At 71.3% G+C, this 57671-nt stretch carries 48 protein-coding genes and 1 riboswitch (1 of these 49 cut by a window edge); of the genes, 11 read left to right on the forward strand and 37 right to left on the reverse strand.

The annotated features are described in order from the left end of the window. Positions 1 to 135 precede the first annotated feature (135 nt). Positions 136 to 1296 (forward strand): helix-turn-helix domain-containing protein, encoded by a 1161-nt coding sequence (locus tag AB0D31_RS13905; protein WP_362721548.1) that lies wholly within the window; start codon positions 136 to 138, stop codon positions 1294 to 1296. A gap of 175 nt (positions 1297 to 1471) precedes the next feature. Next, positions 1472 to 2605, forward strand: coding sequence for an NAD(P)/FAD-dependent oxidoreductase (locus tag AB0D31_RS13910; protein WP_362721551.1), 1134 nt, complete (start codon positions 1472 to 1474; stop codon positions 2603 to 2605). A 76-nt stretch (positions 2606 to 2681) separates the two neighbouring features. Here AB0D31_RS13910 and AB0D31_RS13915 read toward each other — a convergent pair whose 3' ends face one another. The 7 genes from AB0D31_RS13915 to AB0D31_RS13945 form a co-directional block, all read right to left on the reverse strand. Further along, positions 2682 to 3317: a TetR/AcrR family transcriptional regulator gene (locus tag AB0D31_RS13915; protein WP_362721558.1), complete on the reverse strand. Its 636-nt coding sequence runs from the start codon at positions 3315 to 3317 to the stop codon at positions 2682 to 2684. 109 nt (positions 3318 to 3426) lie between these two features. After that, positions 3427 to 5019, reverse strand: coding sequence for a phosphoglycerate dehydrogenase (serA, locus tag AB0D31_RS13920; RefSeq protein ID WP_362721561.1), 1593 nt, complete (start codon positions 5017 to 5019; stop codon positions 3427 to 3429). A 296-nt stretch (positions 5020 to 5315) separates the two neighbouring features. Then, positions 5316 to 6317, reverse strand: a complete 1002-nt coding sequence (gene ilvC / locus AB0D31_RS13925; RefSeq protein ID WP_362721563.1) for a ketol-acid reductoisomerase — start codon at positions 6315 to 6317, stop codon at positions 5316 to 5318. A 109-nt stretch (positions 6318 to 6426) separates the two neighbouring features. Further along, complete coding sequence (gene ilvN, locus AB0D31_RS13930; RefSeq protein WP_100577584.1) at positions 6427 to 6954, reverse strand: acetolactate synthase small subunit; 528 nt, start codon at positions 6952 to 6954, stop codon at positions 6427 to 6429. A gap of 26 nt (positions 6955 to 6980) precedes the next feature. Next, a complete protein-coding gene (locus AB0D31_RS13935; RefSeq protein WP_362721566.1) occupies positions 6981 to 8849 on the reverse strand; it encodes an acetolactate synthase large subunit in 1869 nt (622 codons plus the stop codon). Positions 8850 to 9076: 227 nt separating this feature from the next. Next, on the reverse strand, positions 9077 to 11944 hold the full coding sequence (locus tag AB0D31_RS13940) for an EAL domain-containing protein (protein WP_362721569.1): 2868 nt from the start codon (positions 11942 to 11944) through the stop codon (positions 9077 to 9079). Positions 11945 to 12337: 393 nt separating this feature from the next. Next, positions 12338 to 13279, reverse strand: a complete 942-nt coding sequence (locus tag AB0D31_RS13945; protein ID WP_362721572.1) for a 2-hydroxyacid dehydrogenase — start codon at positions 13277 to 13279, stop codon at positions 12338 to 12340. Between the two features lie 74 nt (positions 13280 to 13353). Between AB0D31_RS13945 and AB0D31_RS13950 the strand changes: the two genes are divergently transcribed. Beyond that, complete coding sequence (locus AB0D31_RS13950; protein ID WP_362721575.1) at positions 13354 to 14367, forward strand: aldo/keto reductase; 1014 nt, start codon at positions 13354 to 13356, stop codon at positions 14365 to 14367. A gap of 120 nt (positions 14368 to 14487) precedes the next feature. Then, a complete protein-coding gene (locus tag AB0D31_RS13955) occupies positions 14488 to 15645 on the forward strand; it encodes a PQQ-dependent sugar dehydrogenase (RefSeq protein WP_362721578.1) in 1158 nt (385 codons plus the stop codon). A gap of 3 nt (positions 15646 to 15648) precedes the next feature. Here the strand turns inward: AB0D31_RS13955 and AB0D31_RS13960 are convergent, their stop codons facing one another. From AB0D31_RS13960 to AB0D31_RS14025, 14 genes are all read right to left on the reverse strand, one after another. Beyond that, on the reverse strand, positions 15649 to 18813 hold the full coding sequence (locus tag AB0D31_RS13960) for an AAA family ATPase (RefSeq protein ID WP_362721581.1): 3165 nt from the start codon (positions 18811 to 18813) through the stop codon (positions 15649 to 15651). Positions 18814 to 19071: 258 nt separating this feature from the next. Continuing rightward, the gene (locus AB0D31_RS13965; protein ID WP_362721584.1) at positions 19072 to 19248 is read right to left on the reverse strand and encodes a hypothetical protein; all 177 of its coding nucleotides are present in this window, start codon (positions 19246 to 19248) and stop codon (positions 19072 to 19074) included. Between the two features lie 225 nt (positions 19249 to 19473). Continuing rightward, the gene (locus AB0D31_RS13970) at positions 19474 to 20157 is read right to left on the reverse strand and encodes a hypothetical protein (protein WP_362721586.1); all 684 of its coding nucleotides are present in this window, start codon (positions 20155 to 20157) and stop codon (positions 19474 to 19476) included. Positions 20158 to 20296: 139 nt separating this feature from the next. Then, positions 20297 to 20857 (reverse strand): GNAT family protein, encoded by a 561-nt coding sequence (locus AB0D31_RS13975; RefSeq protein ID WP_362721589.1) that lies wholly within the window; start codon positions 20855 to 20857, stop codon positions 20297 to 20299. A gap of 165 nt (positions 20858 to 21022) precedes the next feature. Continuing rightward, positions 21023 to 23149 (reverse strand): phosphocholine-specific phospholipase C, encoded by a 2127-nt coding sequence (locus AB0D31_RS13980; RefSeq protein WP_362721591.1) that lies wholly within the window; start codon positions 23147 to 23149, stop codon positions 21023 to 21025. A gap of 453 nt (positions 23150 to 23602) precedes the next feature. Next, positions 23603 to 25111 carry an Asp-tRNA(Asn)/Glu-tRNA(Gln) amidotransferase subunit GatB gene (gatB, locus tag AB0D31_RS13985; RefSeq protein WP_362721594.1) on the reverse strand — a complete coding sequence of 503 codons (1509 nt, stop codon included), beginning with the start codon at positions 25109 to 25111 and terminating at the stop codon, positions 23603 to 23605. 17 nt (positions 25112 to 25128) lie between these two features. Further along, the gene (locus AB0D31_RS13990; RefSeq protein ID WP_267056547.1) at positions 25129 to 25368 is read right to left on the reverse strand and encodes a hypothetical protein; all 240 of its coding nucleotides are present in this window, start codon (positions 25366 to 25368) and stop codon (positions 25129 to 25131) included. Beyond that, the gene (gatA, locus tag AB0D31_RS13995; RefSeq protein WP_362721597.1) at positions 25365 to 26858 is read right to left on the reverse strand and encodes an Asp-tRNA(Asn)/Glu-tRNA(Gln) amidotransferase subunit GatA; all 1494 of its coding nucleotides are present in this window, start codon (positions 26856 to 26858) and stop codon (positions 25365 to 25367) included. The genes AB0D31_RS13990 and gatA overlap by 4 nt, the downstream gene beginning before the upstream one ends. Positions 26859 to 26863: 5 nt before the next feature. Continuing rightward, on the reverse strand, positions 26864 to 27160 hold the full coding sequence (gatC, locus tag AB0D31_RS14000) for an Asp-tRNA(Asn)/Glu-tRNA(Gln) amidotransferase subunit GatC (RefSeq protein WP_003966094.1): 297 nt from the start codon (positions 27158 to 27160) through the stop codon (positions 26864 to 26866). Between the two features lie 544 nt (positions 27161 to 27704). Further along, on the reverse strand, positions 27705 to 29816 hold the full coding sequence (locus AB0D31_RS14005) for a bifunctional diguanylate cyclase/phosphodiesterase (protein WP_362721600.1): 2112 nt from the start codon (positions 29814 to 29816) through the stop codon (positions 27705 to 27707). A 277-nt stretch (positions 29817 to 30093) separates the two neighbouring features. Continuing rightward, the gene (ligA, locus tag AB0D31_RS14010; RefSeq protein ID WP_362721603.1) at positions 30094 to 32289 is read right to left on the reverse strand and encodes an NAD-dependent DNA ligase LigA; all 2196 of its coding nucleotides are present in this window, start codon (positions 32287 to 32289) and stop codon (positions 30094 to 30096) included. 31 nt (positions 32290 to 32320) lie between these two features. Beyond that, complete coding sequence (locus tag AB0D31_RS14015) at positions 32321 to 33346, reverse strand: methionine synthase (RefSeq protein WP_362721606.1); 1026 nt, start codon at positions 33344 to 33346, stop codon at positions 32321 to 32323. Positions 33347 to 33389: 43 nt separating this feature from the next. Beyond that, the gene (locus tag AB0D31_RS14020; RefSeq protein ID WP_362721609.1) at positions 33390 to 34088 is read right to left on the reverse strand and encodes an SDR family oxidoreductase; all 699 of its coding nucleotides are present in this window, start codon (positions 34086 to 34088) and stop codon (positions 33390 to 33392) included. 51 nt (positions 34089 to 34139) lie between these two features. Further along, positions 34140 to 34679 carry a TIGR00730 family Rossman fold protein gene (locus AB0D31_RS14025; RefSeq protein WP_267056539.1) on the reverse strand — a complete coding sequence of 180 codons (540 nt, stop codon included), beginning with the start codon at positions 34677 to 34679 and terminating at the stop codon, positions 34140 to 34142. 51 nt (positions 34680 to 34730) lie between these two features. On the opposite strand from AB0D31_RS14025, the gene AB0D31_RS14030 reads away from it, so the two are divergent. Next, positions 34731 to 35060: a DUF427 domain-containing protein gene (locus AB0D31_RS14030; protein ID WP_362721612.1), complete on the forward strand. Its 330-nt coding sequence runs from the start codon at positions 34731 to 34733 to the stop codon at positions 35058 to 35060. A 127-nt stretch (positions 35061 to 35187) separates the two neighbouring features. On the opposite strand, the gene AB0D31_RS14035 is transcribed toward AB0D31_RS14030, so the two are convergent. Beyond that, positions 35188 to 36174: a helix-turn-helix domain-containing protein gene (locus tag AB0D31_RS14035; RefSeq protein WP_362721615.1), complete on the reverse strand. Its 987-nt coding sequence runs from the start codon at positions 36172 to 36174 to the stop codon at positions 35188 to 35190. 116 nt (positions 36175 to 36290) lie between these two features. On the opposite strand from AB0D31_RS14035, the gene AB0D31_RS14040 reads away from it, so the two are divergent. Further along, a complete protein-coding gene (locus tag AB0D31_RS14040) occupies positions 36291 to 37238 on the forward strand; it encodes an NADP-dependent oxidoreductase (RefSeq protein WP_362721618.1) in 948 nt (315 codons plus the stop codon). 20 nt (positions 37239 to 37258) lie between these two features. Here AB0D31_RS14040 and mnmA read toward each other — a convergent pair whose 3' ends face one another. Further along, on the reverse strand, positions 37259 to 38404 hold the full coding sequence (gene mnmA, locus AB0D31_RS14045; protein ID WP_362721621.1) for a tRNA 2-thiouridine(34) synthase MnmA: 1146 nt from the start codon (positions 38402 to 38404) through the stop codon (positions 37259 to 37261). 146 nt (positions 38405 to 38550) lie between these two features. On the opposite strand from mnmA, the gene AB0D31_RS14050 reads away from it, so the two are divergent. Continuing rightward, a complete protein-coding gene (locus tag AB0D31_RS14050) occupies positions 38551 to 39156 on the forward strand; it encodes an N-acetylmuramoyl-L-alanine amidase (protein WP_362721623.1) in 606 nt (201 codons plus the stop codon). Positions 39157 to 39186: 30 nt separating this feature from the next. Here AB0D31_RS14050 and AB0D31_RS14055 read toward each other — a convergent pair whose 3' ends face one another. From AB0D31_RS14055 to AB0D31_RS14065, 3 genes are all read right to left on the reverse strand, one after another. Then, on the reverse strand, positions 39187 to 40356 hold the full coding sequence (locus AB0D31_RS14055; protein ID WP_362721626.1) for a cysteine desulfurase family protein: 1170 nt from the start codon (positions 40354 to 40356) through the stop codon (positions 39187 to 39189). Between the two features lie 70 nt (positions 40357 to 40426). Further along, positions 40427 to 40699 carry a DUF4190 domain-containing protein gene (locus AB0D31_RS14060; RefSeq protein WP_362721629.1) on the reverse strand — a complete coding sequence of 91 codons (273 nt, stop codon included), beginning with the start codon at positions 40697 to 40699 and terminating at the stop codon, positions 40427 to 40429. Positions 40700 to 40701: 2 nt separating this feature from the next. Then, positions 40702 to 40857 carry a hypothetical protein gene (locus AB0D31_RS14065; protein WP_362721632.1) on the reverse strand — a complete coding sequence of 52 codons (156 nt, stop codon included), beginning with the start codon at positions 40855 to 40857 and terminating at the stop codon, positions 40702 to 40704. 170 nt (positions 40858 to 41027) lie between these two features. Between AB0D31_RS14065 and AB0D31_RS14070 the strand changes: the two genes are divergently transcribed. After that, the gene (locus AB0D31_RS14070) at positions 41028 to 41642 is read left to right on the forward strand and encodes a TetR family transcriptional regulator (protein WP_362721634.1); all 615 of its coding nucleotides are present in this window, start codon (positions 41028 to 41030) and stop codon (positions 41640 to 41642) included. A gap of 144 nt (positions 41643 to 41786) precedes the next feature. Here AB0D31_RS14070 and AB0D31_RS14075 read toward each other — a convergent pair whose 3' ends face one another. The 11 genes from AB0D31_RS14075 to AB0D31_RS14125 form a co-directional block, all read right to left on the reverse strand. Continuing rightward, positions 41787 to 42656, reverse strand: coding sequence for a thioesterase family protein (locus AB0D31_RS14075; protein WP_362721637.1), 870 nt, complete (start codon positions 42654 to 42656; stop codon positions 41787 to 41789). A gap of 71 nt (positions 42657 to 42727) precedes the next feature. Further along, on the reverse strand, positions 42728 to 43387 hold the full coding sequence (locus AB0D31_RS14080) for a trimeric intracellular cation channel family protein (RefSeq protein WP_362721640.1): 660 nt from the start codon (positions 43385 to 43387) through the stop codon (positions 42728 to 42730). A 54-nt stretch (positions 43388 to 43441) separates the two neighbouring features. Continuing rightward, positions 43442 to 44845 (reverse strand): M1 family metallopeptidase, encoded by a 1404-nt coding sequence (locus AB0D31_RS14085; RefSeq protein ID WP_362721644.1) that lies wholly within the window; start codon positions 44843 to 44845, stop codon positions 43442 to 43444. 94 nt (positions 44846 to 44939) lie between these two features. Continuing rightward, positions 44940 to 46577 (reverse strand): dipeptide ABC transporter ATP-binding protein, encoded by a 1638-nt coding sequence (locus AB0D31_RS14090; protein ID WP_362721647.1) that lies wholly within the window; start codon positions 46575 to 46577, stop codon positions 44940 to 44942. Further along, positions 46574 to 47665 (reverse strand): ABC transporter ATP-binding protein, encoded by a 1092-nt coding sequence (locus AB0D31_RS14095; protein ID WP_362721650.1) that lies wholly within the window; start codon positions 47663 to 47665, stop codon positions 46574 to 46576. Before AB0D31_RS14095 ends, AB0D31_RS14090 begins: the two co-directional genes overlap by 4 nt. Then, a complete protein-coding gene (locus tag AB0D31_RS14100; protein ID WP_362721653.1) occupies positions 47662 to 48669 on the reverse strand; it encodes an ABC transporter permease in 1008 nt (335 codons plus the stop codon). The genes AB0D31_RS14095 and AB0D31_RS14100 overlap by 4 nt, the downstream gene beginning before the upstream one ends. Before the next feature lie 72 nt (positions 48670 to 48741). Beyond that, positions 48742 to 50502: an ABC transporter substrate-binding protein gene (locus tag AB0D31_RS14105; RefSeq protein WP_362721656.1), complete on the reverse strand. Its 1761-nt coding sequence runs from the start codon at positions 50500 to 50502 to the stop codon at positions 48742 to 48744. A gap of 34 nt (positions 50503 to 50536) precedes the next feature. Further along, the gene (locus tag AB0D31_RS14110; RefSeq protein ID WP_362721659.1) at positions 50537 to 51535 is read right to left on the reverse strand and encodes an ABC transporter permease; all 999 of its coding nucleotides are present in this window, start codon (positions 51533 to 51535) and stop codon (positions 50537 to 50539) included. A gap of 369 nt (positions 51536 to 51904) precedes the next feature. Further along, positions 51905 to 52702 carry an enhanced serine sensitivity protein SseB C-terminal domain-containing protein gene (locus tag AB0D31_RS14115; RefSeq protein ID WP_362721662.1) on the reverse strand — a complete coding sequence of 266 codons (798 nt, stop codon included), beginning with the start codon at positions 52700 to 52702 and terminating at the stop codon, positions 51905 to 51907. A gap of 167 nt (positions 52703 to 52869) precedes the next feature. After that, positions 52870 to 53643 carry an enhanced serine sensitivity protein SseB gene (locus AB0D31_RS14120; protein ID WP_362721665.1) on the reverse strand — a complete coding sequence of 258 codons (774 nt, stop codon included), beginning with the start codon at positions 53641 to 53643 and terminating at the stop codon, positions 52870 to 52872. A 143-nt stretch (positions 53644 to 53786) separates the two neighbouring features. Further along, on the reverse strand, positions 53787 to 54395 hold the full coding sequence (locus AB0D31_RS14125) for an AAA family ATPase (protein WP_362721679.1): 609 nt from the start codon (positions 54393 to 54395) through the stop codon (positions 53787 to 53789). A gap of 304 nt (positions 54396 to 54699) precedes the next feature. Then, positions 54700 to 54797: riboswitch (glycine riboswitch) on the forward strand. 153 nt (positions 54798 to 54950) lie between these two features. On the opposite strand from AB0D31_RS14125, the gene gcvT reads away from it, so the two are divergent. From gcvT to glyA, 3 genes are all read left to right on the forward strand, one after another. Beyond that, entirely contained in the window at positions 54951 to 56069 is a 1119-nt protein-coding gene (gcvT, locus tag AB0D31_RS14130) for a glycine cleavage system aminomethyltransferase GcvT (protein WP_362721667.1), read from the forward strand. A gap of 100 nt (positions 56070 to 56169) precedes the next feature. Then, a complete protein-coding gene (gcvH, locus tag AB0D31_RS14135; RefSeq protein WP_362721670.1) occupies positions 56170 to 56544 on the forward strand; it encodes a glycine cleavage system protein GcvH in 375 nt (124 codons plus the stop codon). 31 nt (positions 56545 to 56575) lie between these two features. Beyond that, positions 56576 to 57671, forward strand: partial view of a serine hydroxymethyltransferase gene (gene glyA, locus AB0D31_RS14140; RefSeq protein ID WP_362721673.1) — the 5' portion only. 164 nt of this gene lie beyond the right edge of the window; 1096 of the gene's 1260 nt are visible here — the first part of the coding sequence; the start codon lies at positions 56576 to 56578; its stop codon lies off the right edge, out of view.

Genomic DNA, 57671 nt, shown 5'->3' on the forward strand with positions numbered 1-57671 from the left:
GGCGACGGCACGGAGAACCACCGTGAAACCTAGGGATCTCCACGATCCTCGGCCATCGACAGCTGTCACGCATCCGTGGCCCGGATCTCATACATATGTCTGAAGCGGCGGGCGCGATGGGTGAGAATGGCTTCCGTGAAGAGCGACTACCAGGATCTGGTCGATGAAATCTCGGCGCTGCTCGGCGGCGCGGTCACCCTGGAGAACCGGGATTTCGGGCTGATCGCCTTCGGCGCGCACGATTCGGACAGTGATTTCGGGGAGCTCACGCTCGACCCGGTGCGCACCCGCTCCATCCTGACCAGGAAGTCGACGCCGGCCGTCCGCGCCTGGTTCGAGGGGTTCGGCATCACCCGCGCCACCGGCCCGGTCCGTATCCCGGCCGCGCCCGAAGCGGGCGTCCTGCGCGGCCGGATCTGCCTTCCGGTACGCCATCGTGGCGTCGCCCTCGGATACGTCTGGCTCCTCGACGACGAGCCGGGGCCCGGCGAGGAGAAGCTGGCAGCGGCGATGGAGGTGGCCGCGCGGATCGGCGTGCTCCTCGCCGACGAGGCCCAGGCCGGCTCGGACCTCTCGCGCGAGTTCCGGGCGGCGCTCACCGCGGAGCGCGGCCCGCAGCACGACGCGGCGACGGCCGCCCTGACGGCGGCGCTCGGCCCCGACGCGGAGAGCCTGCACGCGCTGGTGTGCGTGGCGCCCTGGCCCGCCGCCGACGCCCCTTCGGCCCGTACGGTGGCGGGCGCCGCAGCGGTGTGCGCGCTGCCGCCCGAGCCCGCGGGGCCGGGCGGCGGTCAATGGCTCGCGGCGCTGGTGCGGCTGCGGTCGCCGGACGCGCTCGCCCCGGCGAGGACCGCCGCGGAACGGCTGCGCGGCGACGCGGGGGCCGGCGCGGCGGCCGGGGTGGCCCTGGCCCGCCGCGGCCTCGCCGACCTGGCGCTCTCCCGCCGCGAGGCAACGGCCGCCGCGCGTGCGGCACTTGCCGAGCCCCGGCTCGGCCCGGTCGCCGAGTGGGCGGCGATCGGCCCGTACCGCATGCTGACGGCGCTGCCCGCCGCGCACGACCACGACCCCGCGGTACGCACCCTGTTGACCTCCTCCCACGCCGAACTGGCCCACACCGCCGAGGTGTTCCTCGACTGCGCCGGGCAGGCGGGCCGCGCGGCGGCCGCCCTCGGCATCCACCGCCAAACGCTCTACTACCGCCTCTCCCGCGTGGAACACCTCACCGGCCTCGACCTCGACCAGGGCGAGGCCCGGCTCCTGCTGCACATGGCGCTCAAGGCGGCACGGCTCTGAAGGCCGCACGGCTCCGAGCCGGAGCCGTTCCGAGGGAGCCCGCGGCCGACTGCCGGCGCCGGCTGTCGGTGCCGGTCGGTGGGCTGTAGGTGGTCTGTCGGTGGGCGCCGGGAGATTGATCGGTGTCGGGGCCGGCGCAGAGGCGCGGCCGCTCTTCGATCCCAGGGGAAGTCCCATGCTCACCGACGTCACCATCATCGGCGCCGGGCTCGGCGGCCTCACACTCGCGCGCGTCCTGCATGTCCACGGCATACCGTCCGCGGTCTACGAGGCCGAGCCCTCGCCGACCTCGCGCGCACAGGGCGGGATGCTCGACATCCACGACTACAACGGCCAACTCGCCCTGGAGGAAGCCGAGTTGCTGGACGCTTTCCAAGGACTCGTTCTGGAGGGGCGCCAGGCGATGCGGATGCTCGCCCCCGACGGCACCGTCGTGTTCGACAAGGCCGACGACGGCACCGGTGGCCGCCCCGAGGTGCAGCGGGGCGACCTGCGGCAGCTTCTGCTCGACTCGCTGCCGGCCGGCACCGTGCGCTGGGGACACAAGGTGCGCGGCACCCGCACCCTCGATGACGGGCGGCACGAGGTCACCTTCGACGACGGCGCCACCGTCGTCACGAGCCTGCTGGTCGGCGCCGACGGCGCGTGGTCGAGGGTGCGGCCACTGCTCTCCGCCGCCACGCCCCAGTACATCGGCAAGTCGGTGGTCGATACCTATCTCTTCGACGCCGAGTCCCGGCACCCCGCGTCCGCCCGGGCCGTCGGCGGCGGGTCGATGATCGCGGCCATGCCGAACAGGGTGATCTTCGCCCACCGCGAGAAGGGCGGGACCCTGCACGCCTACGTGGGGATCGAGGAGCCGCGCGCCTGGTTCGACTCCATCGACTTCGGCGACGGCGCCGCGGCCGCCGCACGGATCGCGCGGGAATTCGAGGGCTGGGCCCCGGAGCTCACCGCACTGATCACCGACAGCGACCTCCCGCCGGTGCTGCGCCCGCTGTACGCCCTGCCGGCGGACCACCGCTGGGACCGGGTGCCCGGCGTGACCCTGCTCGGCGACGCCGCGCACCTCTCCGCCCCGAACGGCGAGGGCGCCAACCTCGCCATGCTCGACGCGGCCGAGCTGGGCCGGGCGCTGGTCGAGCTCCCCGGCGACGTCGAGACCGCGCTCGCCGCCTACGAGCGGGTGCTGTTCCCGCGCAGCGCCCGGGCAGCCGTCCTCGAAGCGGGCGAGGAGCTGGGCCGCGACAACGGGGACGCCACACCGCACGACCTGATCGCGGCGTTCACCGAGGCCGCGCAGTCCTGAACGCGGCGGCGGACGGGTGTACGACAGGGACGGGGCGGGCGTACGACGGGGACCTGGGGACGGCGGCCGGCACGCTTCAGCCCGCGCTCCGCGCCCCGTCGCCGTCGCCGTCGCCGTCGATGCCCATCACGATCTTCAGCCCCTCGGTGAGGTCGCGCGCCGAGGGGGCGGTGGCGGGGTCGACCATCCACTGCACCATCACCCCGGCGAGCAGCGCCTGGTAGAAGGTGCCGGCGAGCCGGGCCCGCTCGGGGTCCGCGTCCTCGTCGATGCCGAGGAAGCCCTCCGCGAGACCCCTGCGCCCCTCCAACTGAGGCCCGGCGAGGGCCTTTTGGAGCTCGGGGTCGCTGTCGATGCGGGAGACGATTTCCATCTGGAGCTTCCAGACGGGCCGGCTCCGCTCATAGGAGTCGATGACTTTGGACCAGCCCCGCTCGAAGCGTTCCAGTGGCGGCAGGTCCGTGCTCTCGCCCCTGCCCCCGTCCTCGGCCTCGGCCTCGGCCTCCCGGCTGTCGGCGACCGCGTCGCCCCACTCCTCGGTCAGCTTCAGGAACGCCAGATTGAGCAGCGCTTCCTTGGAGCCGTAGTGGTAGCCGATGGAGGCCAGATTGGTGCCGGACTCGGCCACGATGTCGCGGGCGGTGGTGCGGGCGTAGCCCTTCTCCAGCAGGCAGCGCTTGGCGCCTTCGAGCAGATCCTCACGGTGTCCCATGACAGCAGCGTACCCGGCATACAGACATCCGTCTAAGACAAGCGTCTACGGAGGTTCTGCGGGCCGGGTACGGGTGCGCGGGGAGGCTGAGGTCACCTCAGCCGGCCGGTCAGTCGGTCAGGTTCACCGAGCGGGCCGAGTTGGCGCCGATCTCCTCGGCGACCTCGGCCAGCACGTTCTGCGGGATGGTGTCGTCGACGGTCAGCACGGCGAGCGCCTCGCCGCCCTCCTCGGCGCGCGCCACCTGCATGCCCGCGATGTTGAGCCCGGCCTCGCCGAGGACGCGGCCCACGGTGCCGACGATGCCCGGACGGTCCTCGTAGCGGAGCACGATCATGTGGTCGGCGAGCGCCAGGTCCACGTCGAACGCGCCGATCGCGACGACCTTCTGGAGGTGCTTGGGGCCGGCCAGGGTGCCGGAGACCGACACCTCCTCGCCGTCCGAGAGGGTGCCGCGCACGGTCACCACGTTGCGGTGGTTGGGCGACTCGCTCGACGTGGTCAGGCGGACCTCGACGCCGCGCTCCTGCGCGAACAGCGGGGCGTTGACGTAGGAGACCGTCTCGTCGACGACGTCCTCGAACACGCCCTTGAGCGCGGACAGTTCGAGCACCTTGACGTCGTGCTGGGTGATCTCGCCGTACACCTCGACGTCGAGGCGGACCGCGACCTCGCCGGCGAGGGCGGTGAAGATGCGGCCGAGGCGCTCGGCGAGCGGCAGGCCCGGCTTGACGTCCTCGGCGATGACGCCGCCCTGGACGTTGACCGCGTCGGGCACCAACTCGCCCGCGAGGGCGAGGCGTACGGACTTGGCGACGGCGATGCCGGCCTTCTCCTGGGCCTCGTCGGTGGAGGCGCCGAGGTGCGGGGTGCAGACGACCTGGTCGAGCTCGAAGAGCGGGGAGTCCGTGCAGGGCTCCTTCGCGTACACGTCGAGACCGGCGCCCGCGACGCGGCCCTCCTTGAGGGCGGAGTACAGCGCGGCCTCGTCGACGATGCCGCCGCGCGCCGCGTTCACGATCCGCACGTGCGGCTGCACCTTGTGCAGTGCGTCGTCGCCGATCAGGCCGAGCGTCTCGGGGGTCTTGGGCAGGTGCACGGTGATGAAGTCGGAGACTTCGAGCAGCTCGTCGAGGGAGAGGAGCTTGACGCCCATCTGCGCGGCGCGGGCCGGCTGCACATAGGGGTCGTACGCGACGATCTTCATGCCGAAGGCCGACATGCGCTGCGCGACCAGGACGCCGATGCGGCCGAGGCCGACGACGCCGAGGGTCTTCTCGCTCAGCTCGACGCCGGTGTACTTGCTCCGCTTCCACTCGCCGTTCTTCAGCGCGGCGTTGGCCTGCGGAATGTTGCGCGCGGTGGCGACGAGGAGGCCGCAGGCGAGCTCGGCGGCGGTGACGATGTTGGAGGTCGGGGCGTTCACGACCATCACGCCGGCCTTGGTGGCGGCGGACACGTCCACGTTGTCGAGGCCGACACCGGCGCGGGCGACGACGCGCAGCTTGCGGGCGGCGGCGACGGCCTCCGCGTCGACCTTGGTGGCCGAGCGGATCAGGATCGCGTCGACATCGGCGATGGCGGGGAGCAGCTCCGCGCGGTCGGCTCCGTTGCAGTGCCGGATCTCGAAGTCCGGCCCGAGAGCGTCGACGGTGGCGGGCGACAGCTCTTCAGCGATGAGTACGACAGGTTTCGAGCTCACGTGGGTCCTCACTGAATCCTTTGCGGACGGCCGTCCCGACGGCCGCAGGCGGTGGAGGGGAAGCGGCGCCGGGGAATGCGAGGCGTGCAATTCCTCGGGGTCGCTGTACCGCGTGGAAGACGCACGACGCTGTGGGCCTGACGCGTATGTGTTGTTGAGCAGTGTAGTGCCGCTCCCCCGAAGGTTTTCCTCCGCGAAGGCAGGATCACCCGATGGGGGTTGGACGCGGTGTCCAGGGCCGTGCGTACCAGCGGGGTCGGACACCGACACTGTGTCCGACCCCGCTGACAGGAGGCTTACGCCTCGTCGTTCTGCACCCAGCTCATGAGCTTGCGCAGCTCCTTGCCGGTGGTCTCCAGGAGGTGCTCGGAGTCCTGGGTCTTGTACTCGTTGTACTTCTTCAGACCGCCGTGGTACTCGTCCATCCAGTTCTTGGCGAAGGTGCCGTCCTGGATCTCGGCGAGGACCTTCTTCATCTCGGCCTTGGTGTCGGCGGTGATGATGCGGGGGCCGGTGACGTAGTCGCCCCACTCGGCGGTCTCCGAGATCGACCAGCGCATCTTCTCCAGGCCGCCCTCGTACATGAGGTCGACGATGAGCTTCAGCTCGTGGAGGCACTCGAAGTACGCGATCTCCGGCTGGTAGCCGGCCTCGGTCAGCGTCTCGAAGCCCGCCTTGACCAGCGCCGCGGTGCCACCGCAGAGGACGGCCTGCTCACCGAACAGGTCGGTCTCGGTCTCCTCGGTGAAGGTCGTCTTGATGGCGCCGGCGCGGGTGCCGCCGATGCCCTTGGCGTACGAGAGCGCCAGCGCCAGACCGTTGCCCTGCGGGTCCTGCTCGACGGCCACGATGCACGGAACGCCGCGGCCCTCTTCGTACTGGCGGCGCACCAGGTGGCCGGGGCCCTTGGGCGCGACCATCGCGACGGTCACGTTGGCCGGGGGCTTGATGAAGCCGAAGCGGATGTTCAGGCCGTGGCCGAAGAACAGCGCGTCGCCGTCCTTCAGGTTGTCCTTGATGGACTCCTCGTAGACCTGGGCCTGGAGCGGGTCCGGGACCAGGATCATGATGACGTCGGCCTCGGCCGCGGCCTCGGACGGCGTGACCACGCGCAGGCCCTGCTCCTCGGCCTTCGCCTTGGACTTGGAGCCCTCGTGCAGACCGACGCGGACGTCGACACCCGAGTCACGGAGCGACAGCGCGTGGGCGTGGCCCTGGCTGCCGTACCCGATCACCGCGACCTTGCGGCCCTGGATGATGGACAGGTCGGCATCGTCGTCGTAGAACAGCTCGGCCACTGGGTTATCTCCTTGGTGTGCTGGTGTTGCGTCCACCGTATCGGTGGGGGTGAGTAAGGAACGGGTGAGTCTCGCGATACGGGCGGGGCGGAGCCCCTCCCGGCGAGGCTCAGGCGCTGCGGTCCAGGGCGCGCAGCGAGCGGTCCGTGATGGACCGGGCGCCGCGCCCTATGGCGATCGTGCCGGACTGGACGAGCTCCTTGATGCCGAACTGCTCCAGCATCTTCAGCATCGCCTCCAGCTTGTCCGCGCCGCCGGTCGCCTCGATGGTCACGGCCTCCGGGGAGACGTCGACGGTCTTGGCGCGGAACAGCTGGACGATCTCGACGATCTGGGAGCGCGTTTCATTGTCGGCACGCACCTTCACCAGGACGAGCTCGCGCTGGATCGCAGCGCTGGGCTCGAGTTCGACGATCTTCAGGACGTTGACCAGCTTGTTGAGCTGTTTGGTCACCTGCTCCAGAGGCAGGTCCTCGACACTGACCACGATGGTGATGCGGGAGATGTCGGGGTGTTCGGTGACACCGACCGCGAGCGAGTCGATGTTGAAGCCGCGGCGGGAGAACAGCGCGGCGATCCTGGCCAGGATGCCGGGGGTGTTCTCGACCAGGACCGAGAGCGTGTGCTTGGTGGACATGAGCCTCTTACCTCTTCCTACAGCTCTCAGTCGTCTTCGTTGTCGCCGAAGTCGGGACGGACTCCGCGGGCGGCCATGACCTCGTCGTTGGAGGTGCCGGCGGCGACCATCGGCCACACCTGGGCGTCCTCGTGGACGATGAAGTCGATCACGACGGGGCGGTCGTTGATCGAGTTGGCCTCCTGGATCGCCTTGTCCAGGTCCTCGGGGCGCTCACAGCGGATCGCGTAACAGCCCATCGCCTCGGACAGCTTGACGAAGTCCGGGACGCGGGTGCCGCCGCTGGGCTTGCCCTCGGTGGCGATGCCGTCCTCGGGGCCGGAGTGCAGCACCGTGTTGGAGTAGCGCTGGTTGTAGAACAGGGTCTGCCACTGGCGGACCATCCCGAGGGCGCCGTTGTTGATGATGGCGACCTTGATCGGGATGTTGTTGAGCGCGCAGGTGGTCAGTTCCTGATTGGTCATCTGGAAGCAGCCGTCGCCGTCGATCGCCCAGACCATGCGGTCCGGCTGTCCGGCCTTGGCACCCATGGCGGCGGGGACCGCGTAGCCCATGGTTCCGGCGCCGCCGGAGTTGAGCCAGGTGGCGGGCAGTTCGTAGTTGACGAAGTGCGCGGCCCACATCTGGTGCTGGCCGACGCCGGCCGCGTAGATGGTGTCCGCGTCCGCCAGCTCGCCGAGGCGCTGGATGACGCGCTGCGGGGAGAGCGTGCCGTCGTTCGGCTCGTCGTAGCCCAGCGGGTACGTCTCGCGCCAGCGGTTGAGATCCTTCCACCAGGCGGTGTAGTCGCCCTTGTGGCCCTCGGAGTACTCGGCCTGGACGGCCTGGACCAGGTCGGCGATGACCTCGCGGGCGTCGCCCACGATCGGGACGTCGACCTCGCGGTTCTTGCCGATCTCGGCCGGGTCGATGTCCGCGTGGATGATCTTGGCGAATGGTGCGAAGCTGTCCAGCTTGCCGGTGACGCGGTCGTCGAAGCGGGTGCCGAGCGCGATGAGCAGGTCCGACTTCTGCAGGGCGGTGACGGCGGTGACCGCACCGTGCATGCCGGGCATTCCCACGTGCAGCGGGTGGCTGTCGGGGAAGGCGCCGAGCGCCATCAGGGTGGTGGTGACGGGCGCTCCGGTGAGCTCCGCGAGGACCTTCAGCTCGGCGGTCGCGCCGGCCTTCAGGACGCCGCCGCCGACGTACAGGACCGGGCGCTTGGCCGCCACGATCAGCTTGGCGGCCTCACGGATCTGCTTGGCGTGCGGCTTGGTGACCGGCCGGTAGCCCGGCAGGTCCGTCTGCGGCGGCCACGCGAACGTGGTCTGTGCCTGGAGGGCGTCCTTGGCGATGTCGACCAGGACGGGGCCCGGGCGGCCGGTCGAGGCGATGTGGAAGGCCTCGGCGATGGTGCGCGGGATGTCCTCGGCCTTGGTGACCAGGAAGTTGTGCTTGGTGATCGGCATCGTGATGCCGACGATGTCCGCCTCCTGGAAGGCGTCCGTGCCGATCGCCTTGGAGGAGACCTGGCCGGTGATCGCGACCAGCGGCACCGAGTCCATGTGCGCGTCGGCGATCGGGGTGACCAGGTTGGTGGCGCCCGGACCCGAGGTCGCCATGCACACGCCGACCTTGCCGGTGGCCTGGGCGTAACCGGTGGCCGCGTGGCCCGCGCCCTGCTCGTGGCGGACCAGGACGTGGCGGACCCGGGTGGAGTCCATCATCGGGTCGTACGCCGGCAGGATGGCACCGCCGGGGATGCCGAACACGACCTCCGCCCCGACCTCCTCGAGAGAACGGATGAGGGACTTCGCGCCCGTGACGTGCTCGACGGTCGCGGACTGGTGTCCGCCGTTACGGGGCCGCGGCTGCGGATGGTGGGCCCCGGTGGCCTGCTCGGTCATCGGCATTCTCTTCTCGAAGCTGAGGGTTTTTGCGGGGGTTTGGTCAAGACTTCGGTGGTGCTTGAGGGGTGCCAGTGCAACAAAAAACCCCTCGTGCCGTGAGGCAAGCGAGGGGAGCGCGTCGGGTGCGGTCTGCGGAGCCTGCATGGGGCTCCGCTTCAGCCGACGCGCTTTCCAAGTACGAGAATTCGGGTGCGCATGGCATTGACCCTCCCCCCGGCGCGCTGGTGGTGTCAAGTAGGTGGGACGGGCGTCTCATCATGTGAGCCGAGCAGGGGCCGGCTCAAGCCACTGAGCACGGGCAGCGCGGCCCCGCCCGGCACCGGGAACTCGCCGCGCGCGAGGGACCGCCGCAGCCGGTACTCGTCGAGCGGGCCGGAGAACGCCATGCCGAGCCCGTGGGTGCACCCCATGGCCCGCAGCGCGAGGACCTGCTCCGGCGCGTCGAGCCCGTCGGCGACCGATTGCATGCCGAGGTCGCAGGCGATCCTGAGCAGCCCCGCGGTGATCTTGTGCAGTCTGGCCGATTCGACGACGCCCTCGACGAGCCCCCGGTCCAGTTTCAGCAGGTCGATGGGGAGCCGGCGCAGCGCGTTGATCGCCGCGTAGCCGCTGCCGAACCCGTCGAGCGCGATCCGCACGCCGAGCCTGCGCAGGCCTACGAGGCGCCGCTCCAGCTCGTCGAAGGAGATCCTCGGGTCGCTGTCGGCGAGCTCGATGATCAGGGCGCCCGAGGGCAGTCCGTGCCGGGCGAGCAGGGTTTCGAGGACGCCGATCGGCAGTGATTTGTCGAGCAGGCGCCGGGCCGACAGGCGGACCGACACGGGTGCGGCGAGCCCCGCCCGCCTGCGCTCGGCGGCGAGCTCCACGGCCTCTTCGAGCAGCCAGCGCCCCAGCTCGGCGGCGCGCTCGCTCTCGTCGGCGACCCGCAGGAACTCGGCCGGGGTGAACAGGATGCCCTGTGCGGAGCGCCAGCGGGCCTGGGCGGCGACGGCGGAGACCGCACCGGTGGTGAGGTCGACGACGGGCTGGTGCAGCACGACGAATTCGCCGTCGCTCAGCGCCGTACGCAGCCGGGCGGCGAGCTCCGACTTGCGGACCACCTCGGCCTGCATCTGGGGGGCGTACAGCTCGACCCGGTTCTTGCCGCCCTTCTTGGCCCGGTACATCGCGAGGTCGGCGTTGCGCAGCAGCTCCCCCGCGCCGACGCCGGGCTCGGCGAAGGCGACGCCGATGGAGGCGGCGACGCGGACCTCGTTGCCGTCGATCTGGTAGGGCTGCGAGAGGGTCAGACGCAGCCGGTCGGCGATCTCCCGGACGTGGTACTCACGGGCCGACCGGTCGCGGGTGCCGTCGCCGAGGATCAGCGCGGCGAACTCGTCGCCGCCGAGCCGGGCCGCGGTGTCGCCCGCGCGGACGGAGTCGTGGAGGCGGCGGGCGGCCTGGATGAGCAGTTCATCGCCGGCCTGGTGGCCGATGGTGTCGTTGACCTGTTTGAAGCCGTCGAGGTCGATGAAGAGCACGGCGGTGCCGGGGTCGGTGGTGCGCCGCCCGCCGAGCGCCTTGCGGACCCGCTTGGTGAACAGGGCGCGGTTGGGCAGGTCGGTGAGCGGGTCGTGCTCGGCGTTGTGCTCCAACTGCGCCTGGAGCCGGACGCGTTCGGTCACGTCGCGGCTGTTGAGGATGAGCCCGCCCTGATGGCGGTTGACGGTCGACTCCACGTTGAGCCACTCGCCGGTCCCCGACTTGAAGCGGCACTCGATCCGTGTCGTGGGCTCGTCGGCGGGCGGCGCCGCGAGGAAGCGGCGCACCTCGTGCACCACCCGGCCGAGGTCCTCGGGGTGGATGAGCGAGGCGAGCTCGGAGCCGACCAGCTCCTCCGCGTCCCGCCCGTAGACACCGGCGGCGGCGGGGCTCACGTACCGCAGCATGCCGGTGGGGGCGGCGATCATGATGACGTCGCTCGATCCCTGCACCAGGGAGCGGAAGTGGTTCTCCTTCTGGGCCAGTTCGTGGGTGAGCGCGATGTTGTCGAGCAGCATGATGCCCTGGCGGACGACCAGGGCGAGTACGACGGTGCAGCCGGTGAAGACCACCATCCGGTCGACGCGGTGACCCTCGATGACGTTGTAGAGGATGCCCAGGGTGCACACGGCGGCCGCGAGGTACGGCGTGAGCGCGGCGAGCGAGCTGGCGAGCGGCCGGGTCGCCGGCAGGGGGCGCGTGCGGCCGCGGCCGACGGCGGGCCGCGCGGCGAGCGGGGCCATGGCCGGCCGGGGCGGCGGCGCCGGGGGCAGCCTGCGGGCGCCCCAGGGTGCGTAGCCGAGCAGCAGCGAGCCGGCGAACCAGCCGGCGTCGAGGAGCTGGCCCGAGCGGTAGTGCTCGCGCAGCAGCGGCGAGGTGAACAGGGCGTCGCACAGCACGGTCAGGGCGAGCGCCGCGATCGCGGTGTTCACCGCGGACCGGTTGGCCGACGAACGCCGGAAGTGCAGCGCGAGCACCATGGAGACCAGCACGATGTCGAGCAGCGGATAGGCGAGGGTGAGGGTGGCGTGCGCGACGCCCTCACCCTCGCCCTCGTGGGCCGTGCGGGCGAGGGCGAGGCTCCAGGACAGGGTGAGCAGGGAGCCGCCGATGAGCCAGGAGTCGAGCCCGAGACAGACCCAACCGGCCCTGGTGACGGGGCGTTTGGCGAGGACGAGCAGGCCCACGATGGCGGGCGGCGCGAAGCAGAGGAAGAAGAAGTCGGCGGGCGAGGGGGTGGGCACCTGGCGCCGCAGCACCACCTCGTACCAGCCCCAGACGCCGTTGCCGCAGGCGGCCATGGCGGAGGAGAAGGAGAACAGCAGCCAGGCCGGCCGAAAGCTGCTCTCGCTCTCCGCCGCGTCCCGCGCGTACAGGAAGCAGGAGACCGCGGCGATCAGGGCCGCGCTGGCGAGCCCGAAGTCGCCCATGATCAGGGCGAGTTCATCGGAACCCCAGCCCAGGAATGCGCCGGTGGCATATCCCGCACAGATCAGCGCCAGGATCACTTGGGAGACCATGCCGGTCCCGCCGCCGGCCATCGGGGGTCGGGTGAGAATCGCACCCGGCGCGCTCACCGGACCGCTCCACGCCACCGGGCCCGCAACGGGGTCCCCTCCGGCCGGGGCCGGACCGTGGAATCGCCGGCCCACAGGCCGTGCTTCCGGGCGCCGTTCGTCGTTGTTCCGCTTATCGCCTCGGCGGTCGCCGCTCCACCGCGGTGCATCGCTGTGCGATGCGCGCGGCGAAGTTGCCGCAGACGGCTCCGCCGCGTCGGATCGTTCGTCCATTGGCCGTGCATCGCCCGTCGCCCCCCTCGCAGTGATCGCTCGCCCGCGCCGTAGACGCACGGCGCCGGCCCCCGGTCGGGACGATACACCAGTCTCGTCACTCAGGGACATAGTCCCTATACGCTCCGTGACAGCGTGCAGTCGCGAAGGCACCCGGTGCACCCGAACCGCTGCGGAGCGTTACTGATCCGTCGTCAGAACCACGTTGGCGAGCGGCTCTTGGGCCGCGAAGCGGGTGAGCTGAGCGGCGAGCAGACGCTTGGCGCGGGGCAGGAAGGCGGAGCTCGAACCGCCCACGTGGGGGCTGATGAGAACATTCGGAGCGGTCCACAACGGGTGTCCCGCGGGCAGGGGTTCGGGGTCGGTGACATCCAGTGCCGCGTGCAGCCGTCCGGACTTCAGTTCGGCAAGGAGCGCCTCGGTCTCCACGACCGGCCCGCGCGCGACGTTCACCAGGAGCGCCCCGTCCTTGAGCCGACTCAGGAATGCCGCGTCCACCAGGCCCTTCGTCTGTTCGGTCAGCGGGGTGCAGACGATGACGACGTCCGCGTCCGGGAGCAGGGCGGGCAGCTCGGTCCAGGGGTGCACCGCGCCGCGCTCCGTGGTGCGCGAGGAGCGCGCGACGCGCGCCACCCGCGCACACTCGAAGGGTGCGAGCCGGTCCTCGATGGCGGCGCCGATCGACCCGTACCCGACGATCAGGACCGACTTGTCGGCGAGGGCGGGATAGAACCCCGACCGCCACTCCTGCTTGTCCTGGCCCCGGACGAACCCCGGGATCCCGCGCAGCGAGGCGAGGACGAGGGTCAGGGTCAGCTCGGCGGTGGACGCCTCGTGGACGCCGCGCGCGTTGCACAGGCGTACGCCGGGCGGCAGCAGGCCGATGCCGGGCTGCACGTGGTCGATGCCTGCGGTCAGCGTCTGCACGACCCGCAGCCCGGTCATGGCGGCGAGCGGGCGGACCGCGATCTGGGACGGCTTCATGTACGGGACCACATAGACGGCGCAGTCGGCCGGGTCGGCGGGGAAGTCCGGGCCGCCGTCCCAGACGCGGTAGTCGAGGGTGTCGGGCAGGCCCGGGACATCGGCCGGGTCGAAAGGGATCCACACGTCTGCGCTCATGGTCAGGAGGCTATGCGAAGCAACGCGCAGGCCAGAGGTTACTTTGGGGAGCGACGAGGGAGGGATCCGGCCAGGTGGAGCGCAGGACAATCGGGGCGGGGGCCCTGCGGGCGGGTGCGATCGGGCTCGGCTGCATGCCGATGAGCTGGGGCTACAGCCGCTCGCAACAGGACCTGGAAAGCTCGCTCGGGGCCCTGCACGCGGCGCTCGACACCGGCTCGAACCTGCTGGACACCGCCGACATGTACGGCCCGTTCACCAACGAGCTGTTGATCGGGCGGGTCCTCAAGGAGCGCAGGGCCGAGGCGTTCGTCGCCACCAAGTGCGGGCTCCTGGTCGGCGGCGACCAGCACGTGGTCGCCAACGGCCGCCCCGGGTATGTGCGTCGGGCCTGCGACGCGTCGCTGCGACGGCTCGGGACCGACGTCATCGACCTGTACCTGCTGCACCGCGCCGACCCCGAGGTCCCCGTCGAGGAGACCTGGGGCGCGATGGCGGAGCTGGTGAGCGCGGGGAAGGTACGGGCGCTCGGGCTCAGCGCGATGGGCGCGCGGGCGGTGCGGCGCACGACCCCGGTGGCGGGGGTGCACGGGCTGCACGTGGGCCGGTACGAGTCGACGGTGCGGCTGCTCCGGCGCGTGCAGCAGGTCTTCCCGGTCGCCGCCGTGCAGGCGGAGCTGTCCGTCTGGTCGCGGGAGGCCCTCGACGCGCTGCTGCCGTGGTGCACGCCGCGCGGTGTGGCCCTGCTCGCCGCGATGCCGCTGGGCAACGGCTTCCTGACCGGCACGCTCACCCCGGGCCAGGGCTTCGAACCGGACGACATACGGGCCCGCCACCCCCGCTTCACGGCGGAGATGATGGCGGCCAACCAGCCCGTGGTGGCGGGCCTGCGCCGGATCGCCGAGCGGCACGGCGCGACCCCGGGGCAGGTGGCGCTGGCCTGGCTGCTGCGCCTGGGCGACCAGGTCGTCCCCGTACCCGGCGCCAAGCGCGCGCAGTGGGTACGCGAAAACGCCCGCGCGGCCGAACTCTCCCTCACCCCACGCGACTTGGCGGACCTGGCGGCGCTCCCGGCGGCCCGCGACTGAGCGGGGGTCGGGCCACGCGGACACTCCGGCGCGGCGGGCGACCGGGCGGGGCGGGACCGTGGGCGGCCGGGCCGACAGAATGGGACCAGCGCATCGACCCCGTCGAAGGGAACCACCACCGTGCGACGAACCACCGTGGCCACCGCCCTGGCCGCAGCCGCGCTCCTGCTCGCGGCCGGCTGCTCCTCCGGCTCTCCGCAGCCGCACGGCCAGGGCGCGGCCTCCGGGTCCGGAGCGAAGGCGTCCGCGCCGGCCGCGACGCCCACCGTCCAACTCCCGCCCGCCAAGGGCTCGGTGAAGGTGGTCAGGACCGTCGCCCAGGATCTGAAGTCGCCCTGGGGCATCGCGGCGCTTCCCGAAGGCGGGCTCCTCGTCGGCTCCCGTGACGACGGTTCCGTCCTGCGGGTGGACACCACGACCGGTGCGAAGGCCGCCGTGGGCAGCGTGCCGGGCGTCGACCACCAGGGCGAGGGCGGCCTGCTCGGCCTCGCCCTGTCCCCCACGTACGGCGCCGACCACCTCGTCTACGCGTACTTCACCACCGAGTCCGACAACCGCATCGCCCGGATGTTCTACGACCCGAAGCGGCCCGCGGGCGAGCAGCTGGGGGCGCCCGACACGATCCTGCGCGGGATTCCCAAGGGCGCCGTGCACAACGGCGGGCGGATCGCCTTCGGCCCCGACCGGATGCTCTACGCCGGAACCGGCGAGACGGGCGACCGCGGCCTCGCCCAGGACAAGGCGTCGCTCGGCGGGAAGATCCTGCGGATGACCCCCGACGGACAGCCCGCGTACGGCAATCCGGAGGCGGACTCCGTCGTGTACTCCCCCGGGCACCGCAATGTGCAGGGCCTCGCCTGGGACGGCGAAAACCGGCTGTGGGCCTCGGAGTTCGGGCAGGATACGTGGGACGAGCTCAATTACATCGAGCCCGGCAAGAACTACGGCTGGCCCGTGGTGGAGGGCCGGGGCGGCAAGCCCGGGTACGTCGATCCCGTCGCCCAGTGGAAGACCTCGGAGGCCTCCCCCAGCGGGATCGCGTTCGCCGACGGCTCGGTGTGGCTGGCCGCGCTCAAGGGCGAGCGGCTGTGGCGCGTCCCGCTCAACGGCACCAAGGCACTCGCCGCCCCCGAGGCGTTCCTGACCGGCCAGTACGGGCGGCTGCGCACCGTACTCGCGGCCGGGACCGGAAAGCTCTGGGTGCTCACCAACAACACCGATTCGCGCGGCACCCCCAAGCCCGGCGACGACCGCATCCTGGAGCTGGACGTCACGTAGGGGTCAGGGGACGGAGACGGACGCCGCCCCGTCCTGGAAGAGGTTGAGCCGGTGAGCGAGGGCCGCCGCCTCACCGCGGCCCGAAACCCCCAGCTTGGCAAGGATGTTGGAGACGTGCACGCTCGCCGTCTTCGGCGCGATGTACAGCTCTTCGGCGATCTGGCGGTTGGTGTGCCCCGCCGACACCAAGCGCAGAACGTCTTGCTCGCGGCTGGTGAGGCCGAGCGCCTCCACCGGGTCGGCGGGCTCGTCGGGGACCATCGGATCCGGGGCGGCCAGCGAGAGACGGGCGCGGCGCGCGAGAAGCTCCAGCTGTTCACGCAGCGGGCGGGCGCCGAGGCGCTCGGCTTCGGCGTGGGCCTGGCGCAGCAGGGTTGCGACGGTCTCGCGGTCGCCGCCCTCCGCGAGCAGCGCCGCGGCCCAGCGGTGGCAGACCTGGGCCAGCTCGTAGGGGCGGCACAGGGGCCGCAGCGCGTGGGCGGCCGCCTCCCAGTCACCCGCGGCGTCACGGTCCTCGGCGCGGTGGAGTTCCGCGGCGACGACCAGGGCGTACGCCTCCCACGCGGGGGCGCCGGTCGGCAGCCTCTTGGCCGTCGTACGGATGAGGTCGAGCGCCGCGGCCCGGCCCTGCTCGGCCGACGGCAGGCCCCGTACATCGGCTTCCATCCCGGCGGCGGCCGCGAGCAGCGGCCAGGCGTAGCGCTGGGTGCCGAGCGGGAAACCGGGCTCGGTGACGCGGGCCAGCTCGGCGCGGGCCTCCTCGATACGGCCGTGGGCGGCCGCGCAGTCCAGGGCGATCCGGGCGAGCGGGATGGTGTGCTGGGCCATCGGGTCGTAGCCGCCGAACGCGGCGTGCGCGTCGGCGAGACAGGCCGCAGCCTGGTCCAACTCACCCAGACGCAGGGCGAGTTCGGCCCGGTGCAAGATCGCTTTGCCGAGCGGTTTGGCGCTCACCGCGGTGCGCCGGGCCCGCTCGATGGAGTCGGCGGCCTCCGCCCAGCGGCCGAGCACGAACAGGGACTCGGCACGGTTGGCCTGCACCCAGGCCTCGTTGTCGAGCAGGCCGTACTGCTGGGCCAGGCGCACCCCGTCGTCCGCGACGCGCACGGCGTCGGCGGAGCGGCCGATGGACTCCAGGCCGGAGCAGAGGTTCACATGGCCGCGGCCGGCCTCGCCCACCAAGCCGAGTTCGAGGGTGCGGTCGATCACCCTGCGCATCGTGGCGAGCCCCTCCTCGACCGATCCGGAGTCGAGCAGGAGGGTGCCGAGGGTCAGGGTGACCTTGAGCTCGATCTCCTCAGTCTGCACCAACCGGGCATAGGCGACGGCCTGTTCGGCCTCGGCGAGGGATTCCGCGCCGGGGTTGTGCAGCATGCGCCAGCCGGCGGCGGTGGCGAGCACCTCGGCGTGGACGGGGGACGGCGGCAGGCCGCGCACCAGCTCCTGAGCGGTGGCGATCTCGGCCCAGCCGTCGCCGCGGCCCAGGCTCTGCATGAGGCGGGAGAGCTGGATCCAGAACCAGGCCGCGCGCAGCGGATCGTTGCCGGCGGAGCCGGCGCCCTGGGCGGACCTCGCGCCCGTGGTGGACCGGTCGCCGTCGGCGGAGCGGACGTTGCGCTCGGCGGAGTGGTCGTCGCGCTCGGCGTCGATGAGTCGCAGGGCCTTCTTGGCGAGCTTCAGGGCGCGTTCGCGGTCGCCGCAGAGGCGGGCCGCCTCGACGGACTCGGCGAGCAGATCGAGGTAACGCAGCGGGGCGGCGCTCTCGGGGGCGCAGCCGCAGGCCGGGTACGAACCGACGTGGTCCAGCGGCCTGAGCCGGTCGCGTATCTCCTCGGGAACGCCGTCCCACAGCTCCATCGCCCGGGAAAGCAGCCGCAGTTGCTCCGCGTAGGCGTGCCGGCGGCGGGCCTCGACGGAGGCGCTCAGCACGACGGGCAGCGCCTTGGCGGCGTCGTGCGCGTGGTACCAGTACGTGGCGAGCCGGGTGGTGTGCTCGTCGGCCCGCACCAGCGACGGGTCGGCTTCGAGTGCCTCGGCGTAACGCCGGTTGAGACGCGAGGACTCGCCGGGCAGAAGGTCGTCGCTGACCGCTTCGCGCATCAGGGAGTGGCGGAAGCGGTAGCCGTCGCCGTCCGGCGCGGGGAGCAGGATGTTGGCGCCGACGGCGGTCCGCAGCGCCTCGATGAGTTTGTCCTCGGAGAGCCGGGTGACCGCGGCGAGCAGCGGGTACTCGACGGTGGAGCCGCCCTCGGCGGCGACCCGCACCACCTGCTGGGCGTCGTCGGGCAGGCTCTCGACGCGGACCAGCAGCAGGTCGCGCAGCGAGTCGCTCAAACCGGCGCAGGTGGTGCCCGCGTCCCCGCACACGACGAGTTCCTCGACGAAGAAGGCGTTGCCGTCGGAGCGCTCGAAGATCTCGTCCACCAGGCGCTGTTCGGGTTCGGCCGCGCGGATTCCGGCGAGCTGGTGGCGGACCTCGGCGCGGGTGAAGCGGGGCAGTTCGATGCGGCGCACGCTGCGCAGCCGGTCGAGCTCGGCGAGGAGCGGGCGCAGCGGGTGGCGACGGTGGATGTCGTCGGCGCGGTAGGTCGCGACGACGACGAGCCGGCCGCGCCGCAGGGTGCGGAAGAGGTAGGCGAGCAGGTGGCGGGTGGAGGCGTCGGCCCAGTGCAGGTCTTCGAGGACGAGGACGACGGTGCGGTCGGCGGCGATCCGCTCCAGCATCCGCACGGTGAGCTCGAAGAGCCGGGCGGAGCCGTCCTCGCGCGCGAGGGGGAGGCCCGGCTTGGCCAGCTCGGGCAGGAGCAGCGCGAGCTCCTCCTCCTGGCCGTCGGCCGCGGCGGCCAGCTCGTCGGGCAGCCGGCGGCGCAGGGCGCGCAGCGCGGCCGAGAAGGGGGCGAAGGGCAGCCCGTCGGCGCCCACCTCGACGCAGCCGCCGATGGCGATCACGGCGCCGGCCGCGCAGGCAGCGTCGGTGAACTCCTCGACGAGCCTGGTCTTGCCGACCCCGGCCTCGCCGCCGACGAGCAGCGCCTGCGGCTCGCCCTGAGGGGCGGCGGCGCGCGCGAGCGCTTCGTTCAATGTCCGCAACTCATCGGCGCGGCCGACGAACACGGGACTGACTGACCTGGTCTCCACGCCGCCGAGCATCGCACAGCCCAACGACATCGGGGCGGCCGGTCCGCCCCCGCCCCCTGCCGGGGAGGCGACCTCGGAGGAGGCCGGGGTACCGGCGACGGCCCGGGCCGCCGGACCCGAGGGGGCCAGGCGGCCCGAGGGCGAGTCCGCCGGGTGAGCCGGGGCCGAGGCGGGCCGGTGGCCCGGACCTGAGGAGGCCGGGTGCCCCGGATCCAAGGTGGCCGGGCGGCCCGGGGGCGGGACGGCCGGGTGGGCCGGAGTGGTGGGCATCAGGGCGGCCGGGGTCGTTCACGCAGCCCGTACGAAGCGGCTCCGCACTGAACTCACCTGCCCCTCCGGGCCGTTGTCGCCACTGCGCCGTCCGGCGCGGCGCGCGTCCCGGCGGACCTGGCGCGCCAGGCGCTCCTGGTCGGCGCGGCGCAGCAGGTCGGCCTGGTGGGACTTGAAGATCTCGTAGTCGTACATCTCATTGCTCCTGGGGTGTGCCTGACGCGGTTGAGGTGGTTCGCCCGGGCCCGGTGTTCCGGGCTCCTTGCGATGCCTCAACTCTCGTCCCCCAGGGGCCACTGCCACATCGGGCGTGTGCCGCATCTGTACGCGGCCGCCGCCTTAGACGGTCCGGATGATGGACCGGAGCCGCCTAAGGCGGGGCGTTGGCGCCTTAGGCGGCTCGGGATGTGCGCCCGGGTCTCAGCCCTTGGTGCTGGGCAGCGCCGCGAACAGGTCGACGTACATGCCCACGGAGATGAGCAGGCCGATGACGCCGAGGACGACACCGGCCAGGGCGACGGCCTTGACCCACACCGGCTGCTCGGAGCGGCCCGGCGTCCCGAACGCGGGGCGGGCGAGCACGGCGGCGCCGACGATCAGGGCGAGCAGCGCGAAGACGCCGTTGACCAGGGCGGTGGTGTGCCAGGAGTTGCCGTAGATTTCCTGGATCTGCTGGGCCGCGGTGCCGGTCTGGGAGGTCTTGATCTGCCCCACGAGGGTGGCGCGCTCCGAGAGCGTCTTGCCCATCCAGGTGCCGCTGAGCGACACCGCGCCGAGCGCGCCGGCGACGACGGCGGCCGCGCCCGCGCCGAAGCCCGGACGGCTGACGGCAACGGCGTCGGCTTCGCCGTCGTGGATGTCGTCGGCCATGCCTTCCTCATGGAGGTGCTCGGACGCGTCGGCATCCGGGGTGCCGGTGGCGGTGGCGGCGGGGGCGCCCGGGGCCGCTTCGGCCGTCGCTCCCCCGGTGGTGGACGTGGCCTCGGTGGTGGCCGCGCCCTCGGTGGTGGCCGCGCCCTCGGTGGTGGCCGCGCCCTTGGTCTCAGCGTCCGTCGTGGGCTCGGTCTCGGCGTCGGTCTTCGTCGTGGCGGGGGTGGCGTTCATACCGGGCACGCTAGGGGCCGTTTCTGAGAGTCCGCTGAGAGCTCCCTTAACGCCCCGCCCCGCCCCACTCGTACGTCGGCAGGGCGGCCCCACCCGCGCATGGGCACAGCCCCGCTCGTACATCGGCGCGGCCCCACCGTCAGCGGCCCGCGCGGGCCGCCCGCCACTCGTGGGCGAGGACCGCCCAGACCTCGCTGTCGTGCCGCACCCCTCGGTACAGGTAGCTCTCGCGGAGCACCCCGTCCCTGGTCATGCCGAGCCGCTTGGCCACGTCGATGCTCGGGGTGTTCTCGGCCGAGGCCAGCCACTCGACGCGGTGGATGCCGCGCGCGTCTACGGCCCAGTCGATGAGGAGGGTGGCCGCGCGGGTGATCAGGCCACGCCCGACCGCCGCCGGCTCCAGCCAGCAGCCGACCTCGCAGGCGCCCCGCGCCGCGTCGAAGGTCCGGAACATGACCCCGCCGACGAGGACTCCGTCGAGCCGGATGCCGTACAGGCGCCCGGTGTCCGCGGCCGCCTTGTCCGCGTAGAGCTGGAGGTAGGCGCGGGCCGAGGTCAGGTCGGCCGCGACATCGGGCAGGGGGATGTAGGTGCCGACGAAGTCGCGCCCCCGGTCCATGTGGGCGAGGAACTCCTCGGCCTGCCACGGTTCGAGGGGGCACAGTTCGGCCCCGTCGTTCCCCAGCGATCGTGCGAACATCCCGCTCCTCCATCTGCGTACGCCTGCATGGTCACGGCGCGAACCGGCGCTCCTGCGAGGGCCGCCGGCCGCCCGGCAACCCTCGCACGGCCGCACACCGGTGGGGCGGAGGGACCCCTACGCCGGTGGGGTGGGGGCCCCGGCTGCCCGCCTCTCCCTGCGGGGTCAGCCCGACACGCTGGGGCGGCCGTTCTCGATGTGGCCCATGAGGCGCCTGCGGAACGGGGTGGGGCCGGGGCCGTCCGCGGTCACTTCGAGGTCGTACCAGCCGTGCGCGTCGGCGGCGGAGTGCACCACCGTGCGGCTGCGGCCCGGCTTGACCGTGACGGTCCGCTTCCAGTCCCGCAGGTCGGCCTCGTCCGCGTAGCCGAGCGGCCGGACGGTGAAGGTGACCGGTGCCCGGCCGCGGTTGCGGAGCGTCAGATGGATGTCGCGGTCATGGTGGTCGAGGTACGTGGTCATCTCGGCGGTGTCCGTGGCCGCGGCGCCCTCGAACTCGCGCCGGAACCCGTTGGGCCCGGTCACCGTGAACTTGTAACCCCCACCGGCCGCCGGCACGCTCCACTGCGCCGTGCCCCGGACGTCCTTGTGCTGCGGCGCCGCGAACTCCTTGGCGTACGGGTAGAGCGCGAAGTGGGCACTGGACCGCCCGTTGTTGCTGAGCTGCACCTGGAGCGCGCCCTGGGTGATGCGTGCGTAGGCGTCCGGCTGGTAGGGCAGCGGCCGGGCGGGCCGGGTGCCTTCCTCCTGTACGGGCATGTGCTGCTCGGCGGGCGGCACGGGCTTCCAGCGTCCGCTCAGCGGCGGGATGGGCCCGGGCCGGGCCACGGCGGGCTGCGGCCTGCCGCGGGTGAAGTCGAAGGCGGAGGTGAGGTCGCCGGTGACGGTGCGGCGCCACGCGCTGATGTTGGGCTCGCGCACCCCCGTCCAGCGCTCCAGGAAACGGATGACCGACGTGTGGTCGAAGACCTCGGAGCAGACGTATCCGCCCACGCTCCAGGGCGAGACGACGAGCATCGGCACGCGTGCGCCGAGCCCGGTCGGCTTGCCCTGCCACTGCTCGTCGGCGACCTCGGGCGGGGCGACGGGCGGCGGCACGTGGTCGAAGAAGCCGTCGTTCTCGTCGTAGTTGATGAGGACGACGGTGTGCCGCCAGACGTCGGGGTGCTTGCCGAGCGCGTCGAGCACCTTGTAGACGATGGTGGCGCTGTGCACGGGCGAGGAGACGCTCGGGTGCTCGGAGTCGAGCGCGGAGGGCACCAGATAGGAGACCTCGGGCAGGGTGCCGTTCGCGACGTCCTTGCCGAAGGCGTCGGCGAGCGTGCCGGTCGGTACGCGCCTCAACCCCCGCTCGAACAGGCGGCGTTCGGACTTGGTGAGGGTGGCGACGCCCTGGTCGAGCAGCCCGAGCAGCCGCTGCCGCTCGGCATCGTCCGGGGTGGATCGGACGACCGCGTAGAAGGACTCCATGAACGTGTGCCCACCCGTCTTGGCGAGCGCCTTGCGGGCGATGGCCTTGAAGGTGGTGAAGAACTCGATCTGGTTGTCGGTGAAGTTCTCCCACTCGGTGTACGTCTTCCAGCTCCGCCCGGCCTTGTCGAGCCGCTCGGCGTAGGTGCCCCAGTCGTACCCGGGATGGGTCCCCTCGTCGTAGGCATCGTTGCCGACGGCCCGCTGCCCATGGGGTTCATAGCCCGTCTTCCCACTCCACAAGTGGTTGCGGTTGGGGCTGGTGGAGCTGTGGATGGAGGAGTGGTAGGCGTCGCAGACGGTGAAGGTGTCGGCGAGTTCGTAGTGCAGCGGGATGTCCTGGCGGTCGTAGTACGCCATCGTCGCCGAGGTCTTGGCGGAGACCCAGTTGTCCATCCAGCCGGTGTTCCAGGCTTTGGCGCCGCCGCTCCAGGAGTGGTCGAGGGCGCCTATGTACTGGAGGTCCTTGTGCTGGGCGGCGGCGGCGCCGCGCACGGGGAACGGCAGGACGGTGCTGCCGAGCGGGCCCGGCTGCTCGAACACGGGCTTGCCGGAGGGGAGTTGGAGGGCGTTGCGGTCACCGAAGCCGCGTACGCCGCGCAGGGTGCCGAAGTAGTGGTCGAAGGACCGGTTCTCCTGCATGAGGATCACGACGTGCTTGACCGCGCTCATCCCGCCGGCGGGCGGCCCCGCGGCCATCGCCGTCTGCAGCGAGGGGGGCAGCAGCGAGCCGGCGGTGGCGACGCCGAGGGCACCTCCGCCGAGGGCGAGCAGGCGGCGCCGTGAGAAGCCGGTGGCTGCGCCTGCGTTGTCCGTGGTCAAGGGGTCCTCCCGGGCGGTATGGGGCGTACGGGGGAACGCTAGTGACCCAGGGTGTCCCCCAGAAGGCCCCGCCCGGACCCGCGGATGAACGTCCAAGCCCTCCCCCCAAAAGTCCAACCCCGCCCGGCGCAGTTTTGCGCGCCCCCTGGGTGGGTTGCCCTTGGCAGGGTGCCCAGCGTGGGCACCCTCAGCCCGTCCGGCGGGGTCTGGGGCGGAGCCCCGGGCAACCCCGCTTTCGGGTGCGGACCGTGCCCGCATCTCGCGCAGTTCCCCGCGCCCCTGGCGGGGTTGACCTTGGCAGAGTGCCCAGTCTCGGCATCCTCAGCCCGTCCGGCGATTGAGGACGAGCGCCCTCAAGGCGCGGTACTGGCTCTGGGGCGGAGCCACGGGGCATGCGAAAGGGCGGCTCCGTCGGGCCAGGCCGGCGGGGCCGCCCCCTCGGGGGCGGAGGGGTCAGCCCTCGACGCCCAGCTTCTCCAGGATGAGCTGCTTCACACGCCCCGCGTCGGCCTGACCACGCGTGGTCTTCATGACCGCACCGACCAGCGCACCCACCGCCGCGACCTTCCCGCCCCGGATCTTGTCCGCGATCGCCGCGTTCGACGCGATCGCCTCGTCCACGGCCGCGCCCAGCGCGCCCTCGTCGGAGACGACCTTCAGGCCGCGCTTCTCGACGACCGCGTCGGGGTCGCCCTCACCCGCGAGGACACCCTCGATGACCTGACGGGCGAGCTTGTCGTTGAGGTCGCCCGCGGCGACGAGCGCCACGACCCGCGCGACCTGCGCCGGCGTGACGGGCAGCTCGTCCAGGGTGACCCCGCGCTCGTTGGCGTTGCGGGCGAGCTCGCCCATCCACCACTTACGGGCCCCCGCCGCATCCGCCCCGGCGGCGATCGTCGCGACGATCGGGTCGACGGCGCCCGCGTTGAGCATCGACTGCATGTCGTGCTCGGACACACCCCACTCCTCGCGGAGCCGGTTGCGCCGCACCCGCGGCATTTCGGGAAGCCCGGCACGCAGCTCCTCGACCCAGGCGCGCGCCGGGGCCACCGGCACGAGGTCCGGCTCGGGGAAGTAGCGGTAGTCCTCGGCGTTGTCCTTGATGCGCCCGGCGGTGGTCGAGCCGTCCTCCTCGTGGAAGTGACGGGTCTCCTGCACGATCGTGCCGCCCGAGGACAGCACCGCCGCGTGCCGCTGGATCTCGAAGCGGGCGGCCCGCTCGACGGACCGCAGCGAGTTGACGTTCTTGGTCTCCGAACGCGTGCCGAACTTCTCGACACCGTGCGGACGCAGCGACAGGTTGACGTCGCAGCGCATCTGGCCCTTGTCCATCCGGGCCTCGGAGACGTCGAGCGCCTTGATGACCTCGCGCAGCTCCGCCACGTACGCCTTGGCGACCTCGGGGGCGCGCTCGCCCGCTCCCTCGATCGGCTTGGTGACGATCTCGATGAGCGGGATGCCGGCGCGGTTGTAGTCCAGGAGCGAGTGCGAGGCGCCGTGGATGCGGCCCGTCGCGCCACCGACGTGCAGCGACTTGCCGGTGTCCTCCTCCATGTGGGCGCGCTCGATCTCCACGCGGAAGATCTCGCCGTCCTCCAGCTGGACGTCCAGATAGCCGTTGAAGGCGATCGGCTCGTCGTACTGGGAGGTCTGGAAGTTCTTCGGCATGTCCGGATAGAAGTAGTTCTTCCGGGCGAAGCGGCACCACTCGGCGATGTCGCAGTTCAGCGCGAGGCCGATCTTGACGGCCGACTCGACGCCGATCGCGTTGACGACCGGCAGCGAGCCGGGCAGGCCGAGGCAGGTGGGGCAGGTCTGCGAGTTGGGCTCGGCGCCCAGCTCGGTCGAGCAGCCGCAGAACATCTTGGTTTTGGTGCCGAGTTCGACATGGACCTCAAGGCCCATGACGGGGTCGTACGTCGCGAGGGCGTCCTCGTACGAGACCAGATCAGTGACGGTCACGGTGAAAAACTTCCCTCTCAGCCCAACAGGACGTCGTCGTCACCGATGCGCTTGAGCTCGCGCAGCAGGATGGCGACGCCTGTGGCGATGGCGGCGGCGGAGACGATGGCGTCCAGGAGCTTCAGCGTGTCGTTCTCGGTGCGGGCCTTCTTGGCCTGCTTGGCGACGCTGATGGCACCGAAGGCGGTGGTGCCGATGGACAGGTACGTACCGGCCTTGGACTTCTTGAAGCCCTTGGCCTTGGTCAGTGCGCTCACAGCGACGGTGCCTCCTCAAGCAGCGGGTGTCCCCACTTTTCCACGAAGGCGGCCTCGACGGCGGCTCCCACCTTGTACAGGCGGTCGTCCTTCATGGCGGGGGCGATGATCTGCAGCCCGACCGGCAGGCCGTCCTCCGGCGCGAGGCCGCAGGGCAGCGACATGGCGGCGTTGCCCGCCATGTTGGTCGGGATGGTGCACAGGTCGGCCAGGTACATCGCCATCGGGTCGTCGGCGCGCTCGCCGATCGGGAAGGCGGTGGTGGGCGTGGTCGGCGAGACGATCACGTCGACCTGCTCGAAGGCCTTCTCGAAGTCGCGCGTGATGAGCGTGCGGACCTTCTGGGCGGAGCCGTAGTACGCGTCGTAGTAGCCGGAGCTCAGCGCGTACGTACCGAGGATGATGCGGCGCTTGACCTCGTCGCCGAAGCCGGCCTCGCGGGTCAGCGCGGTGACGTCCTCGGCGGACCTGGTGCCGTCGTCGCCGACGCGCAGGCCGTAGCGCATGGCGTCGAAGCGGGCCAGGTTGGAGGAGCACTCCGACGGCGCGATCAGGTAGTACGCGGAGAGCGCCAGGTCGAAGGAGGGGCAGTCCAGCTCGACGATCTCGGCGCCTAGCGACTTCAGGAGCTCGACCGATTCGTTGAAGCGCTGGACGACACCGGCCTGGTAGCCCTCGCCGCTGAACTGCTTGACGACGCCGACGCGCATGCCCGCGACGCTGCCGTTGCGGGCGGCTTCGACGACCGGCGGGACCGGCGCGTCGATGGAGGTCGAGTCGAGCGGGTCGTGCCCGGCGATGACCTCGTGGAGCAGCGCCGCGTCCAGGACGGTACGGGCGCAGGGCCCGCCCTGGTCGAGGGAGGACGAGAAGGCGACCATGCCGTAGCGGGAGACCGCGCCGTAGGTGGGCTTGACGCCGACGGTGCCGGTGACGGCGGCGGGCTGGCGGATGGAGCCGCCGGTGTCCGTGCCGATGGCGAGCGGCGCCTCGTAGGAGGCGAGGGCCGCGGAGGAGCCGCCGCCGGAGCCGCCGGGGATGCGGGTCAGGTCCCAGGGGTTGCCCGTCGGACCGTAGGCGCTGTTCTCCGTCGAGGACCCCATGGCGAACTCGTCCATGTTGGTCTTGCCGAGGATGACGACGTCGGCGTCCTTGAGGCGCTTGGTGAGCGTCGCGTCGTACGGCGGGATCCAGCCTTCGAGGATCTTCGAGCCGACGGTGGTCGGGATGCCCTCGGTGGTGAAGATGTCCTTCAGCGCCAGGGGTACGCCGGCCAGCGGGCCGAGCTTCTCGCCGGCCGCGTGCTTGGCGTCGACGGCGCGGGCCTGCGCGAGCGCACCCTCGCGGTCGACGTGCAGGAAGGCGTGGACCTTCTCGTCGACGGCCTCGATGCGCGCCAGGTGGGCCTCGGTGACCTCGACGGCGGTGAGTTCGCCTGCCGTGATCTTCGCGGCGATCTCGGCCGCGGTGAGCTTGATGATGTCCGTCATGGTGATTAGTCCTCCCCCAGGATCTGCGGCACCTTGAAACGCTGCTGCTCCTGGGCCGGGGCGCCGGAGAGCGCCTGCGCGGGGGTGAGCGACGGACGGACCTCGTCCGCGCGCATGACATTGGTCAGCGGCAGCGGGTGGGAGGTCGGGGGTACGTCTTGGTCGGCGACCTCGGAGACGCGGGCGACCGCGCCGATGATGTCGTCGAGCTGTCCGGCGAAGTGGTCGAGCTCTTCGCCCTTCAGCTCCAGACGCGCCAGCCGGGCGAGGTGGGCGACCTCCTCGCGCGTAATGCCAGGCATGCAGCGATCCTCAGGGGTGAGTGCGTGTGGTGTGGACCTAGGGCCTGTCGGCGCTTTCCCGCCGTCCACCCGGAGGGGCGGGCCGGGCGTTGCGCGGCGGGCAGGAAGGTGCCGACAGGCCCTAATCCTATGGGGCGCGCCGCCCGGACCACGAAACGGATATCCCGCTCGCACTCGGTGGCCTCCGCGCTGCCGCCCCCGGCCTCGTCCCGAACGCGTCCGTGGATGCAGGTTCCGGTGCGCGGCGCCGGGTCCCGGCCGCGCCTGACGCGCCTCCCTGAACCCCTGGGACGCCGGTACGCACATCGACGGCGCCCCGGAGAACCTGTTGCGTCTCGTGCTCAAGGAGCGGCTCGACGTGCTGGCCCTCCAGGAGACGGGCGGCACCTCGCCTCGCCCTCCCACCCGACCACGCGGCGCCGGCGGTCACCTTCCCGTCCGCTGAGCGCGCGGCCGCCCCGGCGGCCCGGCGATCCGCTGCAGCTCCCGCCCCGGCACCGGCGGGATCGGCACCGGCGTGGTCAGCGCGACCGGAGCTCCGGGGTCATTGGACGGGCTGGCCTGAGGCTTGGCCGGCTTCGGCCGCGGCCTGTGCCGCAGCGATCTCCGCCGGCCGGTGCCACCCGCTGTCCCCCCGGGCCAACAGCCACGCCGTCGCCTCAGCAGGCGGCATCGCCGCAGCGACCAGCCACCCCTGCACCGCATCGCACCCCAGGTCCCGCAACCGCTCCCACGTCTCGTCGTCCTCGACGCCCTCCGCGACCACCAACAGGCCCAGCGAATGGGCGAGATCGACGGTGCACCGTACGATCTCCGCGTCCTCGTTGTCGACGGCGAGCCGCGCCACGAACGACCGGTCGATCTTCAGCTCGCTGACCGGCAGCCGCCGCAGATGCACCAGCGAGGAGTAGCCCGTGCCGAAGTCGTCGAGGGACATCTTCACGCCGTGCCCGGTCAGTCCGGCCAGCGTGTCGGCGGCCCGCTGCGGGTCCTCCAGAAGGACGTGCTCGGTTATCTCCAGTTGGAGCGCGCCGGGCGGCACGCCGTGCCGGGCGAGCCGGGCGGCGACGGACCCCGCGAACCCCGGGGTGTGGACGTCGCGCGGGGAGACATTGACGGCGACCGGCACGTTGAGGCCCTGCGCCCGCCACCGCGCCACCTGCGCGAGCGCGGTGTCCAGGACGTACTCGGTGAGGTGCGGCATGAGCCCGCTGGACTCGGCGATGGCGATGAACTCGTCCGGCGCCACCCGCCCCCGCTCGGGGTGCACCCAGCGCACCAGTGCCTCAAGTCCCGCCACCTGGCCGTCGAACTGGACCTTCGGCTGGTAGTGCAGCTCCACGTCACCGGCGTCGAGCGCCCGTCGCAGATCCCCCAACAGGCCAAGCCGGTCGGGGGTGTTGGAGTCCCGTTTGGATTCGTAGACCTCCACGCCCGTACGGTCCCGCTTGGCCTGGTACATCGCGATGTCGGCGCGGCGCAGCAGCCCTTCGGCGTCGAGGGCGTGGTCGGGGAAGAGGGCGACGCCGGCGCTGGCTTCGAGGACGAGGGTGAGCCCGTCGAGGTCGAGCGGCGAGGACAGCTCGGCGACCAGGCCGCGGGCGGTGCGCATGGCGCTGGTGGCGGATTCGCAGACGGGCAGCAGCACGGCGAACTCGTCGCCGCCGAGCCGGGCAGCCTCGGCTCCGCGCGGCAGAGCCGTCTTGAGCCGTTCGGCTATTTGGAGGAGGAGGCGGTCTCCGGCGAGGTGGCCGAGGGTGTCGTTGACCGACCGGAAGCGGTCGAGGTCGATCAGGACGAGTGCGGACCGGGTGGCGGTGTTCTCCGCCTCTTCCAGGGCCGACCAGGTGCGCTCCAGGAGCCACTGGCGGTTGGGTAGCCCGGTCAGCGGGTCGCGCAGCTGCTCCTCGGCGCGGGCGCGGGCGATCCACAACGTCGAGTCGAGGGCGACGAGCGGCACCGCGAAGAGCGGGAGCAGCACCGGCACCGCCATGGCGACGACGCAGATCAGCGGGGCGATGCCGAGCAGTGCGACGGCGACGAGGCCCTGGCGGAGCAGGGCGGTGCGGGCCACCGTGGGCAGGCCGCCGCGGGGCGCGGTCGCGTACCAGAGCAGCGTCCTGGTGCACAGCAGGTAGGCGCCGGCGGCGAGGACGATCTGGGGGGCGGTGGCGATGGTCCACTCGGTGGGCCACCACGGCCGGGCGACGGACGGGACGGTGCCGAACGCGGCGAGGACCAGGCCGGCGGCGCCGATACCGACGACGTCCACGGCGCCGTGCAGCACGCCCTGGCGCCAGCGGTTGCGCCGTGCGGCGCCGACGAGGACCACGACGGCCAGGCTGACCAGGGCGGCCGGCAGCCACCCGTAGAGGAGCAGTACGGCGATGGTGAGGGCGGCTCCGGAGCCGGTGCCGCCCCACCAGCGCTCACGGCCGAGCGCGACGAGGTGGCCGACGATGACGCCGCTGAGCACGGCGAGCGACCAGCCCGTCGTGCCGCCGGGGAACAGGGCGGTGCCCTGTTGAGCGGCCCGGTAGGCGCCGGTGGCGAGGACTCCGCCCGCGAGGCCGGTGACGACGGCCGTCAGCGTGGACGAAAAGCCCGTGAACCCGCGCAGCCTCACGGCCGGGGCGGTGCTCTCGGTCGGTTTCATTCCCGTCCCTCTCACAGCCGGCGGTGCCCGTGCTCGCGATGGCGCCCGCTGTCATGCCACCACGGCCGGTGTTCCGCCCCCACCTGCTCCACGGGCGGGGTTCACCGGTCGTGCACGACGGGCGCGCATCTCAACAGTAGGCCGCTGAAGGCTTCCTGGGGCAGCGGTCTACAGCTCTTGCCCGAATGCGACCCAGCCACCCGCAGCGGTCTGCTATGCGCCGAACGGGTGACTCCGCGCAGCCTCCAGGCCCCCTGTTATTACCCTTGTTTCTCTGTTATTCCCCCTCTGAGGCGTTGGGCATCGCGGCTTCTGCCGCTGCTTTTGGCCCTTGTTCCAGCAGAATGGCGAATCCGTCCTCGTCCAGAACCGGAACCTTCAACTGCATTGCCTTGTCGTACTTTGAACCGGGGCTGTCGCCGACGACAACGAAAGATGTCTTTTTGGAGACGGAACCGGTGACCTTGGCTCCGCGGCTTTGCAGCGCTTCTTTCGCGCCATCTCTGGTGTGCCGCTCAAGCGTTCCGGTCACGACGACGGTGAGGCCCTCCAGCGGGCGCGGCCCCTCGTCGTCACCGGCGCTCTCGTCCTCCATGCGGACGCCTGCCGCCTTCCACTTGCGCAGGATCTCCTGGTGCCACTCCTCGGTGAACCACTGCTTGAGCGAGGCGGCGATGATGCCGCCCACGCCCTCGACGGCGGCGAGTTCCTCTTCGGTGGCCTGCTCGATGCGGTCCATGGAGCGGAATGCACGGGCGAGCGCTTCGGCGGCGACCGGGCCGACGTGGCGGATGGAGAGCCCGGTGAGGATGCGGGCGAGCGGGCGCTCCTTGGCCGCGGCGATGTTCTCCAGCATGGAGACGGCGTTCTTGCGCGGCTCCCCGTTCATGTTGGCGAAGACGAGCGCGGTCTTCTCCTCGCCGGTCTTGGGGTCGCGCTTGGGCAGCCCGCTGTCCTGGTCGAGGACGTAGGCCCGGATGGGCAGCAGTTGCTCGATGGTCAGGTCGAAGAGGTCGCCCTCGTCGAGGAGCGGGGGCGCGGAGGGCTCCAGCGGTTTGGTGAGGGCGGCCGCGGCGACGTATCCGAAGTTCTCGATGTCGAGGCTCTTGCGGCCCGCGAGGTAGAACAGCCGCTCCCTCAACTGGGCGGGGCAGGTCTGCGCGTTGGGGCAGCGCAGGTCGATGTCGCCCTCCTTCATCGGGCGCAGGGCGGTGCCGCACTCCGGGCACTCGGCGGGCATCTCGAAGGGGTATTCGCTGCCGTCCCGCAGGTCGGCGACGGGGCCGAGGATCTCGGGGATCACGTCACCGGCCTTGCGCAGCACCACGGTGTCGCCGATGAGGATGCCCTTGGCCTTGACCACGTCCTGGTTGTGCAGGGTGGCGAACTCGACCTCGGAGCCGGCCACGGTGACCGGCTCGACCTGGGCGTAGGGGGTGATGCGGCCGGTACGGCCCACGCCGACCCGGATGTTGACGAGTTTGGTGTTGACCTCCTCGGGCGCGTACTTCCAGGCGATGGCCCAGCGCGGGGCGCGCGCGGTGGAGCCGAGGCGGCCCTGGAGGGGGATCTCGTCGAGCTTGACGACGACGCCGTCGATCTCGTGCTCCACCACGGAGTGCCGGTTCTCGCCCATGTAGGCGATGAACTCCCGCACCTCTTCGAGGGAGTTGACGACCTTGTTGTGCTGGGCGGTGGGCAGGCCCCATGCGCGCAGCAGCCCGTAGGCCTGCGACAGGCGGTCGATGTCGAAGCCTTCGCGGGCGCCGATGCCGTGCACCACCATGTGCAGCGGCCGGGTGGCGGTGACCTTGGGGTCCTTCTGGCGCAGTGAACCGGCCGCCGCGTTGCGGGGGTTGGCGAACGGCTTGTCGCCGGCTTCGACCAGGCGCGCGTTGAGGGCTTCGAAGGCCTCCATCGGGAAGTAGACCTCGCCCCGGATCTCGACGAGGGCGGGGATGCGGTCGCCCTTGAGCCGGGTGGGGATGTCGGCGATGGTGCGCACGTTGGGCGTGATGTCCTCGCCGGTGCGGCCGTCGCCGCGGGTGGCGGCGCGGGTCAGCCTGCCGTTCTCGTACGTCAGGTTCACGGCGAGGCCGTCGACCTTCAGCTCGCACAGGTAGTGGAAGGTGCCCGTGCCGACGTCCTTGGCGACCCGCTCGGACCAGGCGGCGAGCTCCTCGTCGTCGAAGGCGTTGTCCAGGGAGAGCATGCGCTCGCGGTGCACGACCGAGGCGAAGTCCGTCGCGTAGGGGCCCGCCACTTTCTGGGTGGGCGAGTCGGGCGTGCGGAGCTCGGGGTGCTCGTCCTCCAGGGCTTCCAGGGAGCGGAGCAGCTTGTCGAAGTCGCCGTCGCTGATGACCGGCTGATCCTTGACGTAGTACCGGAAGCGGTGCTCCTCGATCTGCTCGGCGAGGAGCGCGTGCTTCTCCCGTGCCTCCGCCGGCACCGCTGCGTTCTGTTCGCCAGCCACCGTCATGTCCTCCCGTTTCCCGTCTGCCCCGTCACTCAGGGTTGTCCGCGAGCGATCTCGCCGCCCGGACGCAGTGGGCGAGCGCGGCCCGTGCGTAGGCCGGGGACGCGCCCGCCATGCCACAGGTGGGAGTGATCACCACGGACTCGGCCAGAGTCCCCGGATTAAGCCCCAGCCTGCGCCACAGCGTCCTGACACCCATGACGCTACCGGCAGGGTCTGACAATGGGCCGTCGGTGGCGGCCACGACTCCGGCGAAGAGCTTGAGGCCGCTCTCGGCGGCCTCACCGATCTGCTCGTCGTCACGCTCGGTGAGCAGGGAGAAATCGAACGACACCCCGGCCGCGCCGGCCCGCCGCAGCAGCGCGAACGGGACGTCGGGGGCGCAGGAGTGGACGACGACGGGGCCGTCGTGCACGGCGACGACATCGCGCAGGGAGCCCTCGACGACTTGGCGGTCGACGGCCCGGTGGGTGCGGTATCCGCTGGCGGTACGGATCTGGCCGCGCAGCACCGTGGTGAGGGAGGGCTCGTCGAGCTGGAGAACCAGCTGGGCGCCGGGTACGCGGCGGCGTACGTCGGCGAGGTGGTCGCGCAGCCCTTCGGCGAGCGATCCGGCGAGGTCGCGGCAGGCGCCGGGGTCGCCGAGGACGAGCTCTCCGGTCCTGAGCTCAAGTGCGGCGGCCAGCGTCCAGGGGCCGACGGCCTGCACCTTGAGGGGGCCGGTGTAGCCCTGGGTGAACTCCTCCAGGGCGTCGAGGTCCTCACCCAGCCAGGACCTGGCCCGCCGGGTGTCCCGGCCGGGCCGGTCGCTGACGCGCCAGCCGCTGGGCTCCACATGTCCGTACATCTCGACGAGGAGCCCGATGGTGCGGCCGATCATGTCGGCGCCGGGGCCGCGCGCGGGCAGCTCCGCGAGGTACGGGAAGTCTCCGCCCGCGCCCTCGGCGCCGATCAGTGATCCGGTGACGGTCTTGGCGGTCTCCCGCGCGTCGCCGCCCGGCATCGATCCGACCCCGGTGGCGGGCCCCCAGGGGGAATTGCTCTGTTCGCTCACCCCGGAAGCCTACGCAACCAGGGGCGGGGCCCCCGCCGAGCGGCTACTTGCCGGGGCGCACGGTGAGGTCGTTGACCTCGGCGTCGGCCGGCAGGTCGATGGCCATGACGATGGTCGTGGCCACGGACTCGGGGTCGATGAACCGCGCCGGCACGTACTCCTTGCCCTCCTGCGAGTGCACCTTGGCCTGCATGGGGCTCGCGGTGCGGCCCGGGTAGACCGAGGTGACACGGACGCCGTTGAGGTGCTCCTCGTTGCGCAGTGAGTCGGCGAGCGCCTTGAGGCCGTGCTTGGAGGCGGCGTACGCGCCCCATTCGGCGTGCGCGCTGAGCCCCGCACCGGAGTTCACGAAGACCACGTGGCCGCGTGAGGCGCGCAGTTGGGGCAGCAGGTGGCGGGTGATCTCGGCGGGGGCGATCAGGTTGACGTTGAGCTGCTGGTGCCAGGTCTTGGGCCGCAGCTCGCCGATGGGGCCGAGGTCGACGATGCCCGCGATGTGCAGCAGCGAGTCGAGGTGGTCGGGCATCGGCTGCTTGTCGAAGGCCCAGGTGAGGCGGTCGGGGTCGGCGAGGTCGCCGACGAGGGTGCGGGCGCCCGGGTGGCGGGCGGCGAGCTCCTTGGCGCGGCCGGCGTCGCGTGCGAGCAGGATGAGCTCGTCGCCGCGCGCGTGCAGCCGGCGCGCGACGGCCGCGCCGATGCCGGAACCGGCGCCGGTGATCAGATGAGTAGCCATACCCGCCATGCTCGCACTTGTCGCCGCCCACCCCGGGCGTCACCCACCCCGGTCGTCGCCCTACTGGATGCCGCGGGACTCTTCGAGGTAGGCGAGCGCCGCGACGCCGTCCTCGGCGAAGAAGACCAGTTCGGTGAGGGGGACGGGCAGGAAGCCTTCGTCCTCCATACGGCGGAACTGCTGCTTGAGGCCGTCGTAGAAGCCGGCGGTGTTGAGCAGGACGATCGGCTTGGTGGTCTTGCCGTGCTTCTTCAGCTCCAGGATCTCGGTGGCCTCGTCGAGGGTGCCGGTCCCGCCCACCATGATCACGACGGCCTCGGACTTGGCGAGCAGGAGCGCCTTGCGTTCGGCGAGGTCCTTGGCGATGACCATCTCGTCGGCGTTCTCGCGGGCCTTGGCCGCGAGGAAGTCGACCGAGACCCCGACCAGCCTGCCGCCCGCCTCCTGCACGCCGTCGGCGACGACCTTCATGAGGCCGCTCTCGGAGCCGCCCCACACCAGGGTGTGGCCGCCCTTGCCGAGGAGCTCGGCGAACTCGCGCGCCGGCCGCGTATAGCGCTCGTCGAGGTCGGCCGCGGACAGGAAGACGCAGATATTCATGCGCCCACCCTACGAGGGAAGAACGGCGCCCCCGCGGGCGCTGCACCTCTTATGACGACAGGACATCGCATCACCATCGAGCAGGGCAGCGAGCATGTGCGGGTCGTTCACGGCGGGCAGGTGCTCGCGGAGAGCCGGCGTCCGCTGCTCCTGCACGAGACCGGCCTTCCCGTCCGCTACTACCTGCCGCCCGAGGACGTACGGACCGACCTCTTGACGGCGTCGCAGACGCACACCTATTGCCCGTTCAAGGGAACGGCGTCCTATTGGTCGCTGCCCGAGGCGCCCGACCTGGTCTGGTACTACCCCGAGCCGAAGGCGGAGGTCGCCGAGATCAAGGACCACCTCTGCTTCTACGAGGTGGAGAAGATCGCGGAGTAGTCCCGCGGCGCGCCGCTCCAGTCCGTACGCCCGGTCGGGCCCGCGCGGCTCAGGCCCGGGCGGCTCAGGCCCGGGCGTGCTCAGGCCGGGACGGCTCAGGGCCCGCGCGGACTCAAGCCCGGACGGCTCAGGCCCGGGCGGCGACCTGGAAGGTGCGCCGGTAGGCGACCGGTGAGACGCCGAGACCGGAACGCATGTGCTGGCGCAGCGAGTTGGCCGTGCCGAAACCCGACCGGTGGGCCACCAGGTCCACCGGGAGGTCGCTGGACTCCAGGAGCTGGCGGGCCAGTTCGAGCCGCTGGGCAGTGAGCCAGTTGCCCGGCGTCATGCCGGCCTCCTCGCGGAAGCGGCGGGTGAAGGTGCGCAGGCTCATCCGGGCGTGGCCCGCCATCTCGCCCAGGGAGAGCGGCTCTTGGAGGCGCTCCAGGGCCCACGCGCGGGTCGCGGCAGTGCTGGCGAGGGTCGGCTCGGGGACCGGGCGCTCGATGTACTGGGCCTGGCCGCCGTCGCGGTGCGGCGGCACCACGCAGTGGCGGGCCGAGCGGTTCGCGACGGCGCTGCCGTGGTCGCGCCGCACGATGTGCAGGCACAGGTCGATGCCGGCGGCGGCGCCCGCCGAGGTCAGCACGTCACCGTCGTCCACGAACAGGACGCCCGGGTCCAGCCGGATGCGCGGGAAGGTGCGCTGGAAGGCGTCGGCGTCGCACCAGTGCGTGGTGGCGGGCCGCCCGTCGAGCAGCCCGGCGGCGGCCAGTACGTAGGACGCCGTGCAGATGGACACCATGCGGGTGCCGGGCCTGATCCGCTCGAAGGCGCGGGCCACCGGCTCGGGCAGCGGGCCGCCCCGCGCCATGGCGCCCAGGTCGTGCGTCGGCGGGATCACCACGGTGTCGGCCGCGGCGAGCGCCTCGGGGCCGTGGTCGACCGTCACGGAGAACCCGGCCTCGGTGCGCACCGGGCGCCCGTCCGCGGTGCAGACGGTCACCTCGTAGAGCGGCTCGCCGTTCGGCCCCCGGGCGCTGTCGAAGATCCGGGAGGGGATGCCCAGCTCGAAGGAGACCACTCCGTCGAGCGCGAGCACGGCGACACGGTGCGGGGTCGGTCGTTCGGTCATGGCCAGATTCTGTCACATCATGGCCAAACGGCCAGCACCACGTTTGGCGCCCGGGGTGCAGGCTGGTCTCCGTTGGTGGCTCTCACCAGCGAAAACCTCCGCGAAAAGGATCAGCCATGTCCCAGACCATGCGTGCCGTCAGCCTCCAGCAGTGGGGCGGTCCCAAGGTGCTCACCGAGACCGAGACCGAGCGTCCCGAGCCGGGCGCGGGCGAGGTCCTGGTCCGGGTGCACGCGGCCGGGGTCAACCCCGCCGACTGGAAGGTCCGCGAGCACGGCGGCATCGCGCCGATGAGCCTTCCGGCGATCCTCGGCTGGGACGTGTCGGGCACGGTCGAGGCGGTGGGCCTGGGCGTGACCCACTACGGCGTCGGCGACGAGGTGTTCGGCATGCCGCGCTTCCCGCACCAGGCGGGCGCGTACGCCGAGTACGTCACCGCTCCGGCCCGGCACTTCGTCCGCAAGCCCGCCGGTATCGACCACATCGAGGCGGCGGCCCTGCCGCTGGCCGCGCTGACCGCCTGGCAGGCGCTGGTCGACACGGCCGAACTGGGCGCCGGGCAGCGCGTTTTGATCCACGCGGCGGCGGGCGGCGTCGGCCACCTCGCCGTACAGATCGCCAAGGCGCGCGGCGCGTACGTCATCGGCACGGCGAGCGCCGCCAAGCACGACTTCGTCCGCGGGCTCGGCGCGGACGAGGTGATCGACTACACCGCGGTCGACTTCACCGAGGCGGTGCGAGATGTGGACGCCGTCTTCGACACGGTCGGCGGCGACTACGCGGCGCGTTCCCTGAAGGTGCTGCGCCCGGGCGGCACCCTGGTGTCGATCAACACCCCGGACTCGCCGGAGCTGCTCGCCGACGCGGCGGCCCGTGGGGTGCGGGCCGGGTTCACGCTGGTCGAGCCCGACCACTCGGGCATGCGCGCGATCGCCTCGCTGGTCGAGGAGGGCAAGCTGCGCGTGGTGGTCGACTCGGTGTTCGACCTCGCCGACGCGGCGAAGGCGCACGAGTACGGCGAGCGCGGCCGCACCCAGGGCAAGATCGTGCTGCGGGTCGGCTGACGCGCCGCGCGCGCGGGGACTCAGACGCGCGCGGCGGCCCGCTCGGTCGTCGCAATTGTCGCCGAGCCCACCACGCGCGTCCCGTCGTACAGGACGATCGCCTGGCCGGGGGCGACGCCGCGGACCGGCTCGGCGAACACCACGTTCAGGACGTCGTCGACGAGCTCCGCCGTCACCTCGGTCTCGCCGCCGTGGGCGCGCAGCTGCGCGGTGTACGTGCCCGCGCCGGCCGGGGCCGTGCCGCACCAGCGGGGCTTGATCGCGCCGAGCGCGGTGACGTCGAGCGCCTCGACGGGGCCGACGGTGACCGTGTTGTCGACCGGCGAGATGTCCAGGACGTAGCGGGGCTTGCCGTCGGCGGCGGGGTGACCGATGCGCAGGCCCTTGCGCTGGCCGATGGTGAAGCCGAAGGCGCCCTCGTGGCTGCCGATCTTCGCGCCGGACTCGTCGACGATGTCGCCCTCCGCCTTGCCGAGGCGGCCCGCGAGGAAGCCCTGGGTGTCGCCGTCGGCGATGAAGCAGATGTCGTGGCTGTCGGGCTTCTTGGCGACCGCGAGGCCGCGGCGCTCGGCCTCGGCGCGGATCTCGCCCTTGGTGGTGAGGGTGTCGCCGAGCGGGAACATCGCGTGGGCGAGCTGGCGCTCGTCGAGCACACCGAGGACGTACGACTGGTCCTTGGCCATGTCGGACGCGCGGTGCAGCTCGCGGGTGCCGTCCTCGTTCAGGACGACGGTCGCGTAGTGGCCGGTGCACACGGCGTCGAAGCCGAGCGCGAGGGCCTTGTCGAGCAGCGCGGCGAACTTGATCTTCTCGTTGCAGCGCAGGCACGGGTTGGGGGTGCGGCCGGCCTCGTACTCGGCGATGAAGTCCTCGACGACGTCCTCACGGAAGCGTTCCGCGAGGTCCCAGACGTAGAAGGGGATCCCGATGACGTCCGCGGCGCGGCGGGCGTCCCGCGAGTCCTCGATGGTGCAGCAGCCGCGGGCCCCGGTGCGGAAGGACTGCGGGTTCGCGGAAAGCGCCAGGTGCACTCCGGTCACGTCGTGCCCCGCTTCGGCGGCGCGGGCGGCGGCGACGGCCGAGTCCACACCGCCGGACATGGCGGCGAGGACGCGCAGGGGACGCGGGGAGGTCATCGGCGAGGGCTGCGGCGAAGTCTGAGTCATAGCACTCGTAAGGGTACGTGGCATCGGGAACCGGGGGCGCGGGAGTATCCGTTGTGCCTGTCAGAGGGGGTCCGATCGGGGATTCCGGGGCCCGCGCGGTGCGGCGGGTCCCACGGGGAGGTACGGGAGCGACGGGGGCGGGGCGTATGGCGACCAGCCGCAGAGGGCTGCTCATCGGGGGCGCGGTGGTGGCGCTCGGGACCATCGGCTATCTCAACGCCCCGCATGCGCGGCCGCACCGGCCGCGCAAGGCCGGGGAGCTGGACTACCCGGGGGCGCAGTGGGTGGCGGCCGCGGGCGCGAACTGGCGGATGGCCGACCGGCCGGACGACTACCGGGTGGACCGGGTGGTGGTCCATGTCGTGCAGGGCAGTTTCGGCAGCGCCCTGCGGGCGTTCCAGGACCCGGGCCACAAGGCCGCCGCCCACTACGTGGTGCGCAAGGACGGGCATGTGGCGCAGACGGTGCGGGAGCTCGACGTGGCGTTCCACGCGGGCAACCGGGAGTACAACGAGCGCAGCGTCGGGATAGAGCACGAGGGGTTCGTCGACGAGGCGTCCTCGTTCACGGACGCCATGTACGCCTCGTCGGCGCGGCTGACGGCGGCGATATGCGCCCGCTATCGCATAGCCGTCGACCGCCGGCACATCATCGGGCACGTGGAGGTGCCGGGCACCGATCACACCGATCCAGGGCCGCACTGGGACTGGGCGCGCTACATCAAGCTGGTCGGGGCGGCCGGGCCGGCCTGAGCCGCGCCCCGGGCGGACGGGGGGCCCGGCTCAGACGAGGCCCGCGGTGCGGGCCCGCTCGACGGCGGGGCCGATGGCCCCGGCCACGGCTTCCACATCGGCCTCGGTGGAGGTGTGCCCCAGCGAGAAACGCAGGGTGCCGCGGGCCAGGTCGGGGTCGGTGCCGGTGGCGAGCAGCACATGGCTGGGCTGGGCGACGCCGGCGGTGCAGGCCGAGCCGGTGGAGCACTCGATGCCCTGCGCGTCGAGCAGCAGCAGGAGGGAGTCGCCTTCGCAGCCGGGGAAGGTGAAGTGCGCGTTGGCCGGGAGGCGGCCCTCGGGGTCCGGGTCGCCGCCGAGGATCGCGTCGGGCACGGCCTTGCGCACGGCTTCCACCAGCCGGTCGCGCAGGCCCCCGGTGGAGCGGGCGAAATCGCCGCGCCGTTCGGCGGCGAGCCGTCCGGCGACGGCGAACGCGGCGATGGCGGGGACATCGAGCGTGCCGGAGCGCACATGGCGCTCCTGGCCGCCCCCGTGCAGGACCGGTACGGGGGTGTACTCGCGGCCCAGGAGGAGGGCACCGATGCCGTACGGGCCGCCGATCTTGTGCCCGGAGACCGTCATCGCGGCGAGGCCGGAGGCCGCGAAGTCGACGTCGAGCTGGCCGACGGCCTGCACGGCGTCGGCGTGCAGCGGAACGTCGAACTCCCGCGCCACCGCGGCCAGTTCGGCGACCGGCATGACGGTGCCGATCTCGTTGTTGGCCCACATGACGGTGGCCAGGGCGACGTCGTCGGGGTTGCGCGCGATGGCCTCGCGCAGCGCGTCCGGGTGCACCCTGCCGTACGCGTCGACGGGCAGGTACTCGACGGTGGCGCCCTCGTGCTCGGCGAGCCAGTGCACCGCGTCGAGCACGGCGTGGTGCTCGACGGGGCTGGCGAGGACACGGACGCGGCGGGGGTCGGCGTCCCGGCGGGCCCAGTACAGGCCCTTGACGGCGAGGTTGTCGGCCTCGGTGCCACCGGCCGTGAAGACGACCTCGCTGGGGCGGGCGCCGAGCGCGTCGGCGAGTTCCTCCCGGGCCTCTTCGGCGGTGCGGCGGGCCCGCCGTCCGGCTGCGTGCAGCGAGGACGCGTTGCCGGTGGCGGTCAGCTGGGCGGTCATCGCCCGGACCGCCTCCGGAAGCATCGGAGTGGTCGCGGCGTGGTCGAGGTAGGCCATGGTGGGCCCGATTCTACGAGCCGCGCGGGGTGGACCGTGCCGCAGTTCCGGCCAGGGCCCCGGACGGGGTTCAGCCGCCCAGGCCCCACGAGACGGTGTGGTCGGCCATCGCGAGGCCGGCCAGGACCACCAAGTCGGCCACGCCCAGGGCGAGTCCCAGCATCGCGCGGCCGCGGCGCCGGGTCCTGTACAGGAGGGAGAGCGAGGCGAGCACGATGGCGATGGGGCCGAGGACGACGTTCATGACGAGCAGTCCGAGCAGGCCGAGGACGAAGGCGGCGACGGCCATCCCGTCGGCGTCACGGTCCCGGCTGCGGCTGCGGCGGATCGCGGTGAGTTCCATGGTCAGCCCTTCCGGTGCGAGAAGCGTTCGCGGGCGGTGAAGACGAGGAGCCAGACGCCGATGACGGCGGCGACGGCCAGCGTGACCGGGAGCGGGAGGTGCGCCGCTGAGCCCAGCACGACCCCCAGCAGGAGGAGGGCTGCGACGAGGAAGAACATGGGATCCCTTTCCGTGAGCGTGAGCGTGTGCGGTAGGCGTGGCATTGCGTGGCGTGATCAGCGTCCGTGTACCCGTCATCCACGCGCCCGAACGGACTCGGAGTACGACTGTTCACTGACTACTGAGTCTAGTCTTCCCAACTTCGGCGAACAGATGTTTACTGAGTGGTATGAGCCACACTCTCGGGATCCGGCAGGCCCAGAAGCAGAAGACGCGGCAGGCCCTCATGGACTCGGCGCTCCAGCTTCTGGAGCACCAGAGCCTGAGCAGCCTCGGGCTCCGCGAGGTCACCCGGGCCGTCGGGGTGGCGCCGGCCGCGTTCTACCGCCACTTCAAGGACACCGCCGACCTCGGCGTCGCCCTGGTCGAGCAGGCGCTCGGCTCGCTCCACGAGACGATCCGGGCGGCGATCGTCACCACCGGGTCGAGCGACGAACGCATCGACCGGGCGGTCGCGTTGATCGCCGCGCATGTCCGCGCGTACCCCGCGCACGTCCGATTCATCGCCCGCGAACGGCACAGCGGGGTCGCCCCCGTCCGCGAGGCGATCGGCGTGCAACTGCGGCGCTTCGCGGACGAGGTGGCGCAGGCGCTCGGGGCGGACGCGGAGTCGGCGGGGTGGAGCGCGGCGGATCTGCGGATGCTGGCGGGGCTGTACGTCGACCACATGGTGATGACGGCGTCGGCGCTCCTGGAGGACCCCGGGGCGGAGACCGCGGTCCTGACGACCGCGCGGGCGCAGTTGCGTCTGGTGACGCTGGGACGAGCCCACTGGCTGGACTAGTTGCCGGGCCCCGGCGGGGTCGTCCTTGGCCGGGTGCGCAGCGCGGGCACCCCCGCGGTCGCGCAGTTCCCCGCGCCCCTGACTACTCGATGCCGGCCCGGGCGGGCATAGCCGGCCCGGGGCCGGGGGCGGAGCCCCAGGGGGTTACTGGCGCGGGGCGCGGGCCAGTTGGCGGGACTGGGCCACCAGGCGGTCCGCCGAGTCCCAGACCTCCGCGTCCTCCTCCAGAAAACCCCCCGCCAGGTTCCGCGTGGTGATGGACACCCGCAGCGGCCCCGGCGCCGGCCGGCACCTGATGTGCGCGGTCAGCTCGACCGTGGGGGTCCACCCCTTGAGGCCCAGCTCGAAGGAGGTCGGCGGCAGCGCGTCGACCGTGAGAAGGAGGGAGATCGGGTCGGCGTCACGGCCGTCCGCAAGCCCGAACCAGCCGCGCATCTCGCCCTTCCCCGACGGCGCGCCGACCGCCCACCCGAGCGTCGTCGGGTCGAGCTTGAGCATGAGCCGATCGGTGATGGCCGAACTGCCGGGAATCGGCGGCCGGCTGCCGTCGGGCGCGTCCGTCGCGCCGATGCAGTGCGAGAGCGGCGGCATCGCGGGCGGCTTCGCGGTGGTGCGCACGTCGTCGGTCAGCGCGTCGAGGTCGCCGTAGGAGGCCAGGACCCGGATGCGTTCGACCTCCGCGCCGTTCTCGTCGTACTGGAACAGTGAGGCCTGCCCGGTGGAGAGGGTGCGGCCGGTGCGCACCACCTGGGTACGGATGACGGCGGGGCCCGGTACGGACGGCGTGAGGTAGTGCGCCGAGACGGTGAACGGGTCCGGGTGCGGCAGCGCCTCGCCTAGCGCCCGGCCGAGGAGGGCGAGCAGATAGCCCCCGTTGACGGCGTGGATGATGGTCCAGCCCGCCGAGAGCTCCGCGTCGTAGACCCCCGCTTCGCGCAGGGTGACGGCGGTGTCGCGGTCGAACTCGCTGTCCCCGATCGCGGCGGGGAGTACCGGTGACGATGCCTGTGCCATGGCAGCACCGTACACCGATAAATTACTGAGCGGTAGCTTTTTCTGAACCCCGAAGCCGCCCCACCACCCCCTCAGACCTCCTCCAGCGTCGAGCTGCGCCGGTGCCAGGCGCGGGGCGCCCGCCAGTGGTACTTCAGGGCCGCGATGCGCAGCAGGAACGCGGTGGCTGCGGCGAGCCCGCTGGTCCCCGCGGTCAGGATGTCGAAGCGGATGCAGAGCACGACCATCGTGGAGCCGACGATCGCGGGCACCGCGTACAGGTCGCGGTCCCAGCGCAACAGCGAGGGCACCTCATTGGCGAGGACGTCGCGCAGCACACCGCCGCCCACCGCCGTCGCGAGTCCCAGGACCGCAGACGAGGTCAGGCTGAGCCCGTAGTCGTACGCCTTGGTCGTGCCGGCCACGCAGAACAGGCCGAGCCCCGCCGCGTCGAAGACGTTGACCGCGAGCTGGGTGCGTTCGACTTCGGGGTGCAGGAAGAAGACGAGGACGGCGGCGAGCAGCGGGGTCACGAAGTAGCCGAGGTCGGTGAAGGCGGCCGGCGGGACCGCCCCGATGATGAGGTCGCGGAACAGCCCTCCGCCCAGGGCGGTGACCTCGGCGAGCACCGCGATGCCGAACACGTCGAAGTTCTTGCGCACGGCGAGCAGAGCGCCGGAGATCGCGAAGACGAAGATGCCGACGAGGTCCAGCACATGCTGGACGGAGGGGCTGAACAGTGAGTGGAGCACCCCGTATTTTTACTCACCACGGGGTGCTCCCCGGCACACGCCGGTCCAGCCGGCCTAGAGGGCGGGCTTGCCGGTGTCGTAGACCCACTTCTGGAAGAGGTCGTCGAGCGACTGGCCCGAGACCTTCTCGGCGAGCTTGACGAAGTCCGCGGTATCGGCGTTGTGGTAGCGGTGGGCCTTGGTCCACGCCGGGAGCAGCTTGAAGAAGGCCTGGTCGCCGATGCGTTCGCGCAGTGCCTGGAGCATCATCGCGCCACGGTCGTAGACGGCGTCGGAGAACATCGTGTCGCGCTGCGGGTCGGCCACCTCGATCTTCCAGAAGTCGTCGCTCGCCGGGATCGCGTTGTAGTCGGCGAGGAAGGCGTCGTGCGCCGTCCTGGTGCCGCGGTGCTCGGACCACAGCCACTGGGCGTAGGTCGCGAATCCCTCGTTGAGCCAGATGTCCTTCCACTGGTCGACCGAGACGGAGTCGCCGAACCACTGGTGGGCGAGCTCGTGCACGATGGTCGACTCGGAACGTACCGCCGAATAGCTGGGCTTGGACTGGGTCTCCAGGGAGAACCCGGCCTGCGGCATGTCGTCGACGACCGCGCCGGTCACCTCGAAGGGGTACGGGCCGAACAGCTTGGACCAGTAGTCGGTGGCCTCGGCGGTCACCGCGTACACGTCGACCTTGTTCTGGTTGGCGAGGACCGGGTCGATGGCCACGTAGATGGGGGTGCCCGCGGGCGTCCTGCCCGTCTTCACGTCGAACTTGCCTATGGAGGCGGTGGCCAGGTAGGTCGCCATCGGTTTGGACTCGCGCCAGTGGTAGTAGGAGCGTCCGCCGCGGTCGTGCGCGTCCACGAGGCGGCCGTTGGAGACGCCCGTGAGGCCCTTGGGGGCATCGATGCGTATGTCGTACGTGGCCTTGTCGGAGGGGTGGTCGCTGGACGGGAACCAGGTGGAGGCGGCGTTGGGCTCGCAGGCCACGAAGACGCCGTCCTTGGTCTTCATCCAGCCGTAGTCGGAGCCGAAGACGATGGGTCCGTTCAACGGCTGCGGCACCCCGCCGTAGACGACGGTGACCTCGAACTCCTCGCCCTTGCGCAGGCGGTGGCGCGGGGTGATGACGATCTCGTCACCGGTTCTGTTGAAGTCGGCGGGCTTGCCGTTCACCCGGATCGAGTCGACGGTGAGCTTCTGGAGGTCGAGGTCGAACCGGGAGAGGTTCTGGGTGGCGCGAGCGGTGACCGTGGTGCGCCCGTCGAGGCGCCCCGAATCGGGGTTGTAGCTGACCCCGAGGTCGTAATGGAGCGCGTCGAAACCGCCGTTGCCCATGGTGGGGAAGTACGGATCGCCGATACCCGGACTGCCCGGTGAGGCCGCGGGCGCGGCGGCGATCGTGAACCCGGCGGCCACCGCGGTGGCGAGGGCGAGCAGCCGGGAGCTACGACGTGCCGAACGGGAGAGTGCCATGAGTCTGCCCTTCGAACGTGTGCCTTGGTACGGACACGCAGACTCTGCACCCTCCCGTTTCGGCATGGACATGACTTTGCCGAACTGACATGCCCTACTTGTCGGTTGACTCCTGCACACCGGTATCCGGTACGGCGCCGCCGCCCTTCCCGGAAGCGCGCTTGGCACCCGACGCCTTGGAGCGCTTGGCACCCGTGGCCCTGGAGCGCTTGGCAGCGGCAGCCTCCGGCTCGGACGCCCCGGCGGTGCCGACCCCCTCCGCGGCATCGGACACCTCGGCGGTGCCGACCCCCTCCGCGGCATCGGACACCTCGGTGGTGCCGGCCCCCTCCGCGGCATCGGACACCTCGGTGGTGCCGACACCCTCCGCGGCATCGGACGCCCCGGCGGCGTCGGACGCCACCACGGCGTCAGGCACCTCGGCGGATTCGGACGTCTCCGCCGTTCCGGATGCCTCCACGGTTCCGGACACCTCCGCCGTTCCGGGTGCCTCCGCCGCTCCGGACGCCTCCGCCGCATCAGGCACCTCGACGGTCTTGGATGCCGCCGCGTCCACGGCTTCCGCCGCCCCTGCGGACTCCGCGGACTCCGCGGACTCGGCAGCCGCGCCGCCCTTGACCGCGTCCGCCCCCTCCGGCGAGGGTTCCGCGCCGCCGATCGTCACGAGGTCGACCGACTCCCTGGCCCCCGCCAGAACCTCCTCGCCCGGTGCCTGGTCCGGCGCGTTCTCCGGGTGGTGGCAGGCCACCCGCTGGCCCGGCTTCAGCTCGATGAGCAGCGGCTCCTGCGTCTTGCAGATTTCCGTCGCCTTCCAGCACCGGGTGTGGAACCGGCAGCCGCTCGGCGGCGAGATCGGCGACGGGACATCGCCCTTGAGCAGGATGCGGTCGCTCTTCACGCCGCGCCGCTTGGGGTCCGGCACCGGCACCGCGGACATCAGCGCCTTGGTGTAGGGGTGCATCGGCGCCGAGTACAGCGCCTGACGGTCGGCCAGCTCCACGATCTTGCCCAGGTACATGACCGCGATGCGGTCCGACACGTGCCGGATGACCGACAGGTCGTGCGCGATGATCACGTAGGTGAGGCCGAGCTCCTGCTGGAGGTCGTCGAGCAGGTTGACGACCTGCGCCTGGATCGACACGTCGAGCGCCGAGACGGGCTCGTCCGCGACGACCAGCTTCGGATTGAGCGCGAGCGCACGGGCGATGCCGATGCGCTGGCGCTGGCCGCCGGAGAACTCGTGCGGATAGCGGTTGTAGTGCTCGGGGTTGAGGCCCACCAGCTCCATCAGCCGCTGGACCTCCTTCTTCACCCCTCCCTCGGGCGTGACGCCCTGGAGCCGGAAGGGCGTGGAGACGATTCCGCCGATGGTGTGGCGCGGGTTCAGCGAGCCGTACGGGTCCTGGAAGATCATCTGGACGTCACGGCGCAGCGGGCGGAGCTTGCCCGCCGGCAGGTGCGTGATGTCCTGCCCCTCGAAGTGGATCGTGCCACCGGTGGGATCCTGCAGGCGGGTGATGACCCGGCCCATGGTCGACTTGCCGCAGCCCGACTCGCCGACCACGCCCAGGGTCTCGCCCTTGCGCACCTCGAAGTCAATGCCGTCGACCGCCTTCACGGCGCCGACCTGCCGCCGCAGGACCCCCTTCTTGATGGGGAAGTGCTTCGTCAGACCCGTGACCTTGAGCAGTGGCTCGCCATCGGCGGACTGGGGCTTCTTCGTCTCACTCACAGCTTCGGCGCAATCTCTTCGGTCCAGATCCGCGTGCGGTCCTCGGTCGAGAGGTGGCAGGCGGACCAGTGTCCGGTGCCCACCAGCTCCAGCTCGGGACGCACTGTGCGGGTGACGTTCCCCTTGGGCAGGTCCGCGTAGGGGCAGCGCGGGTGGAAGACACAGCCCGAGGGGACGTTGATGAGGCTCGGCGGCTGGCCCTTGACGGGGATGAGCCGTTCGGAGGTCTCCCGGTCGATGCGGGGCATCGAGCCGAGCAGGCCCCAGGTGTAGGGGTGCTGCGGCTTCTCGAAGACCTCGTCGGCCTTGCCGCGCTCCACACACCGGCCGCCGTACATCACCAGCACGTCGTCGGCGATCTCGGCGACCACGCCGAGATCGTGCGTGATCATGATGACGGCGGAGCCGAACTCCTTCTGGAGGTCCCGGATGAGGTCGAGGATCTGCGCCTGGACCGTCACGTCGAGGGCCGTGGTCGGCTCGTCCGCGATGAGCAGTTCGGGGTTGTTCACCAGCGCCATGGCGATCATGGCGCGCTGGCGCATGCCGCCCGAGAACTCGTGCGGGTAGCCGTCGACGCGCTTGTGCGGCTCGGGTATGCCGACCCGGTCCAGCATCTCGATGGCCCGGGTCCTGGCGACCTTCTTGCTCACCTTGTTGTGCACCCGGTACGCCTCGACGATCTGGGCGCCGACCTTGTGGTACGGGTGCATGGCGGACAGCGGGTCCTGGAAGATCATCGCCATCTCGCGGCCGCGGAGCTTGCGCACCTCGTCCGGCGCGGCGGCGAGGAGTTCCTTGCCGTCGAGCCAGATCTCCCCGGACATCTGGACGTTCTTGCCGCGCGCCCCGAGCCGGTGCAGCCCCATGACGGCCAGCGACGTGACCGACTTGCCCGAGCCGGACTCGCCGACGATGGCGAGGGTGCGGCCCTTGTCCAGCGAGAAGTTGAGCCCGTCGACGGACTTGACCAGGCCGTCGTCGGTCGGGAAGTGCACCTTGAGGTCGCGGACTTCGAGGAAGGCCTCCGGTGCGCGGCCCGGCGTGGGTTCGCCGACGGCTGCGCCGGTCTTGGACAGTTGGGTCACGAGAGCCTCACCCGCGGGTCGGCGGCGGCGTACAGCAGGTCCACCAGGAGATTTGCGATCACGACGAAGAAGGCGGCGAGCAGGGTCACGCCGAGGATCTTGGGCAGGTCGTTGTCCGTGATGCCCTGCACCGCGTAGGCGCCGACACCGTCCAGTGAGAAGACGGTCTCGGTGATCACCGCGCCACCGAGCAGCAGACCGAGGTCCATGCCGAAGACGGTGATGATCGGGGTGAGCGCGGCCCTCAGGCCGTGCCGGACCACCACGTTGCGCTCATGCAGACCCTTGGCGCGAGCCGTGCGGATGAAGTCCTCGTTCATCGTCTCCAGCATCCCCGACCGGGTGAGCCGGGCGTAGATGGCGGAGTAGAGCAGTGCGAGTGAACACCACGCGGGGAAGAGGGTGTTGGCCCACTGTGCCGGGTTCTCGGTGATGGGCACGTACTCGCGGCCGAAGATCGGCCAGTTGAAGACGAAGAGCAGGATCGCCAGGTTGCCGGTGAAGAACATGGGCAGCGAGACGCCCGCGAGGGCCACACCCATGAAGGTCCGGTCGAAGAACGAGCGCGGCTTCAGGGCGGAGATGACGCCGACGGTCACGCCCGACACCAGCCACAGGACAGCTGCGCCGGCGGCCAGCGAGACCGTCACCGGCAGCCGGGAGACGAGCTGCGGCCAGATCTCCTGGTGGTTCTTGAAGGAGTAGCCGAAGCACGGCGCGTCGCAGTGCACCGTGGTCGGGCCCAGGTTGTAGGTGGCGCCGGCCACGATGCTCTTGATGAAGTGCCAGTACTGGACGTACAGGGGCTGGTCCAGTCCCAGGTTGTGCTTGACCGCAAGGATGTCGGCCGTTGACGGGCTCTTGCCGAGGTACTGCGTAGCCAACTGGTCGGCGGTCTGGCCGGCCATTCGTGGCAGCAGGAAGAAGATGGCGAAGGTGACCGCGGAGACGACGAGCAGCAGGATCACTGCCGCGAACGTCCGGCGGAGGAGGTACGAAATCACGGGGGCCGGCGCCGGTGCCCGCGGGTTGAGGAACCCGCGGGCACCAATGCCTTCACCTGCCTTCCGGGGCTGCTACTTCGAGGTGCCGATGTTGAGGTAGTCGTACTGACCGCTGAAGGCCGAGGTGGACACCAGGTTGGTGGCCTTGGGCCGGGCGAGCAGGACCTTGAAGTAGGCCAGCGGAACGATCGAGGCGTCGTCCATGGCTTGCTTGTCGACCTGCGTGTAGAGGGTGTTGCGCTGGGTGGTGTCCTCGGTCGCGATCGCCTTGCCCAGCAGTTCGTTGACGCCGGCGTTGTCGTACTGCGACAGGTTCGTGTTGCCGGACTGGCTGATCGCCTTGCCGTTCAGGATCTGCTGCAGGAAGCCGTAGCCGGACGGCCAGTCGGCACCCCACTGCATCATCATCAGACCGACGTTGTTGTCCTGGGTGAACTTGGGCACACCCGCGTAGTCCGTGAAGTACTTGCCCGAGGGGTACGTCTTCAGGCTGGCGTTGATGCCGACCTTCTTCAGCGAGGCGATGATCGCCGTGGCGGCGTCGATCTCCTGCTGACGGTCCGAGCGGGCCGTGATGTTCGTGGTGATCGACTGCTGGCCGCAGGCGCTCAGCTGCTCCTTGGCCTTGGTGGCGTCACCCTTGTTGCCCGGGGTCGCGTAGACGTCGGACTTCTGGTAGCCCGGGATGTCCGGCGGCAGGACGGTGGAGGCGATGTCACCGCGGACCGGGCCGCCCTCGGCCGTCTGCACCGAGGTCTTGTCGATCGCGAACTGGACCGCCTTGCGGCAGGCGACGTTGTCGAACGGCTTCACCTTGGTGTTGATCGCCAGGTAGACGAGCCGGCCACCGAAGGTGTTGTCGCTGTTGGCCTTCTGGGAAGGGTCGGTGAGCAGCTTGGCCTGGGTGGAAGCCTGAACACCGGTGCCACCGAGGTCGATCGCGTTGCCCGCGACGACGTCCTGGTCGATGGTCTCGGGGTTGACCTTCAGCTTGACGACGATCTTGTCCGGCAGCGGCTTGCGCAGCGGGTCCGTCTTCGCGTCCCAGTTCGTGTTGCGCACGAGAACGGCCTGCTTGCCGTCGTCGTAGCTCTCGAACTTGTACGGGCCCGAGGACAGGATGTGCTTGACGTAGTCGACGCCCTGGTCCTTGGCCTGGGGCACCGGTGCCGTCTGCGGGGCCGCGACCAGGTAGTCGAACTCCTGGAAGGCCTGCTTCAGGTGGAAGACCACCGTGGTGTCGTCGGGCGTCGCGATGGACGAGAGGCCATCGGCGCTCTTGTCCTTGTAGGGGCCCTTGTACGTGTCGCTGTCGGCCAGGAACTGCTGGAAGTAGTTCGGGCCGAGCGAGAGCACGTCACGCGCGAAGTTGGAGCGCTCGACGGCGTACTTGACGTCCTTCGAGGTGATCGGCGTGCCGTCGTCGTACTTCAGACCCGAACGGATCTTGTACGTCCAGGTCTTGCCGCCGTCGCTCGACTCGCCCTTGCTCGCGGCGAGGTCCGGAACGAGCGTGTTGCCCTCCGCGCCCGCGCCGGGCTTGAACGTCATCAGCGGACGGGCGTAGAGCCGGCTGAGGTTGTACATGTACGCGTAGTACGTGTTGCCGGGGTCGAACGAGTCCGGGACGTCGGACAGCTCGTAGGTGAGCGTCCCGCCCTTCTTGTCGGAGGCGTTGACGACACCCTTGGTCGCGGCGTTGGCCCCGGCCGATTTGCCGTTGCCGTTCGAGCTGTCGGCCTTGCTGCAGCCGGCGAGCAGCATGCTCGCACTTCCGATGACCGCTATCGCGGCCAGCGCTGACCTTCGCATGATGGGTGCTTTCCCCTCCATAGTCGGAAACTTGTTGGGCTCTCGGTGGCAGGCGTCAGCGACTGCGGGGGTCGAGAGCATCGCGCAGACCGTCACCGAGCAGGTTGAACGCCAGGACGGTCACGAAGATGGCGAGGCCAGGCACGATCATGAATTCGGGATCGACCTGGTAGAAGGTCACGGCCTCGCGGAGCATGCCGCCCCAGGAGGCCTGCGGGGGCTGGATGCCGACACCGAGGAAGCTCAGGGAGGCCTCGAAGAGGATGTTGGTCGGGATGAGCAGCGTCGAGTAGACGGTGATCGGGCCGACCAGGTTGGGCATCAGTTCCCGGAACAGGATGTACGGGCCTCGGGCGCCCATGCCCCGGGCGGCGTCCACGAACTCCCGCTCGCGCAGGGCGAGTGTCTGACCACGGACGATGCGGCCCAGGTAGGGCCAGTTGAAGAAGCCGATGACGAAGATCAGCACGCTCAGGTGCAGCGGCAGGCCGTTGAGGCCGAACGCGCCGCCCTGGAGGGTGGCCGAGATGGCGATGGCGAAGAGCAGGAGGGGAAACGCGAGGAAGGTGTCCATCAGGCGGCTGATGATCGCGTCGACCCGGCCGCCGTAGTAGCCCGCGACGACACCCATGATCGCGCCGATGACGTTCGACAGGATGGTCGCGCCGAAGGCGACGACCAGCGACACCCAGGAGCCCTCGAGCACGCGGGTGGCGATGTCACGGCCGAACTTCGGGTCCACGCCCAGCGGGTGATCGAGGCTTATCCCGCCCATGCTGCCCTTGGGCAGCGAGGTGTTGGGGTCGATCAGGTCCTGATGGAACGCGTTGGGGTCGAGGCCGAGCATCGCCTGAATCGGACGCGAGAGGATCGCGACGAGGATCAGCAGGAGCACGATGGCGCCGCCCGCGACGGCGACGCGGTCCTTCTTGAACCGGGTCCAGGCGATCTGACCCAGGGAACGACCCTCGATCTGTCCCTTTCCAGCACCCGCCAGCACGGCTTCCGGCTGCGCCTCGGCAGCCGTCCCGGTGGTCTCGATCGGTGCGGTCACGGTGAGCGACCCCTCTCGCCGGTGGTGACCGGCCTGCGCCTGCCGCGGATTGCGGCTTTGTCGACTTGCTCACGATCACGAGATCGTCGACCTCGTGTCTGAGTCGCGAGTCTTCAGCGTGTTCGCGATCACCCGCCAGATGTGACGGGGAATGTATGCGCAAACGTGATGCGGAAAGAGGGTTTCCGTTATACGGACGCAGATGAACGGGGGGCGGACACGCGGAAGTTGGGGCGCATGCGACGCGGGGGGCCATTGCACCCTTCCCCCCACCAGAACGGACATTCACGTTGCGCGCAGAGGAAGTTGAGGGGCTTTGTGCTGGTTCGGCGGCCGCCCGCAGGGGTGGTGGAGCGGAACGGAGCAGGATCAGTACGCGCGGGGCGCGGGCGGCGGGTAGCCGTACCCGGACGCGTCGGGTGCGGGGCCGGCTTGGGCGCCACGGTCGTAGAACGGCCGTGCGTTGGCTTTCAGCCACATGGCGACCGGGTCGTAACCGTCGGACATCGCCACCGTGGAGACCGCGAGCCCGTCGGGCACGGCCGCGACGGACTGCTGCATCATCGCCCGCACCGCCTCGACCGACTGGGCGCCGGTGTCGTAGAGATCGAGACCGATGGCGAGGTAGGGCGCGCCGAGCGCGGGCCGCACCCAGGCGCGGCGCAGCGAGCGGACGACCGGGGTGCGGTGCGCGTTCTGTGCGAGCAGGGCGTAGAACTGCGGGACCTCGACCGCCGGTTCGCCGAGGCCGAGCGGGCCGGCGGGCATCCGGTCGAGGCCGGTGGCGATCCGCCGCAGATCGGTCCAGGGGATGCCGATGCCGCCGCCGGGTGCGTGCGGATTGAGCCAGATGCCGTACCGGTCGGGGTAGAGGGCGCGGGCGACGTCGAGGGCGCCCGCCACGTCGTGCGCGCGGTTCCAGCCGCTGGCCGAGAGCTCCTGCGGGGAGGTCACGCAGGGCGCGTACGCGACGCCGTCGACCTCCATGTTTCCGTACTGCGCGTCCGGCGAGCCCGGCCGGCCGTTCCACAGCAGCATCCAGAGCCGGCCGGATGCGGGATCGGCGAGGGCGTGGAGCAGCGCCTCGTACAGGTCGTAGCGCCCGGGCGTCACCTGGCGCAGCATGTGCTCGACCTGTCCGGCCGCCGCGGTGCCTGACGCGCTCACCCTGGGTTCCGCCCCTCTTCGATCCACCGTGCCGACGCCTGCGCCGCCCCGCCGCCCCGGGCACACGCGTGCGGCTGCGGGGCTGCAAGGGTCATGAAACCAGGTTAAGCCGCGGTACTGACATCGCCATGGCCTGCGAAGGCCGGCCGCGACGTACCCGTCGTCCGCTACTGGGCCCGGGCGTAGAAGGGGCGTACGCGGTCGCGCATCCAGGTGGCGACGGGATCCTGCGTCACGTCGAGCAGCACCAGATGGACCGGCCAGCCGACCGGGACCCGCTCCATCGCGCGACCGAGCGCCTCCATCGGGGCGTTGCGGCCCGCGCCGTCCCAGGTGGAGAACTCCACGCCGATGAAGAGGGTGGGCGACTCACCTTCGATGGAGGCGAGCGCGCGGCGGGCGCTGAGCACCACGCCGGTCGCGTCGAACTCGGTGGCCGCGGCGTTCAGAAAGTCGACCGGGTCCTCCTGCCAGTCGGGCTCGAAGAGGCGTACCCGGGCGCCGGACGCGGGTCCGTCGAGTGCGGTACGCCCGGTACGGCACAGCTCGGCCACGGCCGGCGGGGGCAGCGGCATCCCGACGGCGCCCTCGGGGTTGACCACGATGCCGAGCTGCGGCGGCAGCCCGCGGGCGAACTCGACGGCCGGCGCCACCGCGAACGACATACGGGCGCCGACGCACTGGAGGAACTGCTGCTCGGAGCTGTAGACGGGGACGTAGGGGGCGCCGTCGAGCTCCATCGTGGGCAGATCGAGGTCGGTGCTCTGCTGGCTGCCGCCGTTGGGCAGCGGCACCCAGACCGCGTTGCGGCCGAGCACCTCTATCAGCCGCGGGCCCGCGTCGGGCTGCCCGAGGGCCGCGGCCAGCGCCTCCTCGAGTTCGTTGCCCGGCCAGCCTCCGCCGCCGAGCGGATGCGCGAACGCCTGCTCCGGAAAGTTCATGTGTGCTGTCCTTCTCCCCCTGCTGCCTGCCGGCTCTCCCCCGACGGTCCGCCGGCCCGCACGGCCGTACCCCACGACCCTAACGCCGTACCCGCGGCGGCGGGAAAGCCGCGACGAGAGGGCCACGCGCACACCACCCGGCGCTACTGCGCGAAACCGATCCGCCGCACCACGCAGGCGGACTCCCGGTCGAGCAGGACGGCGGTCGCGCAGCCGGTGGGCAGCCGGCCGGCCTCCACCTGGGCGATGAGGCGGCGGGCCGCACCGCGGTGCCGGGCGAAGGCGTACGCGGAGACCCAGCGGCCCCGGGCGGCCTGGCCTTCGAGGGCGGTGCCGGCCGGCACGTCGAGCACGACCAGACGCAGCGCCCGTCCCCTGCGCCGGGCGCCCCGGCCCAGCCAGTGCCGCACCCACGCCTGCGTACCGCAGTCATGGACGACGAGGCTGTCACCGGAGCGCAGCGCCCACCACGTCCTGACGAAGTGCGCGGTGCGGGTGAGCGGGCGGTAGAGGGCGTACGGGATCTTGGGCAGCCGGCGCTGCCAGGCGAGCCGGGTGTCCTGGGAGTCGATGTGGCGGTCGGTGACGGTGCGGCGCATCAGGGTGGTCTTGCCGCTTCCGGGCAGGCCCGACACCACGACGACGTCCCCCGCGTCGAAGAGCAGCTCCGGCGGGGTGAGCTCGGGCCGCCCGCGCAGATCCCGTACCGCCCCGCCCCCGGCGCCGGCCTCACCAGCCGCTTCGCGTGCCACCTGCGGGTCGCGCGCCGCGCCCCCCTCGCGCACCGGCACCCCGCATGGCTCCCGTACCCCGCATGGCTCCGGCACCCCGCATGGCTCCGGCACCGCGCGTGGCGCCGGCACCGCCCGGCCGGGGCCGTCCGGTGCGGACACCTCCCGCACCTGACCACTCTCGCGTCCCGCCGTCATGGCACTCCCCCCTGTTGCTTCCGCGTCCCTTGCCCCCGGAGTGTAAAGAGTGAGTAATAGCTCACCGGCGATGTGCCGCTTCCGGTGGCCGTGCAATGATGTGCGCGCCAACTCCATACAGGCCGTTCGAATCCGCGCGGGAGAGTCCTCAGCAGCAGTGAGCTGGGGCGCCGAAGGAGCAAGTTCCTCCCTTGAATCTCTCAGGCCCCGTACCGCGCGGGTGAGGCAGATCTGAAAAGCGGGCCGTCCCCTGCCGGGCGGTCCCACCCAAGGTGCAAGCCGTGCCGCGCAGCGCGCGCCGGTGAACCTCTCAGGTTCCGATGACAGATGGGGAGGATGTCCTCGACCGTCATGCCCCGGGACCTTGGAGCACCATCCATGAGCAACGCCCCCCGCCTCACCTCCCTCGATGCCCTGCATCGATCGCTGGGCGCCACGATGACCGACTTCGCGGGCTGGGACATGCCGCTGCGGTACGGGAGCGAGCGCGACGAGCACAACGCCGTACGGACCCGCGCCGGCATCTTCGACCTCTCCCACATGGGCGAGATCACCGTCACCGGGCCCGACGCGATGAAGGCGCTGAACTACGCGCTCGTCGGCAACATCGCCACCATCGGCGTGGGCCGCGCCCGGTACACGATGATCTGCCAGGAGGACGGCGGGATCGTCGACGACCTGATCGTCTACCGCCTGGGCGAGGACGAGTACATGGTCGTCGCCAACGCGGGCAACGCGCAGATCGTGCTCGACGCGATCACCGAGCGCGCGGCCGGCTTCGAGGGCGCCGAGGTGCGCGACGACCGCGACGCCTACGCGCTGATCGCCGTGCAGGGCCCCGAGTCCCCCGGCATCGTGAAGTCCGTCACGGACGCCGACCTCGACAACCTGAAGTACTACGCCGGTCTGCCCGGCACCGTCGCCGGCGTGCCCGCGCTCATCGCCCGCACCGGCTACACCGGCGAGGACGGCTTCGAGCTGTTCGTGGCGCCCGAGCACGCCGAGCAGCTGTGGCGCGCACTGACCGAGGCGGGCAAGGACGCGGGCCTGGTGCCGTGCGGCCTGTCCTGCCGCGACACCCTGCGCCTGGAGGCGGGCATGCCGCTGTACGGGCATGAGCTGACCACCGCGCTCACGCCCTTCGACGCCGGTCTCGGCCGGGTCGTGAAGTTCGAGAAGGACGGCGACTTCGTGGGCCGTACGGCCCTGGAGGCCGCCGCGAAGAAGGCGGAGACCAACCCGCCGCGCAAGCTGGTCGGCCTGATCGCCGAGGGCCGCCGGGTGCCGCGCGCCGGGTTCGCCGTGGTGGCGGGTGGCGAGGCCGTCGGCGAGGTCACCTCGGGCGCCCCGTCCCCGACGCTGGGCAAGCCGATCGCCATCGCCTACGTGGACGCCGCGCTCGCCGCGCCCGGCACGGCGGGCGTCGGCATCGACATCCGCGGCACGCACGAGCCGTACGAGGTCGTCGCGCTGCCCTTCTACAAGCGTCAGAAGTGACTCGCGCCTCCCTCTGCCCTCCCCCTTCTCGTCTCGCCGTCCGAGACACTCGACGAGACCCCGTCAGCAGCACTCCCCCGCGTACAGGAGAATTCAGGTCATGAGCAACCCCCAGCAGCTGCGCTACAGCAAGGAGCACGAGTGGCTGTCGAACGCCGAGAACGGCGTCTCGACGGTCGGCATCACGGAGCACGCGGCCAACGCGCTCGGTGACGTCGTGTACGTACAGCTCCCGGAGGTGGGTGACACGGTGACCGCGGGCGAGACCTGCGGCGAGCTGGAGTCCACCAAGTCGGTCAGCGACCTGTACTCCCCGGTCACCGGTGAGGTCGTCGAGGCCAACCAGGACGTCGTGGACGACCCTTCGCTGGTCAACTCGGCCCCGTTCGAGGGCGGTTGGCTCTTCAAGGTGAAGGTCACGGACGAGCCGGGCGACCTGCTCTCCGCCGACGAGTACACCGACTTCGCCAGCTGACCTAGACCACCAGGGATACAGGGATCGTCTGATGTCGCTTCTGAACCAGCCCCTCCACGAGCTGGACCCGGACGTCGCCGCCGCCGTCGACGCCGAGCTCCACCGTCAGCAGTCCACCCTCGAAATGATCGCGTCGGAGAACTTCGCTCCGGTCGCGGTCATGGAGGCCCAGGGCTCGGTCCTCACCAATAAGTACGCCGAGGGCTACCCGGGCCGCCGCTACTACGGCGGCTGTGAGCACGTCGACGTGGTCGAGCAGATCGCGATCGACCGCGTCAAGGCGCTGTTCGGCGCCGAGGCCGCCAACGTGCAGCCCCACTCGGGCGCACAGGCCAACGCGGCCGCGATGTTCGCGCTGCTCAAGCCGGGCGACACGATCATGGGTCTCAACCTGGCCCACGGCGGTCACCTGACCCACGGCATGAAGATCAACTTCTCCGGCAAGCTCTACAACGTGGTCCCGTACCACGTCGACGAGACCGGCGAGGTCGACATGGCCGAGGTCGAGCGCCTCGCCAAGGAGTCCAAGCCGCAGCTGATCGTGGCCGGCTGGTCCGCCTACCCGCGCCAGCTGGACTTCGCCGCGTTCCGCCGGATCGCGGACGAGGTCGGCGCGTACCTGATGGTCGACATGGCCCACTTCGCGGGTCTGGTCGCCGCGGGTCTGCACCCCAACCCCGTGCCGCACGCCCACGTCGTGACCACCACCACGCACAAGACCCTCGGCGGTCCGCGCGGCGGTGTCATCCTGTCGACGCAGGAGCTCGCCAAGAAGATCAACTCGGCGGTCTTCCCGGGTCAGCAGGGTGGTCCCCTGGAGCACGTCATCGCGGCGAAGGCGGTGTCCTTCAAGGTCGCGGCGTCGTCCGAGTTCAAGGAGCGCCAGCAGCGCACCCTGGACGGCGCCCGGATCCTGGCCGAGCGCCTGGTCCAGGACGACGTGAAGGCCGTCGGCGTCGACGTCCTGACCGGCGGCACCGATGTGCACCTGGTCCTGGTGGACCTGCGCAACTCGGAGCTCGACGGCCAGCAGGCCGAGGACCGTCTCCACGAGGTCGGCATCACGGTCAACCGGAACGCCATCCCCAACGACCCGCGGCCGCCGATGGTGACCTCCGGTCTGCGCA

The organism is Streptomyces sp. NPDC048361, assembly GCF_040651795.1.
Classification (GTDB): Bacteria; Actinomycetota; Actinomycetes; order Streptomycetales; family Streptomycetaceae; genus Streptomyces.

Coding starts and splice junctions, on each gene's coding strand:
- AB0D31_RS13910 (WP_362721551.1), top strand. CDS start 1,472: ATGCTCACCGACGTCACCATCATCGGCGCCGGGCTCGGCGGCCTCACA.
- AB0D31_RS13915 (WP_362721558.1), bottom strand. CDS start 3,317: ATGGGACACCGTGAGGATCTGCTCGAAGGCGCCAAGCGCTGCCTGCTG.
- ilvN (WP_100577584.1), bottom strand. CDS start 6,954: ATGTCCACCAAGCACACGCTCTCGGTCCTGGTCGAGAACACCCCCGGC.
- AB0D31_RS13935 (WP_362721566.1), bottom strand. CDS start 8,849: ATGCCGATGACCGAGCAGGCCACCGGGGCCCACCATCCGCAGCCGCGG.
- AB0D31_RS13945 (WP_362721572.1), bottom strand. CDS start 13,279: ATGAGCGCAGACGTGTGGATCCCTTTCGACCCGGCCGATGTCCCGGGC.
- AB0D31_RS13960 (WP_362721581.1), bottom strand. CDS start 18,813: ATGTCGTTGGGCTGTGCGATGCTCGGCGGCGTGGAGACCAGGTCAGTC.
- AB0D31_RS13965 (WP_362721584.1), bottom strand. CDS start 19,248: ATGTACGACTACGAGATCTTCAAGTCCCACCAGGCCGACCTGCTGCGC.
- AB0D31_RS13970 (WP_362721586.1), bottom strand. CDS start 20,157: ATGAACGCCACCCCCGCCACGACGAAGACCGACGCCGAGACCGAGCCC.
- AB0D31_RS13975 (WP_362721589.1), bottom strand. CDS start 20,857: ATGTTCGCACGATCGCTGGGGAACGACGGGGCCGAACTGTGCCCCCTC.
- gatA (WP_362721597.1), bottom strand. CDS start 26,858: ATGACGGACATCATCAAGCTCACCGCGGCCGAGATCGCCGCGAAGATC.
- gatC (WP_003966094.1), bottom strand. CDS start 27,160: ATGCCTGGCATTACGCGCGAGGAGGTCGCCCACCTCGCCCGGCTGGCG.
- AB0D31_RS14005 (WP_362721600.1), bottom strand. CDS start 29,816: ATGAAACCGACCGAGAGCACCGCCCCGGCCGTGAGGCTGCGCGGGTTC.
- AB0D31_RS14020 (WP_362721609.1), bottom strand. CDS start 34,088: ATGGCGGGTATGGCTACTCATCTGATCACCGGCGCCGGTTCCGGCATC.
- AB0D31_RS14025 (WP_267056539.1), bottom strand. CDS start 34,679: ATGAATATCTGCGTCTTCCTGTCCGCGGCCGACCTCGACGAGCGCTAT.
- AB0D31_RS14030 (WP_362721612.1), top strand. CDS start 34,731: ATGACGACAGGACATCGCATCACCATCGAGCAGGGCAGCGAGCATGTG.
- AB0D31_RS14035 (WP_362721615.1), bottom strand. CDS start 36,174: ATGACCGAACGACCGACCCCGCACCGTGTCGCCGTGCTCGCGCTCGAC.
- AB0D31_RS14040 (WP_362721618.1), top strand. CDS start 36,291: ATGTCCCAGACCATGCGTGCCGTCAGCCTCCAGCAGTGGGGCGGTCCC.
- mnmA (WP_362721621.1), bottom strand. CDS start 38,404: ATGACTCAGACTTCGCCGCAGCCCTCGCCGATGACCTCCCCGCGTCCC.
- AB0D31_RS14050 (WP_362721623.1), top strand. CDS start 38,551: ATGGCGACCAGCCGCAGAGGGCTGCTCATCGGGGGCGCGGTGGTGGCG.
- AB0D31_RS14055 (WP_362721626.1), bottom strand. CDS start 40,356: ATGGCCTACCTCGACCACGCCGCGACCACTCCGATGCTTCCGGAGGCG.
- AB0D31_RS14060 (WP_362721629.1), bottom strand. CDS start 40,699: ATGGAACTCACCGCGATCCGCCGCAGCCGCAGCCGGGACCGTGACGCC.
- AB0D31_RS14065 (WP_362721632.1), bottom strand. CDS start 40,857: ATGTTCTTCCTCGTCGCAGCCCTCCTCCTGCTGGGGGTCGTGCTGGGC.
- AB0D31_RS14070 (WP_362721634.1), top strand. CDS start 41,028: ATGAGCCACACTCTCGGGATCCGGCAGGCCCAGAAGCAGAAGACGCGG.
- AB0D31_RS14075 (WP_362721637.1), bottom strand. CDS start 42,656: ATGGCACAGGCATCGTCACCGGTACTCCCCGCCGCGATCGGGGACAGC.
- AB0D31_RS14085 (WP_362721644.1), bottom strand. CDS start 44,845: ATGGCACTCTCCCGTTCGGCACGTCGTAGCTCCCGGCTGCTCGCCCTC.
- AB0D31_RS14105 (WP_362721656.1), bottom strand. CDS start 50,502: ATGGAGGGGAAAGCACCCATCATGCGAAGGTCAGCGCTGGCCGCGATA.
- AB0D31_RS14120 (WP_362721665.1), bottom strand. CDS start 53,643: ATGAACTTTCCGGAGCAGGCGTTCGCGCATCCGCTCGGCGGCGGAGGC.
- gcvT (WP_362721667.1), top strand. CDS start 54,951: ATGAGCAACGCCCCCCGCCTCACCTCCCTCGATGCCCTGCATCGATCG.
- gcvH (WP_362721670.1), top strand. CDS start 56,170: ATGAGCAACCCCCAGCAGCTGCGCTACAGCAAGGAGCACGAGTGGCTG.